The sequence below is a fragment of the Vibrio sp. 10N.286.48.C11 genome (assembly GCF_041469805.1).
GTDB classification, from domain to species: Bacteria; Pseudomonadota; Gammaproteobacteria; order Enterobacterales; family Vibrionaceae; genus Vibrio; species Vibrio crassostreae_C.
Genome location: NZ_JBFRLK010000049.1, coordinates 57,672 through 103,073, shown reverse-complemented (window position 1 = coordinate 103,073; position 45,402 = coordinate 57,672). Strand labels below are relative to the sequence as shown.

The 45,402-nt window shown below is 43.9% G+C and carries 48 protein-coding genes (1 of these 48 cut by a window edge); 25 read left to right on the top strand and 23 right to left on the bottom strand.

Annotated elements, in window-relative coordinates; translation table 11 throughout:
- Nucleotides 1-53 precede the first annotated feature (53 nt).
- The gene (locus AB4209_RS14275) at nt 54-1,640 is read left to right on the top strand and encodes a cation:proton antiporter family protein (RefSeq protein WP_017062195.1); all 1,587 of its coding nucleotides are present in this window, start codon (nt 54-56) and stop codon (nt 1,638-1,640) included.
- Between the two features lie 235 nt (nt 1,641-1,875).
- Entirely contained in the window at nt 1,876-3,546 is a 1,671-nt protein-coding gene (gene asnB, locus AB4209_RS14270; RefSeq protein ID WP_017062196.1) for an asparagine synthase B, read from the top strand.
- Nucleotides 3,547-3,624: 78 nt separating this feature from the next.
- Here asnB and rfaH read toward each other — a convergent pair whose 3' ends face one another.
- Nucleotides 3,625-4,131, bottom strand: coding sequence for a transcription/translation regulatory transformer protein RfaH (gene rfaH / locus AB4209_RS14265; RefSeq protein WP_017068990.1), 507 nt, complete (start codon nt 4,129-4,131; stop codon nt 3,625-3,627).
- Nucleotides 4,132-4,632: 501 nt separating this feature from the next.
- Here rfaH and AB4209_RS14260 point away from each other — a divergent pair.
- On the top strand, nt 4,633-6,018 hold the full coding sequence (locus AB4209_RS14260) for a peptide MFS transporter (protein WP_102393253.1): 1,386 nt from the start codon (nt 4,633-4,635) through the stop codon (nt 6,016-6,018).
- Nucleotides 6,019-6,108: 90 nt separating this feature from the next.
- Here the strand turns inward: AB4209_RS14260 and hemH are convergent, their stop codons facing one another.
- The 3 genes from hemH to htpG form a co-directional block, all read right to left on the bottom strand.
- Nucleotides 6,109-7,071 (bottom strand): ferrochelatase, encoded by a 963-nt coding sequence (gene hemH, locus AB4209_RS14255; RefSeq protein WP_171733378.1) that lies wholly within the window; start codon nt 7,069-7,071, stop codon nt 6,109-6,111.
- A 277-nt stretch (nt 7,072-7,348) separates the two neighbouring features.
- Nucleotides 7,349-7,993 (bottom strand): adenylate kinase, encoded by a 645-nt coding sequence (gene adk, locus AB4209_RS14250; protein ID WP_017062200.1) that lies wholly within the window; start codon nt 7,991-7,993, stop codon nt 7,349-7,351.
- 389 nt (nt 7,994-8,382) lie between these two features.
- Nucleotides 8,383-10,287 (bottom strand): molecular chaperone HtpG, encoded by a 1,905-nt coding sequence (gene htpG, locus AB4209_RS14245; protein ID WP_372056262.1) that lies wholly within the window; start codon nt 10,285-10,287, stop codon nt 8,383-8,385.
- A 271-nt stretch (nt 10,288-10,558) separates the two neighbouring features.
- Here htpG and AB4209_RS14240 point away from each other — a divergent pair, with 271 nt between their 5' ends.
- From AB4209_RS14240 to AB4209_RS14230, 3 genes are all read left to right on the top strand, one after another.
- Nucleotides 10,559-11,470, top strand: a complete 912-nt coding sequence (locus AB4209_RS14240) for a transcriptional regulator (RefSeq protein WP_017063403.1) — start codon at nt 10,559-10,561, stop codon at nt 11,468-11,470.
- 1 nt (nt 11,471) lies between these two features.
- Nucleotides 11,472-11,987, top strand: a complete 516-nt coding sequence (locus tag AB4209_RS14235; RefSeq protein ID WP_017063402.1) for a regulatory protein ToxS — start codon at nt 11,472-11,474, stop codon at nt 11,985-11,987.
- 135 nt (nt 11,988-12,122) lie between these two features.
- A complete protein-coding gene (locus AB4209_RS14230; protein ID WP_017062204.1) occupies nt 12,123-12,443 on the top strand; it encodes a SelT/SelW/SelH family protein in 321 nt (106 codons plus the stop codon).
- 24 nt (nt 12,444-12,467) lie between these two features.
- Here AB4209_RS14230 and yfcE read toward each other — a convergent pair whose 3' ends face one another.
- The 5 genes from yfcE to AB4209_RS14205 are packed head-to-tail and all read right to left on the bottom strand — an operon-like array spanning nt 12,468 to nt 15,330.
- Nucleotides 12,468-13,013, bottom strand: a complete 546-nt coding sequence (gene yfcE, locus AB4209_RS14225; protein WP_372056260.1) for a phosphodiesterase — start codon at nt 13,011-13,013, stop codon at nt 12,468-12,470.
- A gap of 47 nt (nt 13,014-13,060) precedes the next feature.
- On the bottom strand, nt 13,061-13,468 hold the full coding sequence (locus AB4209_RS14220; RefSeq protein ID WP_017062206.1) for a CBS domain-containing protein: 408 nt from the start codon (nt 13,466-13,468) through the stop codon (nt 13,061-13,063).
- Complete coding sequence (locus AB4209_RS14215) at nt 13,465-13,815, bottom strand: P-II family nitrogen regulator (protein ID WP_017062207.1); 351 nt, start codon at nt 13,813-13,815, stop codon at nt 13,465-13,467. The genes AB4209_RS14220 and AB4209_RS14215 overlap by 4 nt, the downstream gene beginning before the upstream one ends.
- Nucleotides 13,805-14,599, bottom strand: coding sequence for a DUF1538 domain-containing protein (locus tag AB4209_RS14210; protein ID WP_017062208.1), 795 nt, complete (start codon nt 14,597-14,599; stop codon nt 13,805-13,807). Before AB4209_RS14210 ends, AB4209_RS14215 begins: the two co-directional genes overlap by 11 nt.
- Nucleotides 14,596-15,330 (bottom strand): DUF1538 domain-containing protein, encoded by a 735-nt coding sequence (locus tag AB4209_RS14205; RefSeq protein WP_017072437.1) that lies wholly within the window; start codon nt 15,328-15,330, stop codon nt 14,596-14,598. The genes AB4209_RS14210 and AB4209_RS14205 overlap by 4 nt, the downstream gene beginning before the upstream one ends.
- Before the next feature lie 289 nt (nt 15,331-15,619).
- Here AB4209_RS14205 and AB4209_RS14200 point away from each other — a divergent pair, with 289 nt between their 5' ends.
- From AB4209_RS14200 to AB4209_RS14175, 6 genes are all read left to right on the top strand, one after another.
- Nucleotides 15,620-16,534, top strand: coding sequence for a TIGR01777 family oxidoreductase (locus AB4209_RS14200; protein ID WP_372056258.1), 915 nt, complete (start codon nt 15,620-15,622; stop codon nt 16,532-16,534).
- A gap of 43 nt (nt 16,535-16,577) precedes the next feature.
- Complete coding sequence (locus tag AB4209_RS14195) at nt 16,578-17,405, top strand: SDR family oxidoreductase (RefSeq protein ID WP_372056256.1); 828 nt, start codon at nt 16,578-16,580, stop codon at nt 17,403-17,405.
- Nucleotides 17,406-17,801: 396 nt separating this feature from the next.
- Nucleotides 17,802-18,656: a co-chaperone YbbN gene (locus tag AB4209_RS14190; protein ID WP_372056254.1), complete on the top strand. Its 855-nt coding sequence runs from the start codon at nt 17,802-17,804 to the stop codon at nt 18,654-18,656.
- A gap of 196 nt (nt 18,657-18,852) precedes the next feature.
- Nucleotides 18,853-19,782 carry an SPFH domain-containing protein gene (locus AB4209_RS14185; protein ID WP_017063395.1) on the top strand — a complete coding sequence of 310 codons (930 nt, stop codon included), beginning with the start codon at nt 18,853-18,855 and terminating at the stop codon, nt 19,780-19,782.
- Nucleotides 19,783-19,785: 3 nt separating this feature from the next.
- Entirely contained in the window at nt 19,786-20,235 is a 450-nt protein-coding gene (locus AB4209_RS14180; RefSeq protein ID WP_017061926.1) for an NfeD family protein, read from the top strand.
- A gap of 319 nt (nt 20,236-20,554) precedes the next feature.
- On the top strand, nt 20,555-20,734 hold the full coding sequence (locus AB4209_RS14175) for a hypothetical protein (protein ID WP_017061927.1): 180 nt from the start codon (nt 20,555-20,557) through the stop codon (nt 20,732-20,734).
- Between the two features lie 64 nt (nt 20,735-20,798).
- Here AB4209_RS14175 and cueR read toward each other — a convergent pair whose 3' ends face one another.
- The 6 genes from cueR to zipA all read right to left on the bottom strand — a co-directional run bounded on the left by cueR (nt 20,799) and on the right by zipA (nt 27,009).
- The gene (gene cueR / locus AB4209_RS14170; protein ID WP_017061928.1) at nt 20,799-21,191 is read right to left on the bottom strand and encodes a Cu(I)-responsive transcriptional regulator; all 393 of its coding nucleotides are present in this window, start codon (nt 21,189-21,191) and stop codon (nt 20,799-20,801) included.
- Between the two features lie 93 nt (nt 21,192-21,284).
- Complete coding sequence (locus AB4209_RS14165; protein WP_372056252.1) at nt 21,285-22,091, bottom strand: DUF2057 domain-containing protein; 807 nt, start codon at nt 22,089-22,091, stop codon at nt 21,285-21,287.
- 98 nt (nt 22,092-22,189) lie between these two features.
- On the bottom strand, nt 22,190-23,335 hold the full coding sequence (locus AB4209_RS14160) for a porin (RefSeq protein WP_136973710.1): 1,146 nt from the start codon (nt 23,333-23,335) through the stop codon (nt 22,190-22,192).
- Nucleotides 23,316-23,471 carry a hypothetical protein gene (locus tag AB4209_RS14155; RefSeq protein ID WP_004734257.1) on the bottom strand — a complete coding sequence of 52 codons (156 nt, stop codon included), beginning with the start codon at nt 23,469-23,471 and terminating at the stop codon, nt 23,316-23,318. The genes AB4209_RS14160 and AB4209_RS14155 overlap by 20 nt, the downstream gene beginning before the upstream one ends.
- A 389-nt stretch (nt 23,472-23,860) precedes the next feature.
- Entirely contained in the window at nt 23,861-25,873 is a 2,013-nt protein-coding gene (gene ligA, locus AB4209_RS14150; protein WP_372056250.1) for an NAD-dependent DNA ligase LigA, read from the bottom strand.
- A 92-nt stretch (nt 25,874-25,965) separates the two neighbouring features.
- The gene (zipA, locus tag AB4209_RS14145) at nt 25,966-27,009 is read right to left on the bottom strand and encodes a cell division protein ZipA (RefSeq protein ID WP_372056248.1); all 1,044 of its coding nucleotides are present in this window, start codon (nt 27,007-27,009) and stop codon (nt 25,966-25,968) included.
- 229 nt (nt 27,010-27,238) lie between these two features.
- On the opposite strand from zipA, the gene cysZ reads away from it, so the two are divergent.
- The 5 genes from cysZ (at nt 27,239) to crr (ending at nt 32,240) form a co-directional block, all read left to right on the top strand.
- A complete protein-coding gene (gene cysZ / locus AB4209_RS14140) occupies nt 27,239-27,997 on the top strand; it encodes a sulfate transporter CysZ (RefSeq protein ID WP_029235129.1) in 759 nt (252 codons plus the stop codon).
- Between the two features lie 237 nt (nt 27,998-28,234).
- On the top strand, nt 28,235-29,203 hold the full coding sequence (gene cysK / locus AB4209_RS14135) for a cysteine synthase A (RefSeq protein WP_017061934.1): 969 nt from the start codon (nt 28,235-28,237) through the stop codon (nt 29,201-29,203).
- A 302-nt stretch (nt 29,204-29,505) separates the two neighbouring features.
- The gene (locus AB4209_RS14130) at nt 29,506-29,763 is read left to right on the top strand and encodes an HPr family phosphocarrier protein (protein ID WP_004734263.1); all 258 of its coding nucleotides are present in this window, start codon (nt 29,506-29,508) and stop codon (nt 29,761-29,763) included.
- Between the two features lie 136 nt (nt 29,764-29,899).
- A complete protein-coding gene (ptsI, locus tag AB4209_RS14125; RefSeq protein ID WP_017063391.1) occupies nt 29,900-31,624 on the top strand; it encodes a phosphoenolpyruvate-protein phosphotransferase PtsI in 1,725 nt (574 codons plus the stop codon).
- 106 nt (nt 31,625-31,730) lie between these two features.
- The gene (crr, locus tag AB4209_RS14120) at nt 31,731-32,240 is read left to right on the top strand and encodes a PTS glucose transporter subunit IIA (protein ID WP_004737851.1); all 510 of its coding nucleotides are present in this window, start codon (nt 31,731-31,733) and stop codon (nt 32,238-32,240) included.
- A gap of 485 nt (nt 32,241-32,725) precedes the next feature.
- Here crr and AB4209_RS14115 read toward each other — a convergent pair whose 3' ends face one another.
- The 4 genes from AB4209_RS14115 to AB4209_RS14100 all read right to left on the bottom strand — a co-directional run bounded on the left by AB4209_RS14115 (nt 32,726) and on the right by AB4209_RS14100 (nt 36,862).
- Nucleotides 32,726-33,859 carry a flagellin gene (locus tag AB4209_RS14115; protein WP_372056246.1) on the bottom strand — a complete coding sequence of 378 codons (1,134 nt, stop codon included), beginning with the start codon at nt 33,857-33,859 and terminating at the stop codon, nt 32,726-32,728.
- Nucleotides 33,860-34,156: 297 nt separating this feature from the next.
- A complete protein-coding gene (locus AB4209_RS14110) occupies nt 34,157-35,290 on the bottom strand; it encodes a flagellin (protein ID WP_017063389.1) in 1,134 nt (377 codons plus the stop codon).
- Nucleotides 35,291-35,411: 121 nt separating this feature from the next.
- Entirely contained in the window at nt 35,412-36,335 is a 924-nt protein-coding gene (locus AB4209_RS14105) for a Dyp-type peroxidase (protein ID WP_372056244.1), read from the bottom strand.
- A 65-nt stretch (nt 36,336-36,400) separates the two neighbouring features.
- Nucleotides 36,401-36,862, bottom strand: coding sequence for a DUF2919 domain-containing protein (locus AB4209_RS14100; protein ID WP_017060696.1), 462 nt, complete (start codon nt 36,860-36,862; stop codon nt 36,401-36,403).
- Between the two features lie 109 nt (nt 36,863-36,971).
- Here AB4209_RS14100 and AB4209_RS14095 point away from each other — a divergent pair, with 109 nt between their 5' ends.
- Both AB4209_RS14095 and AB4209_RS14090 read left to right on the top strand, forming a co-directional pair.
- Nucleotides 36,972-37,316: a DUF2956 domain-containing protein gene (locus tag AB4209_RS14095; RefSeq protein ID WP_017060697.1), complete on the top strand. Its 345-nt coding sequence runs from the start codon at nt 36,972-36,974 to the stop codon at nt 37,314-37,316.
- 12 nt (nt 37,317-37,328) lie between these two features.
- Nucleotides 37,329-37,661, top strand: coding sequence for a DUF4156 domain-containing protein (locus AB4209_RS14090; RefSeq protein ID WP_372056242.1), 333 nt, complete (start codon nt 37,329-37,331; stop codon nt 37,659-37,661).
- A gap of 68 nt (nt 37,662-37,729) precedes the next feature.
- Here AB4209_RS14090 and AB4209_RS14085 read toward each other — a convergent pair whose 3' ends face one another.
- Nucleotides 37,730-38,017, bottom strand: a complete 288-nt coding sequence (locus AB4209_RS14085) for a helix-turn-helix domain-containing protein (RefSeq protein WP_004734273.1) — start codon at nt 38,015-38,017, stop codon at nt 37,730-37,732.
- Between the two features lie 205 nt (nt 38,018-38,222).
- Between AB4209_RS14085 and AB4209_RS14080 the strand changes: the two genes are divergently transcribed.
- From AB4209_RS14080 to AB4209_RS14065, 4 genes are all read left to right on the top strand, one after another.
- A complete protein-coding gene (locus AB4209_RS14080; protein ID WP_017060699.1) occupies nt 38,223-38,570 on the top strand; it encodes an ArsC family reductase in 348 nt (115 codons plus the stop codon).
- A gap of 98 nt (nt 38,571-38,668) precedes the next feature.
- Nucleotides 38,669-39,805, top strand: a complete 1,137-nt coding sequence (gene dapE, locus AB4209_RS14075; protein WP_372056240.1) for a succinyl-diaminopimelate desuccinylase — start codon at nt 38,669-38,671, stop codon at nt 39,803-39,805.
- 45 nt (nt 39,806-39,850) lie between these two features.
- Entirely contained in the window at nt 39,851-40,525 is a 675-nt protein-coding gene (locus AB4209_RS14070; protein WP_017063385.1) for a M15 family metallopeptidase, read from the top strand.
- Between the two features lie 8 nt (nt 40,526-40,533).
- Nucleotides 40,534-40,743 carry a DUF2897 family protein gene (locus AB4209_RS14065; RefSeq protein WP_017060702.1) on the top strand — a complete coding sequence of 70 codons (210 nt, stop codon included), beginning with the start codon at nt 40,534-40,536 and terminating at the stop codon, nt 40,741-40,743.
- Between the two features lie 161 nt (nt 40,744-40,904).
- Here AB4209_RS14065 and bamC read toward each other — a convergent pair whose 3' ends face one another.
- Nucleotides 40,905-41,951, bottom strand: a complete 1,047-nt coding sequence (gene bamC / locus AB4209_RS14060; RefSeq protein ID WP_017060703.1) for an outer membrane protein assembly factor BamC — start codon at nt 41,949-41,951, stop codon at nt 40,905-40,907.
- Nucleotides 41,952-41,999: 48 nt separating this feature from the next.
- The gene (dapA, locus tag AB4209_RS14055; RefSeq protein WP_017060704.1) at nt 42,000-42,878 is read right to left on the bottom strand and encodes a 4-hydroxy-tetrahydrodipicolinate synthase; all 879 of its coding nucleotides are present in this window, start codon (nt 42,876-42,878) and stop codon (nt 42,000-42,002) included.
- 374 nt (nt 42,879-43,252) lie between these two features.
- Here dapA and AB4209_RS14050 point away from each other — a divergent pair, with 374 nt between their 5' ends.
- Both AB4209_RS14050 and bcp read left to right on the top strand, forming a co-directional pair.
- The gene (locus AB4209_RS14050; RefSeq protein WP_017060705.1) at nt 43,253-43,795 is read left to right on the top strand and encodes a glycine cleavage system protein R; all 543 of its coding nucleotides are present in this window, start codon (nt 43,253-43,255) and stop codon (nt 43,793-43,795) included.
- A gap of 12 nt (nt 43,796-43,807) precedes the next feature.
- Complete coding sequence (gene bcp, locus AB4209_RS14045) at nt 43,808-44,278, top strand: thioredoxin-dependent thiol peroxidase (protein ID WP_017060706.1); 471 nt, start codon at nt 43,808-43,810, stop codon at nt 44,276-44,278.
- 136 nt (nt 44,279-44,414) lie between these two features.
- Here the strand turns inward: bcp and AB4209_RS14040 are convergent, their stop codons facing one another.
- Nucleotides 44,415-45,402 carry the 3' portion of an AI-2E family transporter gene (locus AB4209_RS14040; RefSeq protein ID WP_372056238.1) on the bottom strand. The gene runs 89 nt beyond the window's last position, so only the last 988 of its 1,077 coding nucleotides appear in the window; the start codon falls outside the window, past its right edge; its stop codon occupies nt 44,415-44,417.

Genomic DNA, 45,402 nt, shown 5'->3' with positions numbered 1-45,402 from the left:
TTTGTATAAACACGGCCCGTTTTTTTTAAGCTAGGGAACTACAACAACAAGTTATGGAACTTATATTAATATCCACTGCGTTTATCGCAGGATTTATTGCTTTAAAGTGTCACCTTCCCCCATTAGTTGGTTTTTTGGTTGCAGGCTTTGGGCTTTTTGCCTTTGGCTTTGAAACCAATGACACCATCATTACTTTAGCTGACCTTGGTGTCACGCTGCTTCTATTTACTATCGGCTTAAAGCTCGATATCAAAACCCTACTCTCTAAAGAGATCTGGGCTGGCGCGACAATCCACAACCTTTTGTCCACTCTGTTTTTCGCCGTCGCCCTGTTTGGCTTTAAGTTCTTAGGTATTTCATCGCTAGCTGCCATGTCGGTAGAACAGATCGTTCTGCTCGGTTTTGCTCTTTCATTCTCTAGTACTGTATTTGCGGTTAAGACTCTGCAAGAGAAAGGCGAAATGAATGCGACCTACGGAACGTTAGCGATTGGTATCTTGGTCATGCAGGATATCTTCGCCGTAGTATTCTTAACGGCTTCTACGGGCAAAATACCTGAGTGGTATGCAATTGCTCTGTTTGCCCTACCCTTATTACGCCCACTGTTCTACAAAGTGCTCGATTGGGTTGGTCACGGTGAGATGCTGGTTCTTTCCGGCATCTTCTTCGCATTAGTCGTCGGTGCTGGTTTATTCCATTTGGTTGGTGTGAAACCAGATTTGGGGGCTCTTGTTCTAGGTATGTTACTTGCTGGTCACCCAAAAGCCTCAGAATTATCAAAGTCGCTGTTTAACCTTAAAGAACTTTTCCTTGTCTGTTTCTTCTTGAATATTGGTCTGTCAGAGCAACCAACCATTCAAGGCTTTATGCTCGCAATCTTGTTCTTGCTGATGCTGCCAGTGAAAGGTGTTCTCTACTTCTTGGTACTCAACCGCTTCAAGTTCCGTGTTCGAACGTCTCTACTTGCCTCGCTATCACTGTTTAACTATAGCGAGTTTGGCCTCATCGTTGGTGGTCTCGCCTTCAAGATGGGTTGGATGTCGGGTGATATCTTAGTTGCCGTTGCCATTGCAGTTTCACTGTCTTTTCTAATCGCTGCTCCTTTAAACCGAGCTGGTCATAAGCTTTATCAGCAGTCAGGTAAATGGCTAAAAGAGCATGCGTCAGAAAAGCTTCACCGACGTGATAAGCGAATTGACCCTGGTCGTGCCCAAGTGCTTATTCTAGGTATGGGCCGAATTGGTACCGGTGCTTATGACGAATTACGTACTCGCTATGGCAAGGTCAGCCTAGGTGTAGAAGTGCGTGAAGAAGCCGCGCACAACCACAGAAGCCAAGGCAGAAACGTGATTTCTGGCGACGCGACTGACCCAGATTTCTGGGAGCGAATTCTAGATACAGCAAACGTAAAGCTGGTGATTTTGGCAATGCCTCACCACCAAGGTAATCAAACCGCTTTAGAACAATTAAAGTCACGTAACTTTAAAGGCCAAATTGCGGCTATTGCTGAATATCCCGATCAACTCGAAACACTGAAAGAGAATGGCGTTGATGCGGCATTTAACATTTACAGCGAGGCTGGTAGTGGTTTTGCTCGCCACGTTTGCGAACAGTTAAATCCAAATATCAATAAAATCTAGTATTAGACAGTGTTCAACTAAACCTCTCAAAACTGCCTATTTTTCGCACTTTTGAGAGGTTTTTGTTTAAAAAACCAACCGCAATTAAACATCACACACCAAAAGCACATAAAAATTAGATAATTTCTAACAGAAAACCCTTTATATTATTTTTTTGCTCACATCCGGTTGCTTTTTTTAGCCAGAATGGCAAATTGAATGCAGTTGATTTGGAAATTATTTAAAAGGAAGTTCTATGTGTTCAGTATTTGGCATTCTCGACATTAAAAGTGATGCCGCAGCACTTCGCCCTATTGCTTTAGAAATGTCTAAGAAGCTTCGTCACCGTGGTCCAGACTGGTCTGGTATCTATGCTGGTGAAAAAGCAATCCTTGCTCATGAACGTCTTGCTATTGTTGGCTTGAACAGTGGTGCTCAACCACTATACAGTCAAGACAAAAAGCACATTCTTGCAGTAAACGGTGAAATTTATAACCACAAAGAACTTCGTGCACGCTATGAAGATAAGTACCAGTTCCAGACTGATTCTGACTGTGAAGTTATCCTAGCGCTATACCAAGAGATGGGTGCAGACCTTCTAGAAGAGCTTAACGGTATTTTCGCATTCGTTTTATACGACGAAGAGAAAGACGAGTACCTAGTGGGCCGCGACCATATTGGTATCATCCCGCTTTACCAAGGTTACGATGAGCACGGCAACTACTACGTGGCTTCAGAGATGAAAGCATTGGTTGAAGTATGTAAGACTATCAGTGAATTCCCTCCAGGTAGCTTCTACTCTTCGAAAGATGCTGAACCTCAACGCTACTACATCCGCGATTGGAACGAGTACGCTGCGGTACAAGGCAACAGCACAAGCAAAGAAGAACTGACTGAAGCTCTAGAAGCAGCCGTTAAACGTCAACTAATGACTGACGTTCCTTACGGTGTACTTCTATCTGGTGGCCTGGATTCATCAATTACTTCAGCAGTTGCAAAACGCTTTGCGGCAATGCGTATCGAAGATGATGAGCAATCTGAAGCTTGGTGGCCACAACTGCACTCGTTCGCTGTTGGTCTTGAAGGCGCACCAGACCTTATCGCTGCTCGTGAAGTTGCGGACAAGATCGGAACTGTGCACCATGAGATGACTTACACTATTCAGGAAGGCCTAGACGCAATCCGTGACGTTATCTACCATATCGAAACTTACGATGTAACGACGATTCGTGCATCAACGCCAATGTACTTGCTGGCTCGTAAGATCAAAGCGATGGGAATCAAGATGGTACTTTCAGGTGAAGGTGCTGATGAAATCTTTGGTGGTTACCTGTACTTCCATAAAGCGCCAAACGCGAAAGAGTTCCACGAAGAGACAGTACGTAAACTGCTTGCTCTAAGCATGTTCGACTGTGCTCGTGCAAACAAATCGCTAGCGGCATGGGGTGTTGAAGGCCGTGTACCATTCTTGGATAAAGAGTTCATCGATGTCGCAATGCGTCTGAACCCTGAAGATAAGATGTGCGGTAACGGTAAGATGGAGAAACACATCCTGCGTGAGTGTTTTGAAGACTACCTACCAGATTCAATCGCATGGCGTCAAAAAGAGCAGTTCTCTGATGGTGTTGGCTACGATTGGATTGATACATTGAAAGCAACGGCTGAAGCAAAAGTAACGGATCAACAAATGGAAGCTGCTAAGTTCCGTTTCCCTTACAACACGCCAACAACCAAAGAAGGTTATGCTTACCGTGAAATCTTTGAGGAGCTATTCCCTCTAGAATCTGCGGCAGAGTGTGTACCTGGTGGTCCTTCAGTTGCTTGTTCATCAGCGAAAGCGATTGAGTGGGATGAGTCATTCAAAAACTGTGTCGACCCATCAGGCCGTGCAGTACAAGCCGTTCACAACGATGCTTACAACGCTTAGAGCGTTTTGAACAAATCCTAAAGACTAAAAAAGGCGCATTATGCGCCTTTTGTTTTAAGCCTATTTTTATTACTGCAGTTATGCGCGAGCTTGTAGTGCTTCGTTCTCAATACTGATTGGAACGACTTGGCTGATCATTTTCACCAGCATAATCGATCGAGCCTCACCGTCTTTCTGATCGAAAATAGCTTCAACCCCAGCAAATTGGCCACTCTGAATCTTAACTACCTGTCCAGATTCAAACTCAACACAACAATCTTCCACTTCGTTACTGCAGCACTTCTCAAACTCTTTAAGTTCAAACACCAAGTCTCCTTGGACCTCGTGCGGCAGTGAACCGAACTTAATAAAGTCCACAACGCCACGTGTTGAACGAACGGTCGTGAAGCTAGGACCTTGCTCATAGTCGAAGCGAACAAAGATGTAAGACGGAAACAGCGGTTCTTTAACCTGCTTTTCTTTCCCTCTCACCACCTTTTCGACTTCTATTTGAGGGTAAAAGCACTCTACCCCCTGATTCTCTAAGTGCTGCTGAGCGCGTTTTTGATCACCACGCTTACAGTAAAGCAAATACCAACGTTTCATTTGACTAGCCATTTTATATTTTTAGATATTTTACCACATGCCTAAAACGGTTAAATCACCATTAATAAAATGAATCGTTGCTAACGAAAAATAATGCGTAGCAGACCAATTTATCAACAAAAAGTTATAGGTCTCGGAGTGGTTAAGCATTGTACAGAGATCATTTAGAGATCAAAAGACTCATTGTTGTAAGCATATGTATGCCCCACATAATGCGCATGCCACTCCCTTCAAACTCAAAATGATACACCAGAGCAATATATCTAAAGATTTTAATTCAACACAACTTTAATGAAGGTTATTAACCAACCAACTCAAATCTGGAAAATTAGTTTGCAGCACATCTAAAATGGGCAACATTAAAAATAAAGATATTTAATATCAACATCTTAGTTAAACCAAGTTGTCGTGACCATAAAATAAGTCTATTGCAGACTTTTATCCCACTGTGTATACATGAATGGCTATAAAATCTTTTAATACCTAAAATTAGTAAAACTTATGCCAAGCAACCACAACATCTTTGGCCACCCTAGAGGCCTATTTCTACTTTTTAGCACAGAGCTATGGGAACGTTTCTCTTACTATGCGATGCGTGCCATCCTTGTCTTATTTTTGACTGACACTACCCTCAACGGTGGACTGGGTTGGTCAACGAAAGACGCACTCGATCTCTACGGTATTTACACCGGCTTAGTCTACATCACACCATTAATTGGTGGCTGGATTGCCGATAACTACCTAGGTCAGCGTAAATCAATTATGATTGGCGGTGTATTGATGGCACTTGGCCAATTTACAATGGCTCTACCTAACGGCTTCATCGGTTTAGACCAAGTGAACGCGCTGTACCTTGGTTTAGCACTGCTAATCAGTGGTAACGGTATGTTTAAGCCGAACATCTCAACCATGGTTGGCGATCTGTACCAAGAAGGCGATAACCGCCGTGACGGTGCTTTCACCATTTTCTACATGGGCATCAACTTAGGTGCGCTGCTTGGTGGCTTAATTTCAGGTGCTGCTGTCGATTCATTCGGTTGGAAAGCAGGTTTCCTAGCCGCTGGTATTGGTATGGTTATTAGCTTGATCATGCAAGTGACAATGGCTCAGTCTTGGTTGGGCAACATCGGTTCTGTACCTGCTGCTGCAAGAGCGAAAGCACTAAACAAATCTAAAGAAAAAGCGCCACTGACCAAAGAAGAGTTCGACAGACTAAAAGTGATTCTTATCATGGGTCTGTTCGTGATTGTTTTCTGGGCGGGCTTTGAACAAGCTGGCGGCCTAATGAACATCTACACTCAACAATATACTGACCGTATGATTGGTGGCTTTGAAGTTCCTGCTGCGTGGTTCCAATCTTTGAACCCATTCTTCATCATTACACTTGCTCCAATCATTGCTGCGTTCTGGGTGAAACTGGGTAAGCGTGAACCCAACTCTCCTGTTAAGTTTGCAATGGCATTGTTCTTCTTAGCACTGGGCTTTGTGTGCATGATGGGCGCGGTAATGGAGCAAGGCGGTGACCTAACCGTGAAAACATCAATGCTATGGCTAGTCGGTGCTTTCTTCTTCCATACCCTTGGTGAGCTTTGTCTATCGCCTATTGGCCTGTCGTTGGTCACTAAGTTAGCTCCGCTTCGCCTAGCATCATTGATGATGGGTGCATGGTTTGGCTTCAATGCGGTGGCAAACTACGTGGCAGGCCTGGTCGGTTCTCACGTTGGTGAGCTTGGTGCTATGTCAATCTTCAGTGGTATTGCTATCACAGCAACGGTGAGTGCCATATTACTGCTGCTTTGTGCTGGTAAGCTTGTATCATGGATGCATGGTGTAGAAACCAACATGACGCTTGAAGCAGAACCAAAAGCAGAAACTTCGGTCGCTTAATAGCTAGATCGATTTCAAGAAGAAACATCAAGATCAAAAAGGGCTGCTCAATGAGCAGCCCTTTTGTTATCTATTCAATCGCCATATCAGTTAGCGATGAAGCGCCACTAGTTCAGCCATCATGTCGATGTGTGAGTCTCTGTCGTTCAGACACATAATGTAGCTAAAGTCCGAACCACCAGCGTCAATGAACGTCTCTTTACACTGGTCTGAAATCTCTTCCAACGTTTCCAAACAGTCAACCGAAAAGGCAGGTGCCATGATGTCGATCTTCTTGATGCCTTTACTCGGCAGTGACTCAAGTGTCTCGTCAGTGTATGGCTTCAACCACTCTTCTCGACCAAATCGCGATTGGTATGTCATTGTGATATCGTCCGCTGACAAACCTAACTCTGCCGCAAGCAGCTTTGTTGTCGCTTCACAATGCTGAGGGTAGATATCGCCTTCATCAGCCAGTCGCTTCGGAATACCGTGGAAAGAACACACTAAATGATCGGCTCTGCCATTTTTATCCCAATGACTGCGGACGCTTTCAGCCAATGCTTTGGCATAGCTTGGGTGCGCGTAGTAGTCGCGAATAAAGCGATAGCTCGGGATAACTGGCATCTGCTTAAAGGCTTTGGTTAAACCATCAGAAACCGCCGCTGTGGTTGTACCAGAGTACTGCGGATATAAAGGCAGTACGATGATGTCCTCAACGCCCTGCTCCATCAGTTGCTCAACACCAGTCTTTAGGCTTGGGTTGCCATAGGTCATACCCAGTGCAACAGGCATCTCTAGCTTCTTCTGGAGCTTTTCAGCTTGTCTTTGAGAGTACACAAGCAGTGGTGAGCCTTCATCCATCCAGACAGACTGATACAGCTTAGCAACTTTAGGCGAGCGAATCGGTAAAATCACCCCATGTAATATAGGACACCAAAGCCAACGCGTTAGGTTTACAACTCGCTTGTCGTGTAAGAATTCACTCAAAAATCGACGAACGCCAGCGGGGGTCGCCGAATCTGGAGTTCCTAAGTTCACCAGTAAAACACCCTGCTTTTTATTATTTTCCATAGATACCTGAGACCAATATGTGATTTTCTGGAAAGTAATATACTAATCTGCATAAGTTTAAGATCATTGCGCCTCAATGAAAGTCTGAATAATCACTCTTCATATGAGATACACAACATCCACTCTCAATTGCTAGCCACTGCCATCGGGTCTGAACCGTTCTGAATCATGTGCAATCAAATTATCTAGATTGGTATCGTACTAAAAATTGAAACAAAAAAAGCGACCCTTAAGGTCGCTTCCAATATATCAAATTCTAAAACTGGCTGTTAGCCAATTATGCTAGTGCTTTCTCAAGTTCTGCACTAACTTCAGCAACTTGCTTAGTACCATCAAACTTAAGGTACTGAGTGTTGCCTGCTTCAGCTTCTTTACCGTAGTAAGAGATTAGCGGAGCTGTTTGATCGTGGTATACACCTAGACGTGCACGAACTGTTTCTTCTTTGTCGTCATCACGTACCACTAGGTCTTCACCCGTTACGTCATCTTTACCTTCTTCTTTAGGCGGATTGTACACAGTGTGGTATGTACGACCAGAAGGAAGGTGAGCACGACGACCAGCCATACGCTCAACAATCACATCGTCAGCTACGTCAAATTCAACAACGTAATCAACAGCGATGCCCATTTCTTTTAGGCCATCAGCTTGTGGGATTGTGCGTGGGAAACCGTCTAGTAGGAAACCTTTCTCACAGTCATCTTGAGCGATACGCTCTTTGATAAGACCAAGGATAATTTCATCAGAAACTAGCTGACCAGCGTCGATTACTGATTTTGCTTGCTTACCAAGCTCAGTACCCGCTTTGATAGCAGCACGTAGCATGTCACCAGTTGAAATTTGAGGGATACCAAATTTGTTCATGATGAAGTTAGCTTGAGTACCTTTACCCGCGCCAGGAGCACCTAGAAGAATGATGCGCATGTTTAATCCTCTTATAAAATTATGATTTATACCGAAGCTCACTATCCCTCCATTCTTGCTCATTTTTAGGATGAACAGAAAGCGTTAAGTAACCATTGAGGCTAAGCAAAACTGTGAACAGAAGCAAAACGGTAAGTTTCGGTATAACGTTTAAAAATCATACAACTGGAGATAGTCGCTTCTTAGCCCCAGCTGATTAGGTCGAGCATTCTATCACATTAATATTCAATTTGGCTGAATTTACGACTAAAGAATGCATCGACAACATTTGTTGTGACGATAACGGTGACGTTGACCACGTTAGGTCAATTTTCAACGACGTTCATAAAAAAAAGCCCGCATTTGCGAGCTTTTTATTGTAATTGTTGGCTTAACCTAAAGTCGAAAGACTAACGCTTTGTTAGTAGCTCGTTGATTGCACCCAAGAATTGTGACGGATCTTCCATTGAGCCCTTTTCAGCCAGCATCGCTTGACCAAGTAGCAACTCAACCCAACGACCAAACGCTTGCTCGTCTGCTTCGTCAGCCATCTGTTTAACCAGTGCGTGCTCAGGGTTAATCTCGAAGATGTACTTCACTTCCGGTGCCGCTTGACCCGCAGCTTCAAGAAGCTTCGCCATTTGCGTGCCCATTTCGAAGTCGTCAGTCACAACAACCGCAGGTGTTGTTGCTAGCTTGAAGGTCGTACGAACTTCTTTAACACGACCACCTAGGTAAGATTGAGTGCGCTCTACAACAGATTTGAACTCTTCTTCTGTCTCTTTTTGCTTCTCTTTCTCTTCTTCACCTTCAAACTTGCTTAGGTCTAAGCCTGCTTTAGTGATCGATTGGAACTGTTTACCGTCGAAGTCAGTCAGGTAGTTCATTACGTACTCATCAATACGATCGTACATTAGAACCACTTCAATACCTTTAGCTTTGAACTGCTCCAAGTGTGGGCTGTTCTTAGCGGCAGCGTAGCTATCTGCTGTCAGGTAGTAAATCTTATCTTGGCCTTCTTTCATGCGCTCAACGTAAGATTCTAGGCTGATGGTTTGTTCAGCAGAATCCACTTCCGTTGACGAGAAACGAAGTAGACCAGCGATCTTCTCTTTGTTCGCCATATCTTCAGCCGGGCCTTCTTTCAATACTAGGCCGAACTCTTTCCAAAACTCTAGGTACTTATCATTGTCATTCTTCGCCATGCGCTCAAGCATAGTCAGTACACGCTTGGTACATGCGCCACGAAGAGACTGAGTTACCTTGTTGTCTTGCAGGATTTCACGAGACACGTTCAATGGCAGATCGTTTGAGTCAATCAAGCCGCGAACGAAACGCATGTAAGATGGCATGAACTGCTCTGCGTCATCCATGATGAATACACGCTGCACGTAAAGTTTCAAGCCACTCTTGTGGTCACGGTTCATCATGTCCCAAGGTGCTTTCGCTGGGATGTAAAGCAGGTTTGTGTAATCGTTCTTACCTTCAACCTTGTTGTGGCTCCAGGTTAGTGGATCAGCAAAGTCGTGAGATACGTGCTTGTAAAACTCTTGGTACTCTTCTTTCTCGATATCAGATTTGTTGCGAGTCCAAAGCGCTTGCGCCTTATTGATCTGTTCCCAATGTTTCTCTTCGGTGTCTTTACCTTCGTCATCTTTCACTGCTGTGAAGATAGAAACAGGAATACCGATGTGGTCAGAATATTTACCAATCACTTCACGCAGACGCCACTCATTTAAGAACTCTTTACCGTCTTCACGCATGTGCAGAACGATGTCAGTACCACGAGACTCTTTAGTGATGTCTTCGATTGTGTAATCGCCTTCACCTGCAGAGTGCCACTGAACAGCTTCATTGTTCGGCAGGCCAGCTGCACGTGTGCGAACCGTTACCGCGTCTGCGACGATGAATGCAGAATAGAAACCCACACCAAATTGACCAATCAGTTGAGAGTCTTTGCTTTGGTCTTCAGACAGCTTTGAGAAAAAGTCTGCAGTGCCTGACTTAGCAATCGTACCTAAATGCTCAATAACGTTGTCGCGGCTCATACCGATACCGTTATCAGAAATGGTTAACGTGTTTGCTTCCGCGTTGAAAGAAAGTTTTACACCTAGATCTGCATCACCTTGGTAAAGGTCACAGTTCGATAGAGCTTGAAAACGAAGCTTATCAGCCGCGTCAGATGCGTTAGAGATCAGCTCACGTAGAAAGATTTCTTTATTTGAATACAGTGAGTGAATCATTAGATGAAGTAGTTGTTTTACTTCAGATTGAAAGCCACGAGTCTCTTTATTTTGCGTTGCCGTTTCGCTCATTTTTACTCCAAAACATCTATACTTTATGTTGAATAATCATAGGGGCGTAACACTTGATGCCACTCTTCTGTTCATTAACATGAGGATGACAAATGTAAATTCAAGGTCAAAAATCATAAAAACACTGTTTTTTTTATCTGTTTTTATTATCCTTGAGCCTGATAAATATAAAAGAACATAAAATAAGCCATGATTTGGTGAAGAATTAACGGAACTTCACCTGAGATTTGTCTATTTCGCCCCCCAAAACAATCCAAAATAGAAGAATTCAATGAGTAATATCGGCACAAAGTTTATTCTCGCACAACGGTTCGTATTCGACCCAAACAGCAATTCACTTGTCGATCAAATGAGCGACGGTGAAGTCGTACGTCTTGGTAGCAATGAAAGCCGTATTCTCTTGATGCTGTCAGAAAGGCCTAATGAAGTTATCACTCGTAATGAATTGCATGAGTATGTTTGGCGAGACCAAGGCTTTGAGGTGGATGACTCAAGCTTAACGCAAGCCGTATCGACTCTGAGAAAGATGCTCAAAGACTCGACTAAATCTCCTGAATTCGTAAAGACAGTACCGAAGCGCGGTTACCAATTTATTGCGACCGTTGAGCGCTCTGCGCCACTGTCATCAAATGATCAGCCAGTAGCCGCTGAAATTGCAGAAAATGACGTTGAACCTATCCTAACGTTTGCAACGCCTGCAGCGACTGAACAAGCAATCACTGACACATTTGAACCTGAGCCAATTACAAAAGTTCAACAAACTAAAGTGGCAGTAGAACCAGCAACCGCTCCTGTTGTAGCTCCGGCTAAAAGCACCAATAAATGGTTAACATTTTGGTTACTGCTTGCCGCTTTCATCATGCCGATTCTCGTTTTAACGTTTACTACCCCGGTGGAGTCCGAGTTCACGGTTTTGACTGAAGTGGATGGTGTAAAGGTTCAATCACCGGTTAACCACCCAGACCTCAGCAGTTGGCTGCCAGCAATAGAAAAGTGTGTATTAAGTTACAACACGAGTCACACTGGTGTGTTAAAGCCGGCTGAAGTGATCGCTACAGGAGGACAAACCAATAACCTTGCCCTCAATTACATTCACCCGCAAGATTACTCGAGCGAAAATGTAACCCTAAGAATTTACGCAAACCAGTCGGATGTAAACGACATTTGTAACGGTGGTAAGTAACATGAAATTAAAAGTATCGATTATCTTACTGGTTCTATCGGCATTTTTGAGTGGTTGGCTATATTGGAGCAGCAATGCAAAAGTAGAGCGCTTGCTCACTCAGCATGAATGGCAGTCGAGAATGGTGACGCTGATTAGCGATAACAAGCAAGCTGACTCAATCGGCCCACTTCGTAGAGTTGAACTATCATCGAATGCGAAATACCTACCAAATGGTACATATTTAAGAATGTCAGTGGTTAGACTTTACGGTAATCAAACTGAGCCTGCGAATGTCATCAACATCTCTGAAACGGGTCAGTGGGATATTAACGATAACTACTTACTGGTTTCGCCAACGGAGTTTAAAGATGTGACCTCGGCTCAGCGCCAAGACTTTTCAGAAGAACAGCTAGAGCTGATCACTCAAGTCATTAAGATGGACGCAGAGCAAAGCCGCCGCATAGATATTGTTAACCCGAAGGCACTGCTACTGACTAGCTTAAATCATGGTTCTACCGTATTGTTTTCAAACTAAGATTGGATCGCTATTTACTGTTTATGAATAGCTGAATACCATGAAACGGTAAACCAATAGAAAAAAGGGGCATGAAGCCCCTTTTTTGTTAGCCGTTGGTATCAAATTACGGATGTAGCATTTTAAGGATTAACCATGAAAACGGAACAACCTAATCTGGCGCCAGCGAAAGAGACAGCAACAAAAGCCACAATCGCGATACACTATTGCCGTCAATGCAATTGGATGCTTCGCTCTAGTTGGTTATGCCAAGAGCTACTGCATACCTTCAGCGAAGAAATTGAACAAGTGAGCTTACACCCAGACACAGGAGGCAGGTTCGAAATCTTTTGTAATGGTGTGCAGATTTGGGAAAGAAAAGCAGATGACGGTTTTCCAGAGGCGAAAGTTCTGAAGCAAAGAGTACGAAACATCATTGCTCCAGACAGAGATCTCGGCCACGTGGACTCAAAATAAGCCTTTCACAGCCGATCCAATGATTTAAAGCTGACCACTCACGAGAACATCACCTTCAAGGCTAATGACTTTGAAGGTATTGTTTTCATAGATGCCATAGCTTGCCGCGTGTCCCTCTCGTGGGAATGTCACCGAGCTAGGGTTAAAGATAAAGATGTCATCTTGGTATTCGGCGACAGGAATATGGGTATGACCGTGTGCAATGATATCGCCCGCCTTCAACGCAGGGCGTTTATTGGTGTTGTACAAATGGCCATGCGTTAGGAAGATACGCTGGCCTGATTCTAATAGCACCCACGAGTAATCCATCATCATTGGAAAAGACAACAACATCTGATCCACTTCGCTATCGCAGTTACCACGAACGGCAATGATCTCTTGAGAAAACGCATTCAACTTATCTGCAACCGCCGGCGGGCTGTATCCTTCTGGAATCGGATTTCTTGGTCCATGATTCAGAATGTCACCCAATAGAACTAAATATTGCGCACCAGATGCTTGGTAGAGTTCTAATACCTTTTCTGTTGCTGGCAGCGAACCGTGTAGGTCTGAAGCAAAAAATAATTTCACACGTACTTCTCCATAAAATTTATGAGCCTATTGTACGTATCTAAATGCTACACGTCATCTCTCGCCATACCATTGATCACGATATTATTGTAACTAACCATACCGACTATCTTGTTATCACGAACTACTGGCGCACGACTGATACCAAAGCGTTCAAACAGGCGAGCGCAATACTTTACGTTCATCTCAGCAGACACGCTTAGCGCTGGCTTGGTCATGATCTCATAAACATTGGTTCGCTTTGGAGATCGGTTCTTAGCCAGTACTTTCTTGGCAATGTCATTCATCAATACGATGCCGTATTCGTCATCTTCGTGGCGTTTATCGACAATGATTGCCTTCACTTTGTGCTTTTTAGCCATCTCTATCGCTTCTAACACCGTGGTTAGCCCATCGATAATCACATACGTATTGGCCATGACATCGCCTACTCGGATCTTTTCACTGGTACTCATAGCTCATCCTCCACAACCTTTGTTAACGTCTCGACTTGATGCGCAACCCCGACTGCGTCTTCGATATCGATCTGCACCGCTATACCTTGTCCTGACTCCTGGTCAAACTCACCGACTTCGCCAATAGTTTCAAGAATATGCCTCGCTAAGTGTTCCTCAACCACAAACAGCAACACATCTTTTTGTACCTCTAGCGTTAGGCCAAAGAAGGTGGTTTTTTGGTTTAAGCCTTGCCCTCTGGCGTTGTTAATCACCGTTGCTCCAGTCGCGCCCGCATCACGCGCGGCATCGAGCACAGTGTCGGTCTTGCTCTCTTCTACAAACGCTAAGATAAGTTTAAAGCGCATCTTTGCTCTCCTTAGAGGTGTGTAAACGGTTTAACCATTGTGTTATTTGGGCATAGCCCATCACTGAAATGATGGGAAATAAGCTGGCAAAGGCGATCAACCCAAAGCCATCAATAACAGGGTTTCTTCCTGGTACGGTTGAAGCGAGTCCAAGCCCGAGCGCCGTCACTAAAGGGACTGTCACCGTTGATGTAGTGACGCCACCCGAATCGTAGGCCAATGGAATAATGAGTTTTGGGGCGTAAAAGGTTTGAATGACCACGACGACATAACCAAAAATGATGTAGTAGTGGATCGGGTCACCCGCAACGATACGGTAGCTGCCCAGTGAGATACCGATAGCAACGCCCAATGCCACGGCGATCCTCAGCCCATTGACGCTGATACTGCCACCGGAAACTTGGTTCGCCTTAATCGCTACAGCAATCAAAGAGGGCTCGGCTATCGTGGTGCTGAAACCAATACAAAACGCGAAAAGATAGACCCAGTAATAATCAAACCAAGCCAAAGCAAGACCAGAACTGATCTTAAACTCAGTCAAAAAACTCGGCTCGGTGAGTTGCATTGCCATCGTCTCCCCTAGAGGGAATAACGCGAGTTCCAATCCCATCAAAAAGAGTGATAAGCCAAGAATGACGTAGAAGAAACCGATCAGCACTTTGGCTAGGTTATTGACTGGCTTTCGTAATACCGCCAACTGAAAACCGAAGATGATGATCGCAATCGGGATCACATCCATCACAGTGCCGAGAAAGGTGTCGATAAATTGTTGAACACTGATCATGTCACCACCATCCCGTACACCATGACAAACATCATCGGCAGCAACGAAGCAAACGCGATCAACCCAAAACCATCTATCATCGGATTACGCCCTTTAATTGCCGAGGCTAAACCCACCCCTAACGCAGTTACTAATGGGACGGTGATCGTCGATGTCGTTACTCCACCAGAGTCATACGCAATTCCAATGATGTTTTCCGGAGCAAATGCAGTGAGCACGACCACTCCAATATATCCACCGATGATCATGTACTGGATTGGCCAACCTTTTAAGATTCTCAGCACACCGAGTAAAATAGCGATACCGACTGACAGTGCCACAGTAAAGCGCAGGCCATTGGCATACTGCTCCATTTCATCTAACGTATTGGGGATTACACCTCCCTCAGCTGCCACTTCTGCGGCTTCGGCAGCGACTGCGGTTAACGCTGGCTCGGCTATGGTGGTACCAAAACCCAAACAAAAAGCGAAGATCAATAACCAGAACACACTCCCCTTTCTGGCAAATGCTTGAGCCATCGATTCGCCAATTGGAAACAACCCCATTTCAAGGCCAAAGATAAAGAAAGTGAGTCCAAAAACGACGAGCACTAAGCCAGTCAGAATAGATAAAAGATGAGGAAGTGGCTCTTGTAAGACAGCAAGCTGGAAGAAAGCGATTACCGCCACGATTGGCAATAGATCCCTCAGGCTACCTAACATGGATCGAAACAAAGCAAGCACCGCCGTCATCGCAATTCCTTGTCGCTGATTATGAATTAATAATAATCATGGCAAATCCTTATCATTGCTTATGTGACAAATATTACGCAGTTGGTAACATATCCGAGTAAAGTGCATAAGTGTGATGACGGTACACATCCTGACTTGATGAATTTAATTTCACTCCTTTGTAAATTGAAAAAGGCGTAATTTGGGCATCACACGATTGAAACCTTATGATCGTTATAGTGATTTTTTCGTATTGATTGGCGACTAAAAACAAGCCATGTCTATAATTATGTTTAATAGGGAGATTGGTATGAAGATATTGTTAACGGGTGGTACTGGATTTATTGGCTCTGAATTGGTCAAGAGTTGGAACACTGACGACGTGACATTGCTGACGCGGAGTCCTGAAAATGCGAAGCAAAACCTAAATCACCTCAACCAGAACAACCTTCATTACATTCAATCCCTTGATGAGCTCAGTGATCTCAATGACTTTGATGTGGTGGTCAACCTCGCGGGTGAGCCGATTGCCGATAAGCGTTGGAGTACAGAACAAAAAGAGAGGATCTGTAACAGCCGCTGGCACATCACTGAAAAGCTGGTCGAATTAATTCATGCCAGTAGCAACCCGCCACACGCTTTTATTAGCGGTTCAGCCGTGGGTTACTATGGCGATCAACAGCAGCACCCGTTTGACGAGTCACTGCAAGTAGAAGATGAAAGCTTTCCTCATAAAGTCTGTGCCCACTGGGAAGAGATAGCCAAGAGAGCACAATCAGAAAGCACACGCGTGATACTACTGCGAACAGGGGTTGTACTTGGCGAGAATGGCGGCGCACTCAAGAAGATGCTATTGCCTTATAAACTCGGCGTCGGTGGTCCAATAGGTTCAGGTGAGCAGTACATGCCATGGATTCACATTCTCGATATGGTGAGAGCCATCAATCACTTGTTGTCACTCCCCCACGCTCAAGGGGAATTCAATATGTGTGCCCCTCACCCTGTGACCAACAAACTGTTCAGCAGCACGTTAGCGAAACAATTAGGCCGACCGCATTTCTTATTCACGCCGAAATGGGCAATGTCGATTCTCATGGGGGAATCATCTTGTTTGCTATTTGACAGCATTCGCTCCAAGCCGAAGAAACTCACTGAGATGGGATTCATCTTTAGTTACTCAAGAATCGAGCCAGCACTAAAAAACTTGTTACAACATCAAGACTAATTCTTTACCCTAGAGCGATAGAGACTCTAATAAAGGATTAAGTGTGAACAAGTCGATTCTGATTACCGGTTGCTCAACAGGTATTGGCTATACATGTGCTCATGCACTTCAAAAGCGTGGTTTTCATGTCATTGCATCTTGTCGTGATCCACAAGATGTTCAACGCCTTCAAGATGAAGGCCTCACCTGTATTCAATTAGATCTTTCCAACCAAGAAAGTATTGAGCATGGCGCCAAGCTTGCTATTGATCTCGCACCTAATGGATTGTATGGATTATTCAATAACGGTGCTTACGGTCAAGCAGGTGCGCTAGAGGACTTACCAACCCAAGGACTCAGAGAACAATTCGAAACCAACTTCTTTGGTTGGCATCATCTCGTCTGTCAGATCCTTCCACACATGCGCGAGCGTGGAGAAGGTCGGATCGTACAAAACAGTTCCGTATTAGGTTTTGCAGCCATGAAGTATCGTGGTGCTTATAATGCTTCTAAATTCGCGATTGAGGGTTGGACGGATACCTTACGATTAGAACTGCATGGCAGTGGTATACAGATCTCATTACTGCAACCTGGGCCAATTGAGACTCAATTTAGAACCAATGCCCTGAAAGCGTTCAATAAATGGATCAACATTTCTGGCAGCGCTCACCAAGACGCTTACCAACAACAAAAAGACCGACTCGAAAAAGAATCATCGAATAACGCTTTTGTTCTGCCTCCAGAAAGTTGTATTGAGCCAATATTCCATGCTCTCACCGCCGACAAACCCAAGCTAAGATACCGAGTTACGACCCCAACTAAAGTGTTCGCGGTATTGAAAAGGATCCTACCGAGTCGCTTGCTAGACCCTATTTTGAGAAAAGCTGCATAAAATACTAACTTTGAATGCAGAGTTGCAAACTTTAATGTAACGATGTAATTTTTCCGTAACATTAAGATGTCATGCTTATCCTATCCCATCAGTTATTCCCAATTGATGGTTCTACTCTGGAAATCTCATGACTTTAAACCGACTTAATTGGGTAGGTGTGGGTCTGGCAATTACGCTGTTTATACTGTTTTGAGTATCTCACGCAACGCCTCACTGACTACCTCGATGATAACGCTATGCCTTCCATGTTGAGATAACAACTCTATCAACATCGAAGCATAGCGTTTTTCTATTTTTGGTTCTTTTTATCCGAGATAACCGAGTTAGATCTTGAAGTTACCGACTAACCCCCCCATATTTGCAACGTATCCACAAAACAAACCTCAAGGAACGTAAATGCAATCTCCGCATATTGTTGAACTTAATGAGCAGAACTTTCGTCAAGTATTAGAAGGTTCGATGCAGACCCCTGTACTCATCCATTTTTGGGCACCAATGAGCCAAGAGAGCGCCCAAGTCATTCCTGAACTGCAAACTTTAACTCAGCAATACAACGGTGCCTTCACCTTAGCCCTGCTCAATTGCGAACAAGATCAAGCTATTGCTAGCCAGTTTGGTGTTCAAGCACTGCCCACTATTGCACTGTTTGTTAATGGTCAGCCAGTCGATGGGCTCGGTGGCCCTCAAAGCATAGAAGCTATTGTCGATATGCTCAGCAAACACCTTCCTAGCCAAGATGAACTTGCTTTGCGTCAGGCTCTTGAGCAAATGCAAGCTGGCGAGCACACACAGGCACTAGCAGCAATGCAGCAACTTCCAGCAGAGCTGACGAATAAAGGTGAAGTAAAACTGGCGATCGCAGAGTGTTTGTTAGAAACACAACAATTTGACCTTGCTGAAACTCAGCTAGCAACTATCCCTCTTGAGTACCAAGACAACTACTACAAAGGCTTAGTTGCAAAGCTTGAACTTCATAAACAAGCAGCAGACAGCCCTGAAATACAAGCATTAGAAGCCGCTCTTCAGCAAAATCCGAGCGACGCTAAAACAGCATCTGAATTAGCATTGCAATATCACCAAGTGAACCGCAGTGAAGAAGCTATGGATCTATTATGGTCTTTCCTAGCCAAAGATCTTAATGCTCTCGATGGTGACATGAAGAAAGAGTTCATGGACATCTTGAGTGCGCTTGGACAAGGTAACCCAGTTGCCAGTAAGTACCGTCGACAACTGTACTCTCTGCTTTACTAGTTAAACCTAAAAAGCCGTAGATTAAACATCGAAAATTGACAATTCAATCAATTAGTTTATCGCATAATAGAATGCAAATGGGCCATAAAATCAATGATTTATGGCCCATTTCTCGTTTATAAATTTGCTCAGAATTTAAATATGAGCCAGTATCAATACTGAACTATCAAAAACTCAAACTTGCAAAGGATTTTGTATGCCTATTGATACCTTGATTACTATCGGCGTCTTTACTGCCGTCGCACTGTTATTTATCTTCGCTGGCGTAAAAACCGTTCCACAAGGCAACAACTGGACCGTTGAACGCTTCGGGCGATACACACACACCCTTAAACCGGGTCTTAACTTAATCATTCCATTTATTGATAAAGTTGGACAGCGCATCAGCATGATGGAGCGTGTTCTCGACATCCCAGCACAAGAAGTCATCTCCAAAGATAATGCAAATGTGGTTATCGATGCGGTTTGTTTTGTTCAAGTTATCGACGCGCCTAAGGCAGCTTATGAAGTGAATGACCTTGAACATGCGATCCGTAACTTAACCCTCACCAATATCCGTACTGTGCTTGGCTCGATGGAACTGGATGAGATGCTGAGTCAGCGTGACATGATCAATACCAAGCTACTGAACATCGTTGATGAAGCGACAAACCCTTGGGGCGTAAAAGTCACCCGTATCGAAATTAAAGACGTACAGCCACCAGCAGACCTTACTGCTGCGATGAATGCCCAGATGAAAGCCGAGCGTAATAAACGTGCTGATATCTTAGAAGCAGAAGGTGTACGACAAGCTGAGATCTTGAAAGCAGAAGGCCACAAGCAATCAGAGATCCTGAAAGCAGAAGGTGAGAAGCAAGCGGCAATATTGCAAGCAGAAGCCCGTGAGCGTGCCGCAGAAGCAGAAGCTAAAGCGACAGAAATGGTATCAACGGCAATTGCGCAAGGTGACATGCAAGCGGTCAATTACTTCATTGCACAAGGTTACACCGACGCATTGAAATCTATAGGCCAAGCTGAAAACGGCAAGATCATCATGCTACCACTCGAAGCAACTGGCCTTATGGGTTCTGTAGCGGGTATCGCGGAGATGTTTGCACATAAGAATGACAAAGGTAGTAAGGACTAACTTATGGTCGAATTACTAGAACAAGTAAACCACTGGCATTGGTTAGCGTTTGGTCTAGCATTGTTAGCGCTTGAGCTAATTGGAACCGCTGGTTACTTTTTATGGATAGGCATATCTGCCATGCTGGTCGGTGCACTTTTGGGTGCTCTACCAATTGGTTGGCAGATGCAATGGCTGTCCTTTGCTAGCTTCTCTCTTATTACCACTTGGTTGTGGTGGAGAAGACAACTCTCGAATGACAAGCAATCGGATGCAGGGCGAGAGTTAAACCAAAGAGAAAAGCAATTGGTAGGTCAAACCGTTATTTTAAGTGAAGACGTAAAGAAAGGTAGCTGTCGAATTAAGTTCGGTGACTCTTCTTGGTCAGCAAAGGCCAGTCAAGATATTCCATCTGGAACCGAAATTAAGATTGTCGCTTTAGACGGAATCGTTCTAATAATAGAACCTTTATAAACAAGAGCTATATGAAGCCTGCATTTTCAATAAATGCAGGCTTTTTCTATTTTTGAACCTTAATAATATTCGAATTATCATTGCGATAGATTGAATTGAAAAAAAAATAAGTTCTTATTTCGTAAAGCTAAAAAGTTTGATTGAGCTAAAAAGGTATAAGAAAGCCAGATTTCTTACCCAATATATATATGAATAGTTAACCTTACTCTCGCTTATTTATAATTATTAAAAATGTTAAGTCCGTCCAATTTTTGAAATTTTCTTTTCCTTGTCCATACTTTCAATTATCTCAATTAGAGATAAACCTAATGGAGTTTGTATGAGACATTTTTTAATAATTCTAACGGCTATTTTCAGCTTGTCATTTGGAAGCGCTCTAGCGAGCAGTCAGTCTCCTGGTAACGGAAACATGGGGCCTATCGTTAAGTGTTCAGATGGTAACGCAGTCACTCATGTACCACTGTTGATCTGTAAACATTACGGCGGAAAGGTGCTGTGATAGGTGATTAAAGTCAGGCTAGTAATGAAATTGCTGCCTGACGATTATTTAGAACTGGAATAACCTAACTGCGGCCAGATAGATTATTCAAGATAGGACATTCCGTTGAAGTATCTCCAGGGCAGTCATGTACCCAAGATTGTAGCTGCACCTTCATCTTGTTTAACTCCGCAAGCTTCAACTCTATTTCATCTAACTTCTGAGTAGCCTTCTTCTTTACTTCGTAGCTTTGTCTGTTGGGATTCATTGCCAACTCAACCAGTGACTTACACTCATCGAGAGTGAAACCAACCATTTTAGCTCTCAAAACGAACTCTAACTGTTCGATATGAATCTCGCCATATTGCCTGTAACCATTTTCTGATCGGTGCGGTGGGCTCATCATGCCTTTACTTTCGTAAAAACGAATGGATTTCGCTGTTGTACCAACACGTTTCGCTACTTCACCAATATTCACAATCTTACCTGTAAGCCTAAAATGAAAAACCGCAGTACTGCTGTTATACAATACTGCGGTTGAAAAACATAGCTAGAGACTTACGTTAGAAGCCTACTCTTGCTCTAACAGCCAAATCATAGTTTGAGATTTTTCTTCACTGTCTAGCTTATTGAACCAGTATGAAACCATTTCGATCTCTTTTGAGCCTTCTAGTAATGCTGGGTTAGCGTTCTTACGGTTCTTGAATGCCCAATCTGTTACTGCAGATTGCTCTTCTTTGGTTGCTTCACCATACCAGTAATTCACCATCTCTTGTGCTTGTGATGCTTTTGGCTCTTCAGCAACTACTGCTGCTACTGGAACAGCCGCGACTGGAGCAACCGCGATAGCTGTATGATTATTTGCACCGTTATAAATTGTGTCGATATACGCTTTCGGCAAAATGAAAGTTGTACTCATCACTGAGTTTTGGCCTTCAAGCGTAAATTCTAAATTCTTTTGTCTTGCTTGCTGAATATCAGCGTCACTTAATGGAAACTTAATATATTGAGTCTTAGTACAGTGCTCGCTGCAGCTTTCTCTTGGTACTTGTCTATCTTCTAATTCTATCGTTTTACCAAAAAAACTAACCGTTTCGTACTCTTTGTAACTTTGGAAGTAACTCACGTCCATAGTAATTGAAGATTCTGGGGCAGTATTTGGTGTTACTTCTTTATTGTATGTAAAGTAAAGCGACGACTTGAGAATGTCTGCGCCTACATTTGCTCTATTTTCTGCTACGTAAGATTGACCGGTTACTTTAATGTAACCACCTTTGGGCTGTACATCCGCCACTGAATCTGCAAAATTGCTTTGTGAATCAAGTGAACTACAAGCTCCCAAAAATAATGATAATACAACTACACTAACTTTATTCATTATGACTAATTCCTTATGTTCACTATGGAAAAACGCTGGCAAAAAGATTTACCAGCGTTTTGATTTTAATTTAACTGTTTTAAGCAGATAACTTTAACTTAGAAACCGTACTCAAGACCAATGCGAGTTACGATATCTGATGAAACCTCACCGCGGTCATTGTCAGTAAAGCTACGGCTTGCTACACGTAGATAAGGTACAAAGCCATTATCCACGTACATAAGTTGACCAGAGATAGTATCACTCTTATCTGTTGCGCTCGCTTTTAGAGAAGAATTTGAAGCAGTTGTTCCAGATAACTCTGCATCATCATTCGCTGCGTAGCCTAGTTTAAAGCCCCATGGACCATTCCAGTATTGGCCAATAATAGAGTATGAGTCTTGAGTATATTTGCGAGAACCGTTATCAATTTCTTCGCCTTTGTATGCTGCTGCAATACCAAAGCCTGCTGGTAGGCTTGCTTCAAAGCCTACAATATAAGCGAATGTATCGTCTTTATAACCATCTACTGCAGCTGTACAATCAGGTGTACCTGGTGCATCAGGGTCAAATACACAAGACTTTGCTGTATCTCCAACAACACGAGTACCAGACTCAACACCACCCATAAATGTTACTTTTTCAAAGCTGTACTTAGCGCTCGCGCCAAAGAATTCTGAATCACGAGTCGCCGCGCCACCACCATTGTCGTTATCATCACGACCAACAGAAGCTGCAAAAGAGAAACCACCGAATTTTGGCGAATCGTAACGAACTTGGTTAGATTGACGATCGTAATGACCGTTGATACCGCCCCAATCGAATACAGAACCTAGACCAGGGTTAGAGAATGGCCAATCGACGATTTCGTATAATGGCGTAAGAACACGACCCACACGTAGATTACCCCAAGAGCCAGAAGCGCCAACGAAAGTATCACGGAAACCAAGCACACCACCTGAAACGCCGCCATGACCCCAGTCTGTGCTATCTACGTAGCCAGATTCAATCTGCATTGTAATTAATACGTCATCAAACATATCTTTATGAGCACGGAAGCCGATACGAGATTCATTCTCTACAGCGTAGCCACTGCTCGCATCATCTTGATCTGTTGTGTTGTAGTTAACTAGAGAGATAGCTGCAACACCGTATACGTCAACGTTGAAATCAGAGTTGATACCAACTTCTTTCGCCATTACGCCTGTCGATAAAAGTGCAACCGTTGCACCTAGTAGAGTACGTTTAAAAAATTTGTTTTCCATGGAATAAAACTCCTAAAAATGGATATAGCTGTTTGAATATTCCCCGCCTAAAGTTGGCCGCCGTAGAGAGAAATACCTTTTCTTGTTTGAGAACCCTAAACTCTGAATTCTCTATTTCCTTTCTGGTTATACACATCATGTGCATCCATGGCATTAAGACTAACTTCGCCCTCAAAAAGATCAATGAGAACTTAATTTTCATCTAAAAAAATATGAGTTGGTGCAAATTTAATAGGTACTTAGTGATCCAGATCGATAAATAGAAAAATCCTCACCAAAACAAAATCAATACCAATAAATTCAACAACTTGAGGTAATTATCACTTTGTAAAAATAGATATGACTCGCAATTATGATACAACTAGAATGGTATTTCATTAATGTTGAGCGGCATCACTGTCCCTTTTTGAGAGTTCGTATAGGTACAAAATTCTCAACAATTAAAAAGGCATCTAATTTGCAGCAGACACAAAAAAAGCACTCCCTTTAAAGGAGTGCTTTTGAGCTTTTTTTACCTTGGTTTACTTACGAAATAAGTGCAATTAGATCTTCTTCTGTTCTTATTTCGATACCTAAATCTTGTGCTTTAGTCAGTTTAGAACCAGCGGCTTCACCCGCGAATAAGATATCCGTTTTCTTAGACACGCTACCGGTTACTTTTGCACCTAAAGCCTGCAAAGCGGCTTTCGCTTCACTACGACCTAATTGCGACAATGAACCCGTCAACACAACCACTTTACCTTCTAACGGTAGATCTTGGTCATCCGCAACAGCTTCGATTGCAGGCCAGTTAACACCAAGCTCTAGCAACTGCTCGACTACAGCTCTGTTTTTCTCCTGCGAGAAGAAGCTCGTGAGGTGACTTGCTACGATGTCACCAATATCTGACACTTCAACTAACTGTTCATGGGTTGCTGCTTGAACCAACTCCAACGTCTTGAAGTGTTGAGCTAAGTTCATAGCCGTCGCTTCACCGACTTCACGAATACCGAGTGAATAGAGGAAACGTGCTAACGTTGTGTCTTTGGCTTTATTCAGCGCACTCACCACATTTTGCGCCGATTTAGGCCCCATACGATCAAGAACTGTAATTACGCCCGCGCTAAGCTTGAACAAGTCAGCGGGCGTTTCTACCATTTCACGGTCCACAAGCTGCTCTATCACTTTTACGCCAAGGCCATCGACATCCAACGCCTTTCTCGACACAAAGTGCTTAAGCGCTTCTTTACGCTGTGCCTGACACACTAGACCGCCAGTACAACGCGCTACAGCTTCCCCCTCGACACGCTCAACCGTAGAGCTACATACAGGGCAAGCATCAGGGAAAACAATGTCTCTAGCCGTTTCAGGGCGACGATCTAGTACAACAGCCACAATTTGCGGAATAACATCACCTGCACGGCGAATAATAACGCTGTCGCCTACCTTCACGCCTAAACGCGCAATCTCATCGGCATTGTGTAAAGTGGCATTGCTGACTGTCACGCCACCAACGAAGATAGGTTCAAGTTTAGCAACCGGCGTAATAGCGCCAGTACGGCCCACCTGAAATTCAACGTCATTGAGCAGTGTAATCTCTTCTTGAGCTGGGAACTTATAAGCAATTGCCCAACGTGGCGCTCGTGCAACAAAGCCAAGTACTTCTTGAGCCGCGATATCGTCGACTTTGATAACAACGCCATCAATCTCGTAAGCCAGAGCATCACGACGAGTCATAATATCTTGGTAATAGGCTTTCACGTCTTCGAGAGAGCTCAGTTGCTTAGTCTCGGGGCACATAGGTAAGCCCCAACCTTTAAGCTGTAAAAAGCGTTGGTAGTGACTATTTGATAGCTCAGCGCCTTGTACAACACCGACACTGTATGCGTAGAAAGCTAGCGGACGTTTCGCAGTAATACGAGAATCAAGCTGACGCAGGCTACCTGCGGCGGCATTACGTGGGTTAACAAATACTTTCTCGCCTTTCTTCAACGCCATCTCATTCAACTTATCGAAACCCGCTTTTGGCATAAACACTTCGCCACGAACTTCAATACGCTGCGGCCAGCCTTCACCTTGTAACTTAAGTGGGATAGAGCTGATCGTACGCACGTTTTCAGTGATGTTTTCACCCGTCGCACCGTCACCACGTGTCGCAGCCTGAACTAAAGTACCATTCACATAGAGCAAGCTAACTGCAAGGCCATCAAGCTTAGGTTCACAACAGAAAGTCTTGAGGTTTGCGGTTGGAGCTCTATCAGACATTCGCTTATTGAACGCATCCAAATCTTCATCAGAGAAAGCATTGTCCAGAGAAAGCATTGGGATCTCATGAGTCACTTGAGTGAAACCATCGAGAGGCTGACCACCAACGCGTTGGCTCGGAGAATCTACCGTCACTAGCTCTGGGTTCTCTTCTTCGATCTTTAGCAATTGCTGCATTAATCGATCGTACTCGACATCAGGGATCTCAGGGCTATCTTCTACGTAATAACGAACGGCGTGATAATGCAGAGTTTCTCTTAACTGCTCTAAGGTAACTTGAATCGATTCTTTCATATCATTCTCTATCGTGATTGAAATATCAAAAAGGGCTCCCTTAGGAGCCCTTTTCTATAAATATAGATTATTTACAAGGCTAAACAATACGGCTAGGCATTCGATGCCGTCATAAAGTCTCTGATTTGCTTGCGGTAGTCAGATAAGCGGTTTGGTGTCATTAAGTTGCGTGACTCATCTAATACGTTTCCGCCCATATCGTCGGCAATTTTCTGCGCCGCACTCAGCATCACATTGAAGTTTTGATCAGCTTGACCATAACAAGGCAACGTCATAAAGAACGAAATGCCTTTAGTCGTGAAGTCAGCAGGATCATCGTGTTCTAGTGTTCCTGGCTGCATCATGTTTGCTACGCTGAAAATAACCTTTGGTGCGTCTGTAGATTGTGCAAAGCAGTGGTAGATAGACATCTCACCATAAGTTAGACCGTTGTTTTCCATGCTGCGGAAAAGCTCAGTGCCCACGAATGGGATCTCTCCAGCACAGTGAACATTAAGAACGATCACTTCTAAACCAAGTTCTTCATCTGGTTTTGCTTCTTCAACAGGCGCGCTTTGTGGAGTCACGACTTCTTTCGCAACAACGGGCTCTCTTTGAGTAAGCGTTTCGTTTGGAACGACTGGCTCATCAACTGTTTCAGAAGGCTCTTCAAACGAACCGTACTGCACTTTAAAGCCGGCATGGTTTTCTTTTTGCTCGTCAGTCAACTCAAAGCTTGGAACTTCAGGCTCAACGTCCTTCTCTTCCTCAATCACTTCAGGTTCACTTTCAACCTTAATTGGGTCTTCTACGCTGAAAGAAGGAAGATCATTTAATTCGATATCATCTTCGTAAGCTTCTTTCGCTTGTGGCGCTGTTAGCGGATCTGAGTCGATCAGCGGATCAGTATCAGAGGGTGAAACAGCAAAATCCGGCTCTTTACGTTCTTTTCGGATTATCTCAAAATCATCTTCTGGGGCGAATGAACGGTTTGGAATAGTTTCTGCTTCATCTAAGCTGTCGTTATCAAGCTTACCGAGCGGCTTATCTCCAAACTTTGCTTTCCCTTCTTTTTTACTCGTCCATAGACCATGGAACAATAATGCGGCGATAGCTAATGCGCCAACAATAATGAGTACAAATCGCAATTCCTGCATTTTTCGCTCTCAGCTTTCTTAGTCAACTAGCTATAAACACGCTGTCACTAAGTTGGGTTAATTTGGCTAATCTCACTACTCTATCAAAAGTAGCCACTGTTTTAGAACAACTTAATACAATTAGTTCCTTACATGGTGTGATTTTCACCACGCTTTTTTTCTTAATTTCGGTCGAGTACACTAGACATGTTTGCTATTTAACCAAATTCACATGTGACCTAATTTAAATATGACTATTGAATCTGTTCCCCGCTCCGGCTTTGGCTATTTTATTTTCGGAATAAAAATCGCTTTATCACCGAGCATTCGTAAGTTTGTACTAATGCCACTTATCGCGAACGTGTTACTCGTTGGTGGTGCCTTGTTTTATATCTTCTCCAACCTAAACACTTGGATTGAAGGTTGGATTGGTGCATTGCCAAGTTTCTTGTCGTGGTTGTCATACATTTTATGGCCATTACTTGTGTTAACCGTCTTGGCCACATTCTCGTATTTCTTTAGCACGCTCGCTAACTTCATTGCCGCACCGTTCAACGGTTTACTCGCGGAAAAAGTTGAAGAGTTGTTGAGCGGTAAAAAAGTTAATGACGATGGTTTACTTGATGTCCTCAAAGATACCCCACGTATATTAGCGAGAGAATGGCGCAAGCTTGTCTACATTCTGCCAAAAGCGATCGGTTTATTCCTACTTTTGTTAATTCCAGCACTAGGGCAAACCGTTGCTCCGTTTTTATGGTTCATTTTCACAGCATGGATGTTAGCGATTCAATACGCCGACTACCCGTTCGATAACCATAAAATCAAATTTGATGACATGAGAAACAATTTGAAACAAAAACAAGGCAAGAGCTACAGCTTTGGCGCGCTTGTTTCTGTGTTCACCACAATTCCAATTCTAAACCTGATCGTAATGCCCGTTGCCGTTTGCGGCGCGACGGCAATGTGGGTTGCTGAGTTTAAAGACCAAGCTCTGCGTTCTCGTCTATAATTCTCGTCTATTACCCCGCCTATACTTCCTAGTTTCGCCTATCTTTTTGAAGTTCTGATTTCAATAAAGATAGGCGTGAATTCTGCTACATATCTATATGATATAACTTTTTAATCCTTTTACCTTTTTTTCAACTTGTTTAATCTAAATTCAAGCTGAATAAACATCGTAAGACACTAGACGGTAAAGTGATTGATATACTACGTTTAGTTCTGTCATTAAATGAAGGAATATCGCATGAGCAAGATCTACGAAGACAACACCCTAACGATTGGTAACACACCTCTAGTCCGCCTTAACAAAGTAAGCAAAGGTAACGTCCTAGCTAAGATCGAAGCTCGTAACCCAAGCTTCAGTGTTAAATGTCGTATCGGTTCAAACATGATCTGGGAAGCAGAAAAAGCGGGTACGCTTAAGCCAGGTATCGAGCTTGTTGAACCTACCAGTGGTAACACAGGTGTTGCACTTGCATTCGTAGCAGCAGCACGCGGTTACAAACTAACGCTAACTATGCCTGAATCAATGAGCCTAGAACGTCGTAAGCTGCTTAAAGCGCTTGGCGCAAACCTAGTGCTGACTGAAGCACCAAAAGGTATGAACGGTGCGATTGCTAAAGCAGAAGAGATTGTTGCTTCAGACCCAGACAAGTACCTACTACTTCAACAGTTCAACAACCCAGCCAACCCACAAATTCACGAGCAAACGACTGGTCCTGAAATTTGGGAAGCAACAGACGGCGAAATCGACGTGTTTGTAGCGGGTGTTGGTACGGGCGGTACTATCACAGGTACAAGTCGTTACATTAAAGGTGAAAAAGGCAAAGCGATCACTTCAGTAGCGGTTGAACCAGCAGAGTCTCCAGTGATTGCACAGGCACTTGCAGGTGAAGAAATCAAACCAGCTCCACACAAAATTCAAGGTATCGGTGCAGGTTTCATCCCTGGAAACCTAGATTTAGAGATTATTGACCGTGTTGAATCGGTAACTTCTGAAGAAGCGATTGAGATGGCTCAACGCCTAATGAAAGAAGAAGGTATTCTTGCAGGCATCTCATCTGGCGCGGCAGTTGTAGCAGCAAACAGAATCGCCGAACTACCTGAATTTGCAGGAAAAACTATCGTTACTGTACTACCAAGCTCTGGTGAGCGTTACCTAAGCACAGCCCTATTTGCTGGCATCTTTACGGAAAAAGAGAACCAACAATAATATGTGGTCAAATCAATTTTTCGTCCAAAAAAGCCCCGTTTAGGGGCTTTTTTGTTGATCCCTGCCCCACCTTTGGTAATATCGGGTCTGTTTTATTTTTCGCTTCAAAATAAAAGAAGCAATAAACAAATTCTGAAAGTCATGAGTACTCAGCAAAAGACGACCATGGCTGGATAAAAATTTATAACCAGTCTAAGTTCTAACACGAACATGGCGTACTAGCCTCTAGCGCATTTGGGCTAAAGCAGTTAAGCTAATCTGGTTACAAACTTACAAAAAATAAATTAATTGGGGTATATAAAATGTACGAGAAGCAAGTAGAAATCACAGCAGAAAACGGTCTTCACACTCGTCCAGCTGCACAGTTCGTTAAAGAAGCAAAATCTTTCGACGCTGACATCACAGTGACTTCTAACGGCAAAAGCGCTAGCGCGAAAAGCCTGTTCAAACTACAAACTTTAGGCCTAGTAAAAGGTACTAACGTTACTATTTCAGCTGAAGGTCCTCAAGCTCAGCAAGCAGTAGACCACCTAGTTGCTCTTATGGATCAACTACACTAATACGGTCTCCTTCTTTCAAAGCCATTTTGCATAGCAAAGTGGCTTTGTTCGAAATAGATAGGAATAAGCGCGACATTAGTCGACGACTTAAAGTCACACACTCTCCCGTTTACAGTTGAACAACTAAGGTAAGGCTATGATTTCAGGCATCCTAGCATCTCCCGGTATTGCTTTCGGTAAAGCACTACTACTTCAAGAAGATGAAATTGTCCTAAACACTCAATCTATCTCTGACGACCAAGTTGAAGCAGAAGTACAGCGTTTCTTTGACGCTCGTAACAAATCTTCTCAACAGCTTGAAGTTGTTAAGCAAAAAGCACTTGAAACTTTTGGCGAAGAAAAAGAAGCAATCTTTGAAGGCCACATCATGCTGCTTGAAGATGAAGAGCTAGAAGAAGAGATTTTAGCACTCATCAAGAAAGAAAAAATGCACGCAGACAACGCGATCCACACTGTGATCGAAGAGCAAGCTTGTGCGCTTGAATCTCTTGATGATGAGTACCTAAAAGAACGTGCAACTGATATCCGCGATATCGGTACTCGTTTCGTTAAAAATGCTCTAGGCATCAACATTGTATCTCTATCAGACATCAGTGAAGAAGTTATCCTAGTAGCTTACGACCTAACGCCATCTGAAACTGCACAAATCAACCTAGACTACGTTCTTGGTTTCGCTTGTGACATCGGCGGTCGTACATCTCATACTTCAATCATGGCACGTTCTCTTGAGCTTCCAGCTATCGTTGGTACTAACGATATCACTAAGCAAGTTAAGAACGGCGACATGCTTGTGCTAGACGCGATGAACAACAAGATCATCATCAACCCTTCTGAAGCTGAACTAGCAGAAGCTAAGAAAATCAAAGCAGATTTCGAAGCAGAAGCGGCTGAACTAGCAAAACTAAAAGATTTACACGCTGAAACTCTAGACGGTCACCGTGTAGAAGTTTGTGGCAACATCGGTACAGTAAAAGACTGTGACGGTATCCTGCGTAACGGCGGTGAAGGCGTTGGTCTGTACCGTACTGAATTCCTATTTATGGACCGTGACGCGCTTCCTACTGAAGAAGAGCAATACGTTGCTTACAAAGAAGTAGCAGAAGCAATGGAAGGCGAGTCAGTGATTATCCGTACTATGGATATCGGTGGCGACAAAGACCTACCATACATGGACCTTCCACAAGAGATGAACCCGTTCCTAGGCTGGCGTGCAGTACGTATCAGCTTGGATCGTCGTGAAATCCTACGTGACCAACTACGTGGCATCTTACGTGCATCTGCACACGGTAAACTACGTATCATGTTCCCAATGATCATTTCTGTTGAAGAGATCCGTGAACTGAAAAAAGCAATCGAAGAGTACAAAGTTGAACTTCGCGCTGAAGGCCTAGCTTTCGATGAAGAAATCGAAATCGGCGTAATGGTTGAGACTCCAGCAGCTGCTGCAATCGCACACCACCTAGCGAAAGAAGTATCTTTCTTCTCTATCGGTACTAACGACCTAACGCAATACACTCTTGCGGTAGACCGTGGTAACGAAATGATTTCTCACCTATACAACCCACTATCTCCTGCTGTTCTTACAGTAATCAAGCAAGTGATCGACGCATCACACGCTGAAGGTAAGTGGACTGGTATGTGTGGTGAGCTTGCTGGTGATGAGCGTGCAACGCTACTTCTTCTTGGTATGGGTCTAGATGAGTTCTCTATGAGCGGTATCTCTATCCCTAAAGTTAAGAAAGTAATCCGTAACTCTAACTTCGCTGAAGTTAAAGCTATGGCTGACGAAGCACTATCTCTACCAACAGCTGCTGAAATTGAAGCTTGCGTAGAAAAGTTCATCGCTGAGAAAACTCAGTAATCGCCAATCGCTTAATAACGTTAGACGGCTAAAAATAGTCGTCTAATTTGTTAGATTGGTATAGTATATTCTACAGAATAAAACTAAACGTTAGGAGCATGACACAATGGGTCTGTTTGACAAACTGAAAAAGCTTGTATCTGATGACAGCGCTGATGCTGGTGCAATCGAAATCATCGCACCTCTTTCTGGTGAAATCGTAAACATCGAAGATGTGCCAGATGTAGTTTTCGCTGAAAAAATCGTTGGTGACGGCATCGCGATCAAACCAGCTGGCGACAAAATGGTAGCTCCAGTTAACGGTACTATCGGTAAGATCTTCGAAACTAACCACGCATTCTCTATCGAGTCTGACGACGGTGTTGAGCTTTTCGTTCACTTCGGTATCGATACTGTTGAACTTAAAGGCGAAGGCTTCACTCGTGTAGCTGAAGAAGGTCAATCTGTTAAAGCTGGTGACACTATCATCACTTTCGACCTAGCGCTTCTAGAAGAGAAAGCAAAATCTACGCTTACTCCAGTTGTTATCTCTAACATGGACGAAATCAAAGAGCTGAACAAGCTTTCTGGTTCTGTAACTGTTGGCGAAACTCCAGTTCTTAAAGTAACTAAGTAATCTCGATTACTTATCTGCTTTAATTAAAACGCTACCTAAGGGTGGCGTTTTTTGTGCCTGCTATATAGTTCTAATGCCAGATTACCAGCCGCTTTGGCCTTATACCTAACAACTACAAATCCCCTTCTTCTTTGGGCCTCTCACGAACAGAGATCCCTGACATCTCGCTCGGTTCGATTCTGGGATGACGATTAAACACTATGGTTTAAGCCTGAGTGATTGTTACTCAAACAGACCTCTTCTATACAGTTAGCTATAGAGTCACCAATACCCAACTCCCGTCATTCCCTACAGTGAGGCACGAACGTGATAGGGAATCTCGCTTTCCAATCAACTACCAACACCACAATTCCCCTCTCTTCTCCAAATTTCAGGCAATAAAAAACCCAGCCGAAGCTGGGTCTGTTTAGCGCTCATCTCTCACCACGAGCTAATTTGTGGAAGCCTAACGTCAACACTATTGGTCAACGTGGCTTTTCAATCGATTAACCTAGTAGGCTAAGTGCCGAGTTCGGTGCTTGCTTCGCTTGAGCAAGAATCGAGCTTGAAGCTTGAGAAAGGATCTGAGACTTAGTCATCTGAGTCGTTTCTTTCGCGAAGTCGGTATCTTTAATACGGCTCTTAGATGCGTTAACGTTCTCGTTAATGTTGTCTAAGTTGCTGATAGCGTGGTCGAAACGGTTTTGGAAAGCACCTAGCTCAGCACGGTGGCTGTCTACGTACTTAAGTGCTGCATCGATTACTGCTACAGACTCTTGTGCGCCGCCAACAGACGTTACGTCGATAGTATCAACGGTTACGTCTTTACCCGCTTGAATGCCTAGCTCACCAGCAAGACCACCAGAGAAAGACACGTCGCCGCTCACTTTGTTGTTACCAGTGAACATTTGTAGCTTGCCGTCTTCAGTCACAGACGCTTTAACAGAATCTTGCTGACCGTTGATGTAAGTCGCTAGCTCTTCGATGTCGTCACCCGCTTTTGCGCTGATGTCGATTTCTTGTGCTTGACCAAAGTTGTCAGTGAACGACAATTTTAGGTCGTTAGAGCCCGCTTGTACGTTCCAGTCTTTGTCTTTAGCGTTCTCAGTTTGGTAGCTCTTACCACCCATCTGAGCGTTATCAGAGCGCATGTCTTTCAGTTGAAGCATTACCGCTTCACCGTTATCCGCACCGATTTGGAATGATTTAGTACCGTGAGTACCGTTAAGCAGCTTGTTACCACCAAAAGACGTCGTTTCCGCGATACGGTTCAGTTCGTCGTTCAGCGCTGTTACTTCTTCTTGAATCGCTACACGCTCAGATTTTGAGTTTGAGCCGTTTGAAGATTGTAGAGACAAATCACGCATACGTTGCAGGATGTTAGTCGTCTCGTTCATTGCACCTTCAGCAGTTTGTGCAATTGAGATACCGTCGTTCGCGTTACGTACAGCAACATCAAGGCCACGACTTTGAACGTTCAAACGGTTCGAGATTTGTAGACCCGCAGCGTCATCTTTTGCGCTGTTGATTTTTGAGCCAGAAGCTAGACGCTCCATTGATGTTTGTTGTGCGCTGTTTGCATTGTTTAGGTAACGTTGCGCTGTCATCGCTGAAACGTTTGTATTTACATTCACTGCCATGGTGACTTCTCCAATTGATTTTCCGGTATAGCGGTTTCCGACGTCTCGGAAAACCAAGTAGTTATCTCTAAGTTACTTTTAATAACGGCGTGATTGGCGAAACCTTTAGGAAAAAAACAACAAATTTAAAGAAATAGCGGTAAAACAGAAGAAAGCGTGACTGGTCGTAAAATTATCGAAAAAAGATGAGAAAATCGCTAAAGTTGCCGGGAAGTCAGTCGAGTGAGAAATTGTATTTTTATTCGCCAAAAAGCACCGGCCAAGCTGAAATGCTTTTATAAGATTGTAGGTAATTCATTAACCTAATAACGTTAAAGCTAGATTCGGCGCTTGCTTGGCTTGAGCGAGTATCGTTGTGCTCACTTGCTGCAGTATTTGTTGCTTGAGCATTTGAGTGGTTTCTTTGGCGTAGTCGGTATCTTTGATTCGACTGTTTGATGTCGCCAAATTCTCATGAACGTTTTCAAGATTGTTAATGGCATGATCAAAGCGGTTTTGCATTGCCCCTAATTCAGAGCGATGGCTATCGACATACTTCATCGCCGTATCCAAAATAGAGACGGCGCGCTGAGCACCACCCACATCCGTTACATTGATGTCATTAACTGACTCGTAATAGCCCGCTGACATCGAAAGCTCACTGGCTAATGAACCTGAAAAAGAGATGGTACCCGCGGTATCTTCACCTGACATATAAATCTGAAGTTGTCCGTCATCATTAACAGAAGCCGATAAGAGATCCGTTTGACCATTAATGTAAGTCGCCAACTCTTCGATATCATCGCCCGCTTTCGCGTTGATGGTGATCTCTTGTGGCTGACCAAAACGATCGGTAAACGACATCGTCATATCATTCTGGTTTGATTTCACTTCCCATGAATCACTGGCCATGCCATTAGCAACGTAGCTAAAGCCGCCCATGTTGATGTCATCAGTACGCATGCTTTTCAAACCAATCTGCACAGCTTCGCCCGAACTGCCGCCGATTTGAAACGAGGTGTGCCCAAAACTGCCGTTAAGGAGTTTTTTACCACCGAATGAAGTGGTTTCGGCAATTCGATTCAGCTCGTCATTTAACGCGGTGACTTCTTCTTGAATAGCGATTCGTTCCGATGAACTATTCGAGCCGTTACTCGCTTGTAGGGATAAGTCTCGCATGCGCTGCATGATATTAGTGGTTTCATTCATCGCCCCTTCTGCAGTCTGCATAATGGAGATACCGTCGTTAGCATTTCGAACAGCAACATCAATGCCACTCATCTGTGCTTCTAATCGATTTGAGATCTGTAAGCCAGCCGCATCGTCTTTTGCACTATTAATACGGCTCCCTGAAGCTAAGCGCTCCAAAGATTGGTTCAGCATGTTATTAGCGTTAGAGAGGTTTCTCTGAGCCACTAACGCCGAGACATTCGTATTGACAGTTATAGCCATAGACCTTCGCTTACAAAAAGATGAATAAAACTCACGATTGCTCTTATATCGACCAGTTCATATAAAGCTTTAATAAAAAAGGAGCCCTGAGGCTCCCTTTCTTTGCTGCAGATGAGGTGATTTACTTAATCGTTAATACACTCAACATGTCAGTTGAAGGTGCAAAGTAGTAAGCGCCAGTCACTGCTTTGGTAAAGCGAAGCAGTTGGTCTGTTTTGCCATCTGTTGCGCCGTACATGCTCTCTAACATCGCATCGAAGTTATGACGAACGTTACAGTAAGCAATGAACAATAAGCCGTGGTCGCCCGTAGCAGTACCGTAAGGTAGACTGTGGCGAACAATCTTAAGCCCCTTGCCTTCTTCTTTGATATCCACACGGCCAACGTGAGACGCCGCAGGAACATCATCTAACTCAATTGAATCAGGTTTAGTTCGGCCAATCACTTTCTCTTGTGCCGACACATTCAAGCGATTCCAAGCTGGCAGATTGTGCACAAAACGCTGCACCATCACATAACTACCACCAGCGAATTCACCCTCAGGCACAATAGCAACTTCAGCACGTTGTGCGTCTTTCGGGTTTTCAGTGCCATCAACAAAGTCTGTCATGTCACGAGAGTCTAGGAAGCGGTAACCATAAGTTTCATCAACCACTTCAACATCAACTGCTACTTCAGATAGCAATTTACGCAAGATAAAGAAGTGCAGATCATGTCGGTTTGAATGACAGTGAATCAGAACATCAGACAGTGTGCTCGGCGCGGTGATATCACCTTCACCCAGCACAGGGAAGTCGATCAAATCAGCGGGCGCTGCTTGCTCGAACCTATCCCAAAAAGCTTTTGAGAACGCAACCGATGCCGTTAAGTTCGCATCAGGCTGAGTTTGGTTTAGTTCGTCGATTAGAGTCGGAAGCTTTTGAATTTCTGCTAGTACATTAGCCGTATTAGCGTTCACTTTAAGTTGAACGTAAAGCGCGAAAGGCCCAGCTTCAGGCAAAATAGCACTTTGAACGTTAGGCTGCTCATTTGAAACATTAAGCATAGATTATTCCTTCCAGTTTTAGCTTCTAAGTATAATTGTGAATGGGACAAATGTTTTGATGAGAATCAGTCTTCGAGCTCAACCACTTTAAAGCAATCCCTTGCAGCATGGCTATTGGTTAGATAAAGCGCTAACCACAGCAGCAACAATAGGGTGATGCCATTTGACCAACGGAACCATCCGTTATCCAAATAGATTAAATAAATCGTATGGGAGCCCTGTGCCAAGATAGCCATCATGGTAACCCAACGTCCCCATGACACGACTTTGTTAAGGCGCTTTCTATCTGGCGATCTTAGCCCAAATAACCACATCAGCAGCAAACTAGGCACACTCAACGCGATCCCGACATAAAACATCTGATGGTCTGGGTAGATTATCTCAAGAATATCGGTTCCCGATTCTCGGCTTGCGCCTGCAACAATGAAAACGACCAAGGCTTTCGCAAGAAACAACCAACCTAGCCAGAGCAAGATTGGAGCTTTCAAAAAGCCGTGCTTGTCGTATTGTTCTATGGAGTACCGCACAAATCTCACTTTCACTTATTTTCAAACCAACACTTTAACGCAAATCATTCATACTTAACTAGCTTTGCGTTATCTTAGTAGCCAATCCGTTTTAATTGTCGAACTCAGTATGAAAAACAAAACTAATACGCCCTCTGTTGAATCTCAACAGGAAGCACTGAAGATAGCCAAAGCGACTCAAAAGCCAGCTCAAACCAAAGAACAAACTAAACTGATTGCTCAGGGGATCGAGAAAGGCATCGCACTGTACAAGAAACAGCAAAAAGAACGCAGCCGCCAAGCCGATAAAGCGAAGAAGCGCGTACAGAAAGAAAAACAGACTCAACAAGCTAATCAACACCAAGAAGACACGATCGAAACAAGTGTTGAAACACCATCAAATCACGCCACTAAACTGCCGTGGTTACTACTGTTCGCAAGCTGGGTAGGCTTCGCGATTTATTTGATGCAATAGCAGGGTAAACGTATGAAAAAGGAATTAGTCGCTTTGGCTATGAGTGGCATGTTACTCGGGTGTACCAAACCCACATCAACGCCTCATAGTAAAGCGGACAAGGTACAAATTGATTACCACGGCCTGATTAACATCGAGCAGTGTGAGTATAAAGGGGAAATCACTGGCAGCGAAGGTCATTGGTACAGCTACTTGTTCTTTCCCAATGACACCCTGATTCAAGGTGCGATGAATGAGCTTAAATCGAATGCCATTGAGCTAGGCGCAGACACCGTCATCTTTACCCTACCCCAAGATTTCAGCACTTCCGTGACTATGCTTGGTACCGCCTACCTGTGCGAGTAAGCAACTAAAGCGGCATATCGATATGCTTTGATTTTATGACACCCAAAAGAAAGCCAGCTTTCGCTGGCTTATGCACTAAATCCAAGGCTTGTTGCTATATCGCCTTTACGCTGGATAACCCATTGACTGTCAAATGGCCCCCAGTCGGATAACTGGTAATAGCCATCATTATGACGTCGCCCATCTTGAACAAACATAAGTTCGATACCGATCCCCGGTAACGCCTTGAGTACATCTTGAATAGTACGACGAGGCCACCCCGTTTTTTCGATGAGTTTAGGCACATTTGGCCTATCAAGGCTTTCCACTAACAATGCTAAATATAGCCGCCTTGCAAAAACAGGACTCAACTCCATTGACACCTCCTATATATGTGCAGCTCAATTATTTCTTTTTTCGCTGACAACATGTTGAGGCTGATCAATAAGTCTCCAATAGTGACATTTTCTTACGCTTTTTTTTCACTCTATGAAATATTCATCACTCTATTTTGTCTGAGTTGCTGCTTCCTGATAGGATTCAACTCATAACAATGAAATAAAATCACTCAAAGGAAGAATAATGACTATCACCATGTTTGGTATCCCAAATTGCGACACCATTAAAAAAGCAAAGAAATGGCTCGAAGCTGAAGGTATCGAGTTCGAATTTCACGATTATCGCAAACAAGGCATCACAGAAGAGCTAGTAACAAGCTTCTGCTCTGAGCTAGGTTGGGAGCTTGTGCTAAACAAACGTGGTACGACTTATCGCCAACTTTCTCAAGAACAGAAAGACACCCTAACAGAAGAAAAAGCGGTGACTTTGCTTGTTGAACAACCTGCAATGATCAAGCGCCCAATCTTAAAAGTTGAGGGTAAGCTTCACATCGGATTTAAAGCCGACCAATACGCGGCTATTTTTGCTTAGATCGTTGTATTTACATAGACAGACAACAGGACGTTGATCAGTGAATCAGCGCCTAAAAATTAATGACTAGACGTTTTATTTAAACAAGGAATTCAAGGATGACAGATAGCCCAACTTTGGCTCTGGCAAAAGACCTAATCAGCCGTCAATCGGTAACACCAGAAGATGCAGGCTGCCAAGACCTGATGATTGAACGCTTAAAAGCACTCGGTTTTAAAATCGAAGTGATGGTATTTGAAGATACGACCAACTTCTGGGCTCGTCGTGGTACTGAAGCGCCTCTGTTTGCTTTTGCTGGTCACACTGATGTGGTACCTGCAGGCCCAATCGAACAGTGGAACACTAAGCCATTCGAACCGACTATCGTAGACGGTTTCCTACATGGCCGTGGCGCTGCTGATATGAAAGGCTCTCTGGCTTCAATGATTGTTGCCGTCGAGCAGTTCATTGCCAAACACCCAGACCACACAGGCTCAATTGGTTTCCTGATCACTTCAGATGAGGAAGGTCCTTTCATCAACGGTACTGTACGTGTTGTTGAAGCATTAATGGCGCGCGGTGAAAACATCGATATGTGTATCGTTGGTGAACCATCGAGCACTGAGTTCGTGGGTGATGTCGTGAAGAACGGCCGTCGTGGCTCTATCACTGGCGACCTAACGATTAAAGGCACACAAGGTCATGTTGCCTACCCTCACCTAGCAAACAACCCAGTACACAGCTCTCTGCTTGCTATTAATGAGCTAGCAACAACTGAGTGGGATAAAGGTAATGATTACTTCCCGCCAACCAGTTTCCAAATTCCAAATGTGAGTGCGGGTACTGGTGCTTCAAACGTGATCCCTGGTGAGTTTAATGTTCAGTTTAACCTACGCTTTAGTACAGAGTTAAGCAACGACATCATCGTTGAGCGCATCACAACGACACTCGACAAGTATGATTTCGAATACGACCTAAGATGGACATTCAATGGCGACCCGTTCTTAACAGACGCAGGTTCACTGCTTGATGCTATTGTTGATGCAGTGGGTCACGTCAATGATGTGAAACCAGCACTGCTAACGACTGGCGGTACATCTGATGGTCGCTTTATTGCACGTATGGGCGGACAAGTGGTTGAACTAGGCCCTGTGAATGCAACGATTCACAAGGTTAACGAATGCGTGAAGGTAGCCGATTTAGAAAAGCTAACTGACATGTACGAAAGAACATTAGTGAACCTATTCGCTAAATAGTCTTTCATCAGCGATTCATAGCATCCAATTATTGAGAGACTCGTTATGACACCAGAGCAGCTTACCGGACAATCAGATTCTCATCTAGAGCCTAGCCTGATCGGCACCAAGACCTTCTTGGTCCACAGTGAGGTTAAGAATGACCTGAATAATTTGATTGAAGCTGCTCAGCTCGCTGGTTTTAAAATGGAGATTGCCAGTGGCTTTCGCGACTATGAAAGGCAATCTCTGATTTGGAACCGTAAGTTTTCTGGCGAAGCTCCGATATTAGATTCAGAAAGCCAACCTCTTGATGCTTCAAAACTGACCGAACAACAAAAGCTATCGGCTATCCTGAGATGGTCTGCGCTTCCCGGCGCGAGTCGTCATCATTGGGGTTGTGACTTCGATGTCTTTGCTCGTAACCACTTACCTGAAGGCATACATCTGCAATTAGAACCATGGGAATACCTTACTGGCCACCAGCAATCGTTTTACCAATGGCTATCAGTTCATGCTGCACAATTTGGTTTCTTCTTTCCTTACAGCCAAGATTTGGGTGGTGTGGCGATCGAACCATGGCATATCAGCCATCGCAAAGTATCGGAGTCGTGTTTATCACAGTTATCTCCGACTTTACTTGGCAAGCAACTCCAATCTAAGCCAGTATTAGGGTATGAGATTATTATGGAGCAGCTAGACGAGATCTATGCACGCTTCGTAGCGAATATCAGTCATTAGGAGCGCTTATGTTGGAGTGGCTTACAAACCCTTGGGTTATCATCATCATCGTAGTTAGCGTTGTTGTGGGTAACATCGCAGCGCTCAAACAGACAGCCAATATGGATCTGACGGGGCGTGGTAAAACTGAGCGAGATTTAGATAAGCTCAATCGCTCGGATAAACTTAACCAAGAGAAAGCTGAAAAAGAAGAATCCAAAGACAATAAAGACGCATAGCCTTTTGCTTTGGCTAATCAGCTTGATTGACCAATTTTGATTGACCAATGTAGCCTGATGACAACGAATACAATAAAAAAGAGGACACAGTGTGTCCTCTTTTTTATTTGCTTTTGCTAATCACAAGGCTGATTTAACTCAGCTTGTGACGGCTTGAATGACTACTCAGCTTTCGCTTCTTTGTCATCTTTGGTTTGGTCAGCAATATGCGCTAATACCGGAACCATAGACTTAAGCAGCTCTTCTTCTACTGGCTTACCTGATGCATCCGTTACGTTGATTGACGTACGGTTGCCAAGGTCACCAAATAGGAAGTTGTAAGTGCCTGGCGCTAAGTCGATAGGCTGTAGGCCAATTTCTTCCCAGAACTCATCATCTGGTGCTGCGTACTTCGCCTTCACCGTACCCTGAGATTGATTGCGTTCTTCAAGCTCAAAGCCCATTTCAGGCAACAAGTTAGGCAGACGCTGCCAGAATACATTGTATGGCGTACGAGCAATAATCACAGGGAAACCACTACGGTCAGCACCCATTGAAATTGGAATACGCTTCACCAACTCTTGCGCTTTCAGCGCCGCTTCAGCACGAAGGTTTTCATCGTACTTAGCCATAACTAGGTTGGTCAGGAACGCGTTGTAACGCTCTTTATTGGTTGCCGTTACTGTTTTCTCTTCAGTACCTTCACGCCAATCAATCAGATTAATCTTGAAGCCATGACGGTTGTTTGCTTGGAAGCGAGAGATAGAGTAACGACTACCAATCTCTACGTCTTCATCTTCAGAAACCCAAGTTACCCAATCGGTCTCAATCTCATTCTCTGATTGCTCACGAATACCAATACCACGTTGAGCCAGCATATCTACAGCCGTTTGCCACACGCGGTCTGCCTCTTCTGCGCGAAGAAGCCATAGTGTCACTTCACCGTTTTGACGCTCAGCACGAGCACCCGGGATCAGTTCAAGAACCTGTTGCGGTGGACGAATATCCACTTCACGACCAGTACCACCACTGAATTCACCGCTTGGGATGTCAAAATTTGGGTAGAACTGAGGCTGAGCATCTACAGGCAATTGCCATTGTGAAAACTCAGGTGTTTCTAAGTATTCGAAATCATCTTTGGCTTGGCGACGTTGAGTCGGGTTGCCAGAACATGCTGTAAGAACGAAAACAGCCAGTGACCCAATCACTAGCTGGTGAGAATACTTCATTTATACTCCTAAATGCCGAAGGTTCGCTTCGGCATCACTTCATACGTTTTAGTAAATGCACGCTTCAGTCATTGCTTGAGCAACAACAGGTTGAGCTGGCTCTGACAGTTCAGTCAGCGGTAGACGTAAGCCACCTTCAGCAATCAGACCCATTTTATGAACCGCCCATTTTACGGGAATAGGGTTAGACTCAACGAACAAATTCTTATGTAGAGGCATCAAACGCTCATTGATCGCTTCCGCTTCTTCAAACTTACCTTCTTTTGCTAGCTTGAACATGGTTGCCATATCAGCGGCTGCAACATTGTTCGTTACAGAGATCACGCCATCGCCACCACGCTTAACAAATTCTAGGCCTGTTAAGTCATCACCACTTAGTAAGATAAAGTCTTCGCCACAAAGTTCACGGTGAATTGCAATTCTGTCGAGATCACCCGTCGCATCTTTCAGTGCAACGATGTTTTCGATCTCAGCAAGACGAGCAACCGTTTCTGGCAACAAGTCTACCGCAGTACGACCTGGAACATTGTATAGAATTTGTGGAACGTCACTGACTTCAGCAATCGCTTTGTAGTGTTGGTACAAACCTTCTTGAGTCGGTTTGTTGTAGTAAGGCGTTACGCTCAGGCAACCAGCAATACCAGAACCATTCAACAAACGGCTGAATAGAACAGATTCATGAGTTGCATTTGCACCTGTACCAGCGATAACGGGAATACGACCATCAGCAAATTCAACGATCTTGTTGACGACTTTGACATGCTCTTCAATAGTGAGTGTTGAAGACTCACCTGTTGTGCCAACCGCAACCAGACCATCACTACCTGCAGCAATATGGTGCTCAACTAACTTTTTAAGGCTGTCGAAATCCACTTCACCATCTGTATTAAATGGCGTAACTAGCGCAACGATACTTCCTGAAAACATGTCTATCTCCCTTAATTTATTCTTTTTGCATGTTACTGTAAGCCAATCAATAAACACAAGACATTAAAGTGGCTTACCGGCAACATCTGCATTAAATATTGTCGTATGTTTGAGGTAAAACGACTTCTAACGGCGTTCTACCTAGAATTTGGGTAACCTGCACTCAATCTAGCGGATAGCACATCACTGGATGTCAGTAACAAGTAAGCTGTGCTCTCATCGCTCTATCTCATTTTTTAACGCGCTCGATATTCTTATCATTGGTTGCATGTTCGAAGCAAGGTCGCACATAAAAAGCCCCGCACGCACGCTTATTCCACGAGCTAACTGTGCTAACATGCATGAATCAATGGAATATAAAGAGACGTGATTTTATGACTCAACATCTAGTAATCACAGCTGTGGGCACTGATCGCCCAGGTGTATGCAACCAAGTGGTTCATTTAGTCACCCAATCAGGCTGTAACATTATTGATAGCCGTATCGCCCTGTTTGGCGAAGAATTTACGCTTATCATGCTGCTGTCTGGAAAGGCAAACAACATTACCCGCGTTGAAACCACCTTGCCCTTGCTTGGACAAGAGCACGACTTGATTACGATTATGAAGCGAACCTCAACTCATGATGTTATTGAGAACTCTTACACAGTAGAGGTGTTCGTTGAGTCAGACGATAAAATCGGACTTACTGAGCAGTTTACCCAGTTCTTCGCAGACCGAAACATCGGCCTCGATTCGTTAAGTGCACGAACCATCAATAAATCTAAGGTTCAACTCGACAACGACCAATTCCATATCTCTATTACCGCTTCTGTGCAATCAGAATGTAATTTGATGCAGCTACAAGAAGAATTCGATTCGCTGTGTCAGAGCCTATCAGTCCAAGGCTCGCTCAACTTTATCAAAAACAGTCTTTAAAAAGGAAATGTCATGAATACGCTAACGGCTGGTGTTCCAGCACCTGCTTTTTCTCTTCCAGATCAAGATGGCAATATCGTATCTCTTGGTGACTTCAAAGGTAAAAAAGTACTTTTCTATTTTTACCCTAAAGCAATGACTCCAGGTTGTATTGTGCAAGCGGAAGGCCTGCGTGATATCAAAACACAGCTTGATGACCTAAACGTGGTTGTTCTAGGTGTGAGTGTTGACCCAGTAAAACGTCTACCAAACTTCGTTGAGAAGAAATCTCTAAACTTCACCCTGCTATCTGATGAAGACCACAGCGTTGCTGAACAGTTTGGCGTTTGGGGCGAGAAAAAATTCATGGGTAAAATCTACGACGGTCTGCACCGTATTAGCTTCCTAATTGATGAAGAAGGTCAGATTGAACATGTCTTCAACAAGTTCAAGACTAAGACTCACCACGAAGTGGTTCTAGATTACTTCAATCAAGAAGCTTAAGGGCGATTTGAGTGAGTTAATGACTTAGATTCATCACTTTCTAAGGCAATAGCAACACTCATTAAGCTAATTATTAAGCTAAGAGCAAAAAGGCCGAACATCATGGATGTTCGGCCTTTTTCTATAACAAGATCAATTACTTTTGATGTTCTGGGTCATCGTCTAATGCGTGACTCGGTAAGGCATTCCAAACCGCCTTAACTAACGTTGCCAACGGGATAGCAAAGAACACGCCCCAGAATCCCCACAGTCCACCAAACACTAACACGGCAACAATAATGGCCACTGGGTGCAGGTTCACCGCTTCAGAGAAAAGAACAGGAACGAGCACGTTACCATCTAGCGCTTGGATAATACCGTAAGCGAGAAGCAACCAGTAAAACTGAGGCTCTAATCCCCACTGGAACAGGCCTACAATCGCCACAGGAACAGTCACAGCTGCCGCGCCGATATAAGGGATCAGTACCGAGAAGCCAACCGCGACAGCCAACAAGACTGAATAACGCAGATCCAGAATCGCAAAGGTTACGTAGCTGACACCACCAACAATTAGAATTTCTAACACTTTACCGCGAATGTAATTTGAGATTTGCTGGTTCATCTCTACCCAAACCTTAGTCGCTAGACGGCGGTTCTTAGGTAATACACCACTTGCCATGCTGATCATTTCTTCTTTATCCTTGAGCAAGAAGAAGATCAAAAGCGGTACAAGAATCAAGTAAACCGCAAGTGTCGCTAAACTCACAAGAGATGCTAAAGAACCTTTCACTACACTTTCACCGAAACCTAGCGCTTTGTTCTTTGCGTTAGACATGATCGATTCAACAATCTGTAGGTTGGCTAATTCAGGGTAGCGTTCGGGAATCGTCGCAATGAACTTTTGCAAACTACCATACATGCTCGGAATATCATTAATAAGGTTGCCCACTTGCTCCCAAATCGTTGGTACTAAACCAAACAGTGCCAGCAGCATCAGGCTAAAGAACATCATGATCACCAACATCACCGATGGTGTTCTTGGCACACCAAGTCTTTGAAGTTGGGTAACGGGCCACTCAAGTAAGTAAGCCAAAACAATAGCAACCAATAATGGCGCAATGAGATGACCAAAGAAGTAGATCGTA

What these genes read in the sequence shown, in the direction of transcription:
- AB4209_RS14205 (WP_017072437.1), bottom strand. Translation starts at nt 15,330, where the DNA reads ATGACGGCGGTGCTTGCTTTGTTTCGATCCATGTTAGGTAGCCTGAGG.
- AB4209_RS14110 (WP_017063389.1), bottom strand. Translation starts at nt 35,290, where the DNA reads ATGGCTATAACTGTCAATACGAATGTCTCGGCGTTAGTGGCTCAGAGA.
- AB4209_RS14115 (WP_372056246.1), bottom strand. Translation starts at nt 33,859, where the DNA reads ATGGCAGTGAATGTAAATACAAACGTTTCAGCGATGACAGCGCAACGT.
- bcp (WP_017060706.1), top strand. Translation starts at nt 43,808, where the DNA reads ATGAATACGCTAACGGCTGGTGTTCCAGCACCTGCTTTTTCTCTTCCA.
- htpG (WP_372056262.1), bottom strand. Translation starts at nt 10,287, where the DNA reads ATGAGCGAAACGGCAACGCAAAATAAAGAGACTCGTGGCTTTCAATCT.
- zipA (WP_372056248.1), bottom strand. Translation starts at nt 27,009, where the DNA reads ATGCAGGAATTGCGATTTGTACTCATTATTGTTGGCGCATTAGCTATC.
- cysK (WP_017061934.1), top strand. Translation starts at nt 28,235, where the DNA reads ATGAGCAAGATCTACGAAGACAACACCCTAACGATTGGTAACACACCT.
- AB4209_RS14185 (WP_017063395.1), top strand. Translation starts at nt 18,853, where the DNA reads ATGCCTATTGATACCTTGATTACTATCGGCGTCTTTACTGCCGTCGCA.
- hemH (WP_171733378.1), bottom strand. Translation starts at nt 7,071, where the DNA reads ATGGAAAATAATAAAAAGCAGGGTGTTTTACTGGTGAACTTAGGAACT.
- AB4209_RS14190 (WP_372056254.1), top strand. Translation starts at nt 17,802, where the DNA reads ATGCAATCTCCGCATATTGTTGAACTTAATGAGCAGAACTTTCGTCAA.
- bamC (WP_017060703.1), bottom strand. Translation starts at nt 41,951, where the DNA reads ATGAAGTATTCTCACCAGCTAGTGATTGGGTCACTGGCTGTTTTCGTT.
- adk (WP_017062200.1), bottom strand. Translation starts at nt 7,993, where the DNA reads ATGCGCATCATTCTTCTAGGTGCTCCTGGCGCGGGTAAAGGTACTCAA.
- AB4209_RS14095 (WP_017060697.1), top strand. Translation starts at nt 36,972, where the DNA reads ATGAAAAACAAAACTAATACGCCCTCTGTTGAATCTCAACAGGAAGCA.
- ligA (WP_372056250.1), bottom strand. Translation starts at nt 25,873, where the DNA reads ATGAAAGAATCGATTCAAGTTACCTTAGAGCAGTTAAGAGAAACTCTG.
- AB4209_RS14235 (WP_017063402.1), top strand. Translation starts at nt 11,472, where the DNA reads ATGAAATTAAAAGTATCGATTATCTTACTGGTTCTATCGGCATTTTTG.
- AB4209_RS14275 (WP_017062195.1), top strand. Translation starts at nt 54, where the DNA reads ATGGAACTTATATTAATATCCACTGCGTTTATCGCAGGATTTATTGCT.
- AB4209_RS14230 (WP_017062204.1), top strand. Translation starts at nt 12,123, where the DNA reads ATGAAAACGGAACAACCTAATCTGGCGCCAGCGAAAGAGACAGCAACA.
- AB4209_RS14220 (WP_017062206.1), bottom strand. Translation starts at nt 13,468, where the DNA reads ATGAGTACCAGTGAAAAGATCCGAGTAGGCGATGTCATGGCCAATACG.
- AB4209_RS14105 (WP_372056244.1), bottom strand. Translation starts at nt 36,335, where the DNA reads ATGCTTAATGTTTCAAATGAGCAGCCTAACGTTCAAAGTGCTATTTTG.
- AB4209_RS14165 (WP_372056252.1), bottom strand. Translation starts at nt 22,091, where the DNA reads ATGAATAAAGTTAGTGTAGTTGTATTATCATTATTTTTGGGAGCTTGT.
- AB4209_RS14260 (WP_102393253.1), top strand. Translation starts at nt 4,633, where the DNA reads ATGCCAAGCAACCACAACATCTTTGGCCACCCTAGAGGCCTATTTCTA.
- AB4209_RS14160 (WP_136973710.1), bottom strand. Translation starts at nt 23,335, where the DNA reads ATGGAAAACAAATTTTTTAAACGTACTCTACTAGGTGCAACGGTTGCA.
- asnB (WP_017062196.1), top strand. Translation starts at nt 1,876, where the DNA reads ATGTGTTCAGTATTTGGCATTCTCGACATTAAAAGTGATGCCGCAGCA.
- AB4209_RS14215 (WP_017062207.1), bottom strand. Translation starts at nt 13,815, where the DNA reads ATGCGCTTTAAACTTATCTTAGCGTTTGTAGAAGAGAGCAAGACCGAC.
- AB4209_RS14070 (WP_017063385.1), top strand. Translation starts at nt 39,851, where the DNA reads ATGACACCAGAGCAGCTTACCGGACAATCAGATTCTCATCTAGAGCCT.
- dapE (WP_372056240.1), top strand. Translation starts at nt 38,669, where the DNA reads ATGACAGATAGCCCAACTTTGGCTCTGGCAAAAGACCTAATCAGCCGT.
- AB4209_RS14080 (WP_017060699.1), top strand. Translation starts at nt 38,223, where the DNA reads ATGACTATCACCATGTTTGGTATCCCAAATTGCGACACCATTAAAAAA.
- AB4209_RS14090 (WP_372056242.1), top strand. Translation starts at nt 37,329, where the DNA reads ATGAAAAAGGAATTAGTCGCTTTGGCTATGAGTGGCATGTTACTCGGG.
- AB4209_RS14130 (WP_004734263.1), top strand. Translation starts at nt 29,506, where the DNA reads ATGTACGAGAAGCAAGTAGAAATCACAGCAGAAAACGGTCTTCACACT.
- AB4209_RS14210 (WP_017062208.1), bottom strand. Translation starts at nt 14,599, where the DNA reads ATGATCAGTGTTCAACAATTTATCGACACCTTTCTCGGCACTGTGATG.
- AB4209_RS14180 (WP_017061926.1), top strand. Translation starts at nt 19,786, where the DNA reads ATGGTCGAATTACTAGAACAAGTAAACCACTGGCATTGGTTAGCGTTT.
- AB4209_RS14200 (WP_372056258.1), top strand. Translation starts at nt 15,620, where the DNA reads ATGAAGATATTGTTAACGGGTGGTACTGGATTTATTGGCTCTGAATTG.
- AB4209_RS14175 (WP_017061927.1), top strand. Translation starts at nt 20,555, where the DNA reads ATGAGACATTTTTTAATAATTCTAACGGCTATTTTCAGCTTGTCATTT.
- AB4209_RS14155 (WP_004734257.1), bottom strand. Translation starts at nt 23,471, where the DNA reads ATGTGTATAACCAGAAAGGAAATAGAGAATTCAGAGTTTAGGGTTCTC.
- ptsI (WP_017063391.1), top strand. Translation starts at nt 29,900, where the DNA reads ATGATTTCAGGCATCCTAGCATCTCCCGGTATTGCTTTCGGTAAAGCA.
- AB4209_RS14240 (WP_017063403.1), top strand. Translation starts at nt 10,559, where the DNA reads ATGAGTAATATCGGCACAAAGTTTATTCTCGCACAACGGTTCGTATTC.
- rfaH (WP_017068990.1), bottom strand. Translation starts at nt 4,131, where the DNA reads ATGAAACGTTGGTATTTGCTTTACTGTAAGCGTGGTGATCAAAAACGC.
- AB4209_RS14085 (WP_004734273.1), bottom strand. Translation starts at nt 38,017, where the DNA reads ATGGAGTTGAGTCCTGTTTTTGCAAGGCGGCTATATTTAGCATTGTTA.
- crr (WP_004737851.1), top strand. Translation starts at nt 31,731, where the DNA reads ATGGGTCTGTTTGACAAACTGAAAAAGCTTGTATCTGATGACAGCGCT.
- AB4209_RS14065 (WP_017060702.1), top strand. Translation starts at nt 40,534, where the DNA reads ATGTTGGAGTGGCTTACAAACCCTTGGGTTATCATCATCATCGTAGTT.
- AB4209_RS14050 (WP_017060705.1), top strand. Translation starts at nt 43,253, where the DNA reads ATGACTCAACATCTAGTAATCACAGCTGTGGGCACTGATCGCCCAGGT.
- dapA (WP_017060704.1), bottom strand. Translation starts at nt 42,878, where the DNA reads ATGTTTTCAGGAAGTATCGTTGCGCTAGTTACGCCATTTAATACAGAT.
- cysZ (WP_029235129.1), top strand. Translation starts at nt 27,239, where the DNA reads ATGACTATTGAATCTGTTCCCCGCTCCGGCTTTGGCTATTTTATTTTC.